This window comes from Marinovum sp. 2_MG-2023, from assembly GCF_030548265.1.
Lineage (GTDB): Bacteria > Pseudomonadota > Alphaproteobacteria > Rhodobacterales > Rhodobacteraceae > Marinovum.
Window position 1 is genome coordinate 170,369 of sequence record NZ_JAUOSD010000006.1, and the last position, 55,770, is coordinate 226,138.

Here is a 55,770-nt window from a genome sequence, read left to right on the forward strand (position 1 = left end):
AGCGCCGCATCGCTGGCGTTGCCGACACGCAGCCCCGCGATATCGGTGATGAGGTTTCGGGGGCCGGGGGTCATCTGCATCGCTGGTTCCTGTGGCGGGGGGAGGATTGCGTATTTGAAAAGAGAAGAAGCCTAGATATGTGGTTTCGGCGCGGCGGTGGCGGGATCGCCGGTGTTCGGCTCGCCCTTGGGTTCGATCAACAGAACCTTGCATTCCTGTGCGGCGCGGGGCCGATGGGTGACGCCGCGTGGCACGATGAACAATTCGCCGGCCTTGACCGGATGGGATGTCCGATCAAGATCCATCACCATTTCCCCTTCGAGGACCAGAAAGAAATCATCGGTATCTTCATGCAGGTGAAAGGGAAATTCGCCCTGAAATTTCACCACCATCACATCGTTGCCGTTGTAGTATCCGACAACATGCGGGGCCCAGTGGCGGTCGAACATTGCCAGCTTTTCGGCCAGATTGATGGTCTTCATATGCATCGGCCCCCGTCCACTTCCATACAGACCCCGGTGACCAGACTGGCCTCGTCCGAGCAGAGGTAGCAGGCGGCATTTGCGATGTCTTCGGGCATGGAAAACCGCCCCAGGGGAATGGTCGACAAAAAGGCGTCGCGCCGTTCCGGGGTGTCTTCCCCCAGAAATGACGCCAGCAGCGGCGTGTCGCCCGCGACCGGGTTCACCGCATTGACGCGAATGCCATGCGGGGCCAGTTCGATGGCCATCGCTTTGGTCGCGGTGTTCATCCAGCCCTTTGAAGAATTGTACCAATTCAGATTAGGACGGGGAGAGACGCCTGCGGTTGAGGCGATGTTGAGGATTGCACCGGTGCCGCGCGCCTTCATCAGGGGCAGGACCGATTTGGCGGTGTAATAGACAGATTTGCAATTCACGGCGAAGACCCGGTCGAAATCGTCTTCGCTGACGTCTTCCATCGGGGCGGGCAAATGGGTGACGCCGGCATTGTTGACCAGAATGTCGATGTCGCCCATCAGTTCGGTGGCCTTGTCGATCATGTGCTGGACGCTGGCGCCGTCGGCCACATCAACACGTTGCCCCACGCCGCCGTATTCTTCGGCGACGTTGCGCGCCGCTTCATAGTTGATGTCGGCCAGCATGACCTGCGCGCCCTCGATCAGGAATTTATGTGCGATTCCGGCGCCAAATCCCGATCCTGCGCCGGTGACGATGGCGGTTTTGCCCTGCAATCTCATGGTTTGCCTCCCCTCAGAGTGTTGGTGGTCCTAGCCGTGATAGGCCGCAACGGTTTTCAAAGACGAAAACCCGTAAAGTGCTTCAAAGCCTTTTTCCCGGCCGTGGCCGGATTTTCCGATGCCGCCAAAAGGCAGTTCGACCCCGCCGCCGGCACCGTAGTTGTTGATATAGACCTGCCCAGAGTGCAAAGCGCGTGCCATGCGCATCTGGCGTGCGCCATCGCGGGTCCAGACCCCGGCCACCAATCCGTAATCGGTGCCATTGGCGATGCGGAGTGCCTCTTCTTCGCTGTCAAACGGGATGATCGCCTGAACCGGGCCAAAGATTTCCTGCTGCGCCAACGGGTGGTCGGGCGGCACATTGTCCAGAAGCGTTGGCGGGGCGTAATGCCCGGGGCCATCTGGGATCCTGGCCTGTGCCGCGATGGTCAGGTCGCCGGCCTGGGCCAGAAATCCGCTGACAATCCCCTGTTGCCGGGCGGAAATCATCGGCCCGACGTCAAGATCCGCCATTGCCGGACCGACCTGAAGGGCGGCGTAACGCTCTGCCATTCGGTCGCGCAATGTTTCGTGCAGGTCACGGTGCACCAACACGCGAGACGAGGCCGAACAGGTTTGACCGGCGTTCTGGATGCCGGCATTGACCAGGAATGGCAAAGCGGCGTCGAGGTCGGCATCGTCAAACACCACTTGCGGGGATTTTCCGCCCAGCTCCAACGTCACGGGCACCACATTGCGCGCGGCAAGGGTCTGAACCGTGCTGCCGGTGGCAACAGAGCCGGTGAAGCTGACGTGCTGGATGCCGGGATGTCCGGCCAATGCGGCACCGGCCTCGGCCCCCAGGCCGGGCACGACATTCAGCGCGCCGGGCGGCAAGCCGGCCTGTTCTGCCAGCCAGGCAAAGGCGAGCGCGGTCATGCAGGCCTCCTCGGCGGGTTTCAGCACACAGGCATTGCCCATCGCCAAGGCCGCGCCGACTGAGCGGCCAATGATCTGCATGGGATAGTTCCATGGGATGATATGGCCGGTCACCCCATGCGGTTGCCGCAGGGTATAGACGGTATAGCCGTCAAGATAAGGAATGGTCTGGCCATGTACCTTGTCGGCCGCGCCGCCATAAAATTCACAGTACCGCGCCAGGGCCACGGCATCGTTGCGCGCCTGGGTCAGCGGTTTGCCGACATCCAGTGCCTCCAGCTCGGCAAGCCAATCCAGTCGTGCGCGCACCAAATCGCCCAGCCGGGTCAGGATTCGACCACGTTCGACCGGTGCCATCCGCCCCCAATCGCCATCCAATGCGCCCCGTGCCGCCGCGACACCGGCATCAATATCCGCCGCACTGCCGCGCGCAATCTGTGCCAAAGTGGTGGTGTCGGAAGGGTTTAACAGTGCCAGAGTCGCGCGGTTTTCCGCCGGGCGCCATTGGCCATTTATCAGGATCAGCGACGGATCAAACGGCAATTCAGGCAACATCATGGGGCACCTCCGGTTTTGGTATACCATCGAACAGGCGCATTCTGATCGCAAGCGGGGAATTATCATTGCGCCAGTGGGCCTGAGGGGGATGTGATCTTGCGTGGCAAAATGCCAAGACATCTGGATTCCCCAGAGTTGCGCTGCTACATCGGGTCAGAATGAAGCAACCGGAGGCCCGCAAATGAGCGCGACCGCCCGCAAAACTGCCCCGATGCCGGATGATATCCGCGCACGCAAAGGGGGTACACCGATTGTGTCCCTCACCGCCTATACCACGCCAATGGCCGAAATGATGGATGCGCATTGCGACTTTGTCCTGGTTGGCGACAGCCTGGCGATGGTGTTGCATGGTCTGTCCTCCACTGTGCATGCCACTTTGGACATGATGATTCTGCATGGCAAGGCCGTGGCGCGTGGGTTGAAACAGGCGATGATGGTCGTCGACCTGCCTTTTGGGAGCTACGAAGAAAGCCCACAGCAGGCGTTTCGCAATGCCGCCCGCGTGATGGCGGAAACCGGCGCGGGCGCGGTCAAGCTTGAGGGCGGTGTCGAGATGGCGGAAACGATCGCCTTTCTGACCAAACGCGGTATTCCGGTGATGGCGCATATCGGCCTGACACCACAGGCCATCAACACGCTTGGCGGCTACAAGGTGCAGGGCCGGGGCGATGGTGCCAAGCAATTGACCGATGATGCAATTGCGGTTGCGGATGCGGGGGCTTTTGCTGTTGTGCTGGAAAAAGTGCCGGACACCCTGGCCAAGGCCCTGACGCTCAAGATCGAGATTCCGACAATTGGCATCGGCGCTTCGGCGGGATGTGATGGCCAGATTCTGGTGGTGGATGACATGTTGGGGATGTTCACGGCGTTCAAGCCGAAATTCGTCAAACGCTATGCCAATCTGAGGGAACAGGGCGAAGCCGCGATTGCGACCTTTGCCGCAGAGGTGCGCGCCCGCGAATTTCCCGGCCCGGAACATGTGTTTGCCGATGAAGCCCCACAGCCCAAGACCACGGAGACAAAAGCGTGAGCGTTCCGATCCTTCGCGATCTTGATGCCCTGCGGGCCCTGACCCGTTCATGGCACATGGCGGGAGAGGTGATTGGCGTGGTGCCAACGATGGGGGCATTGCACGATGGTCATCTCAGCCTGGTTGCCGCCGCCAAAGAGCGCGCCGATCGGGTGATCGTGACGATCTTTGTCAACCCGAAGCAATTCAACAACGCCGATGATCTAAAGAATTACCCCCGCACCGAACAGGATGACGCCCGCAAACTGGAACGGTTTGCAGTGGATGCCATCTGGGCACCAGAGGGGGATACGATGTATCCATCAGGGTTCGCCACCGGGGTCTCTGTGGCCGGGTTGACCGATGTCTTGTGTGGCGCATATCGCCCCGGCCATTTCGATGGCGTGACCACGGTGGTGACCAAATTGTTCACCCAAACCGCCGCCGATCTGGCGTTTTTCGGTGAAAAGGATTTCCAGCAGCTTCAGGTCGTGCGCCGCCTGTCCCGTGATCTGAACCTCGGGACAGAGATTGTCGGCTGTCCGACCATTCGGGAAATGGATGGTCTGGCAATGTCTTCGCGCAATCTGCTTTTGTCTGATCGTGCGCGGGTCAAGGCCCCCCAATTGTATCGGGTGATGAAGGATATCGCGGCGGGCTTGGCGGCGGGGCAATCGATGTCGGATCTGGTGCCGCCTGCGCTGGCGACCTTGGAAAAGGCGGATTTCCTGTCGGTCGACTATCTGGAACTGCGCGATTGTGACACGCTTTCGCTTCTGGACCGGCCAAGCGAACCCGCGCGTTTGCTGGCGGCTGCGCATCTGGCCGGGGTGCGGTTGATTGACAACATCGACGTGCCGCAGATCAGCTGACAACGGGATTTGCGTATTTAAGAAAGAGAAGAAGCCGAAAATTTAAATTAAATTGCGCTTCTTCTCTTTAAAAATACGCATTACCGGGGTTTCGGCAAACACAGGTCTGCCAAGGACAGGGCCATGACCTGCGCACTGTCGACCATGTCCTCGATGCCAACCCATTCGTCTGGCTTATGCGCCAGTTCCAGAACCCCCGGCCCATAGGCAATACAGTTTTTCAACCGCCCGATCCGGTCGATATGTTTTTGATCGTAGGTTCCGGGCGATGCCACGTAATCCGGGGCGCGGCCCATCACCGTCTCGATTGCCCCGGCCACTGTTGTGACGATTGGTGCGGCTTGGTCTGTCATCGACGGGGCCACATGGTTGATTTCTTCCAGCCTGTAGTCGAATTTTGGCCGCGTTGCTTTCAGCTCTTCCAGCAGCGCGCGCACCTCGCCTGATACGCTAGCATGGCTTTCTTCTGCCAGATAGCGGCGGTCGATCACCATGCGACAGGAATCCGGTACGCAATAGGCCGGCAGGCCGGTGTAATCCGCCGCTTGCTCGTTTTCGCCGCCGTGGATGGAGTTGATGTTCATGGTAGATGCTTTGGCGCCATCGGGCACCACCGGCATGTCGGTATGTCGTGCAGCCATGGCCGGGAAAAGATCGGTTTCGAAACGGTCGATCACCGCGCTCATGTGGCGCACCGCGCAATCCCCCAAAAACGGCATCGCCCCATGGGCAATCTCCCCCAGGGTTTCGATTTCCGCCCACCACGCGCCCCGGTGGCCAAGGCAGATCCGATCCTTGTTGAGCGGTTCCGGAATGATCACATGCTGCACGCGGGAGGGCGCGAAAAATCCCTGTTCCGCGAGATAGGCAACTCCGCCATACCCGCCTGATTCCTCGTCTGCCGTGGCGCTGATTTCCACCGCGCCGGCAAAATCCGGGCAGAGATCCACAAACACTTCGGCCGCGATAATCGACGCGGCCAACCCGCCCTTCATGTCACAGGCCCCCCGGCCATAGACCCGCCCATTGCGCACCTCGCCGCCAAATGGATCGACGGTCCAGCCTTTGCCGACCTCGACCACATCGGTGTGGCTGTTGAAATGCACACATTCACCCGCACGTGTCCCGTCGCGTCGTGCAACCATGTTCCAGCGCGGATAGCGGTCGCTGTCGCCGGGGGCGCCAATGGCGCGGATCATCTGAATTTCGAAGTTGCGCGCCTGCAATCGCGCCGCCAGAAAATCACAGATTTCGCGGTAGTTGTCGCCCGGCGGGTTCAACGTCGGGATGCGGATCAAATCCTGGGTCAGCGCCACAAGGTCGTCGCGCCGGGCGGTAATTTCGCTTCGCAATTGGGTCTGAATATCGGGCATGCGCCTAGTTTTGCGCCTGCGGACCCGTTGTGCAAGCGGCGATGCCGCCTGCACCTCAGATCGCGTTCATTTGTGCCGATTACCGTCGCTTGCGGCTGACTTTTGCGGCTTTTTTCTTGGATTTGACAAGTTTGCGTTTCGACGGCCCACTGCGCCCCCTTGGCCCGCCGCGACCGCGCGGGCCGCCGCCATTCCTGTGGCCCTGAGGGGGTTTCTCGCCGTTGATTTCCAGCAATTCCAGCGCGATGCCACCCGTGACCGGCGCGGCTTCGGTCAGTCGCACGGTGACGCGCATGCCGATGGTGATGGTCAGCCCGGTGTCGGACCCCATCAGCGTGGCGGTATTGGCATCAAAGTGGAAATATTCGCGGCCCAGATTGCGCATCGGGATCAGCCCATCCGCCCCGGTTTCATCCAGTTTCACAAAGGCACCAAAGCGGGCAATACCGGAAATCCGGCCAGAGAATTCCTCGCCCACGCGTTCGGACAAAAAGGCCGCCAGATAACGATCCGTGGTGTCGCGTTCGGCAATCATCGACCGGCGTTCGGTGTCAGAGATATGGGTGGCCGTCGGCTCCAACTTGTCGATATCGACATGTGACAGCCCGTCGTCCCCCCAGCCATGCGCCGAGATCAACCCGCGATGCACGATCAGGTCGGAATACCGCCGGATGGGCGACGTGAAATGCGCGTAATTTTGCAGCGCCAGGCCGAAATGGCCGAAATTCTTCGGGCTGTAATAGGCCTGGGTCATGGACCGCAGGGTGGCGATATTGATCAGCTCGCTTTCCTCGGTGCCGGCTGCGGCATGCAGCAAACCGTTCAGATGCGCGGTCTTCAAAACCTGCCCCTTGGCCAGTGTCAGCCCGGCGCTTTCAGCGGTTTCACGCAAGGAGTCGAGCTTTTCGGGTGGCGGTTCTTCGTGCACACGGAACAGAAGCGGGGTCTTCTTGGCGATCAGGGTTTCGGCGGCGGCCACATTGGCAAGGATCATAAATTCCTCGATCAGTTTATGCGCGTCCAGCCGATCCTTGAAGTTGATCGAGGTGACTTTGCCCTCTTCCGACAGCTCAACGCGCCGCTCTGGCAGGTCAAGATCAAGCGGCTGGCGGTTGGCCCGGGCCTTTGTAAGCGCAGCATATGCGGCATAAAGTGGCCGGATCACCGGGTCCATCAGTTCGGCCACATTATCGTTCGGGCGGCCATCCATGCCGTCCTGCACTTCCTGATAATGCAGCGAGGCAGGCGAGCGCATCAAACCCCGGACAAACCGGTGCGAGAGTTTCTCGCCACGCGCCGAAATCTGCATCCGCACCGCGATACAGGCGCGCGGCACACCCTCGTGCAACGAGCAGAGATCGCCGGACAAGCGGTCGGGCAGCATTGGCACCACCCGATCGGGAAAATAGCTGGAATTGCCGCGCCTGCGGGCCTCGTGGTCCAGCGCAGAGCCGGGGCGCACATAACAGGCCACATCGGCAATCGCGACCCAGACGATGTGACCGCCCGGGTTCTTGGGATCGTCGTCGGCATGGGCGTAACAGGCATCATCGTGATCGCGGGCATCCGCCGGATCAATGGTGATAAGGGGCATATCGCGCAGGTCTTCGCGCCCGGACAGGCCGGCAGGCTTCATCGCGTCGGCCTCGGCAATCACCTCGTCCGGGAAATCGTCGGGAATGCCGTGCTGGTGGATCGCAATCAACGATACCGCGCGCGGCGCGGTCGGATCGCCCAGCCGTTCAACAATACGGGCGCGGGGCAGGCCCATGCGGCCCTTGGGGCCGGCCAATTCAGCCTCGACCAATTCGCCGTCTTTCGCCCCATGCACATCGCCGGCCGCGACCTGCCATTCCTTGTCCGCGCCTTTGTCGACCGGTTTGATCCGCCCACCTTCGGTGCGTTTGGCAAAGACGCCCAGAATGCGGCGCGGGTTGGTGCCGATCCGACGGATCAGGCGGGCCTCGTAATTGTGATCCTCTTCCTGCACCACTTGCAGGCGGGCCAGAATGCGGTCGCCTTCGCCCAGTGCCGGATCGCTCGCGCGCGGCACCACCAGCACAATCGGCTCCACCCCTTCGCCGTGCCATTCCAGCGGCTTGGCAAAAAGATCGCCATCGGCATTCGGCGCTTTGACCTGCAAGACCGACACCGGCGGAAGCCGGTCTGGATCGCGATAGGTCTTCTTGCGTTTTTCCAGATGGCCCTCGGCCTCCAACTCCTTCAACAGGCGTTTGAGGTCGATGCGGGCTGCGCCTTTGATGCCAAAGGCCTTGGCGATATCGCGTTTGGCTGTCAGCGTCGGATTGGCGGCGATCCAGTCAAGGATCTGGGATTTTGTGGGCAATTGGCTCATGTGCAAAGCCGTAGCATGTGCGCGGGGGATCGTCACCGCGAAAGTCCCGGGCTTCTTCTGTTCAAAAATATCCCGGGGGAGGCCAAAGGCCGGGGGCAGAGCCCCCTTGTGCCCCTCACTGCCTTAAGGAACGGACTGGACCGTCTGACCAAGTCCTTGCAAATCGTCCACGGTGTCGACATCCGCCAGCGTGTCAATTTGCGCAATGCGTGCTCCGGGCAATGTGGCGCGGCTGTCGGCCAATGCATTGGGGCCGGACCAGCGCACATCTTTCAGAAAACCGGCGGGCGCACGGCCTGGGTGGCGCAGCCCGACCAGCCAATACCCGCCATCCGGCGCAGGACCGAAAACCGCATCGTTGCGGCCAAGGCTGGCAAAGGCACGTGCCACATGTGGCGGCGTGATACCGGGAATATCGCCGCCAATGATACAGGCCGGACCGGGGGGCATAGCGCGCATCAGCCGGGCCATGCGATCGCCCAGGGAGCCGCGGCCTTGTGCCACGCGGGGCAAATGTGCGGGCCAGATCCGGCTGGCGATCCCGTCACGGTCCGGCGATACCGCCAAAACCAACTGCCACCGCGGATCGTCGAGCCGTCGGATCAAGCGCGCGGTTTGATGGCGAAACCACCACGCTGCGGTGGTCATGCCAATGTCGCGGCCCAGCCGGGTTTTTACCCGACCGGGGCGGGGTTCCTTCAACATCAAGATCAGATGTCGGGTCAAAGCGGCTTTTCCATCATCCGGTGGGGAATGCCTGCGTCGTCGAAGTCATCGCCATAGGCGGTAAAGCCCAGTTTTTCATAGAACGGGATCGCATGCAGCTGCGAACCAAGTGCGGCGCGGGTAAATCCGCCTTCTAGGCGCATTTCGTCCAGTGCCGCCGCAATCAATGCCGCGCCCAATCCGGTGCCACGGGCCTGTTTCACCACACAGACCCGGCCTATCTTGCCGGTGGTGCCATGGCGCAGAATGCGGGCGGTGCCCAGCGGCGTGCCATCCTGCACCGCCAGAAGATGCAGGGCGGTGGCGTCATATGCGTCGCGTTCGATGTCTGCGGGCACGCCCTGTTCGTCGACAAACACCGCAAATCGCAGTTTCAGACAGGTTTCCAGATCGTCGGTGCGGGTGATGGTGGCATTCATTTTGCAAAATAATCCTTCAGGACACGCGCATAAATCGCCTTCAACTGATGGATCTGATCCACGGCCACATGTTCATCAACCTGATGCATGCTGCGGCCGACAAGGCCGAATTCCACCACCGGGCAGTGATCCTTGACGAACCGCGCATCAGACGTGCCGCCGGTGGTGCTGAGTTCCGGTTCAACACCGGTTTCGGCCTTGACCGCACCGGCCACCAGATCGGACAGGGGCCCCGGCGGGGTCACGAAACTCTCTCCTGATATCTTGACGCGCAGGTCGATTTTCACCCCAAACTCGGCCGCGACGGCGTCTGCCCTGGACTGAAGCCAGTTTTGCAGCGCCTTGCCTGTATGGGCATCGTTGAAGCGGATGTTGACGGTCGCGGTGCAGCTGCCGGGGATGACATTGGTGGCCGGGTTGCCGGTGTCGATGGTGACAACCGCCAAAGTGGAGGCATCAAAATGCGCGGTGCCCCGGTCCAATTCATGAGATGACAGCTGATCCATCAGACGCGCCAAGGCGGGAAGCGGATTTTTGGCGCGATGGGGATAGGCGGCATGCCCCTGCACACCGGTCACGGTGAACCATGCATTCAACGAACCACGCCGCCCGATCTTCATCATCTGGCCCATGTGGTCGGGGCAGGTCGGCTCTCCCACTAGACACACGGACATCTGTTCGCCGTTTTGGTCCATATGCTGCAAGAGTTCGATGGTGCCGTGGTCGGCGTCGCCCTCTTCATCGCCGGTGATCGCCAGGATCAAGGCGCCCTCGGGGGGGGCGTCGCGTACCAGATCAATCGCGGCGGCAACAAAGGCTGCGACGCCGGACTTCATATCGGTGCTGCCACGCCCGTAAAGCACACCATCGACGATCTCGGCACCAAAGGGATCATGGGTCCAGTCATCGGGATTGCCGATCGGCACCACGTCGGTATGGCCATTGAAGCCAAACGTCTTTTCATGACCCTTGGCGCCCCAGCGGGCAAACAGATTGCGGATCCCGCCCTGATCCACCCTTGTGCATTCGAACCCGGCGGACGACAGCATGTCCTGCAACAAGACCAATGCGCCCCCTTCATCAGGGGTGACAGAGCGGCAGCGAACCAGCGCGGCCGTCAGATCTGCCGGATCAACAGCGGATGTGAGGGGGGGATTTTCAGCGGGCATGGCTGGCTCCGATGGTATGGGATTGTGACCTGATAGCAGCGGCTTGGCGCTGCGGACCTGTATCGCTTAGCAGAATGGGCCGGACGGGGCTAGGCCGCCCGCCGGGAATGGTAACGGCCATAGGGTGGGGTGGTCTGTGCCAAATTCCGAGAAGGGATTTGCGAACCGCCGCCGCCCGGTGTGTGTTTGGGGGGGATGGTTCAGTGGGCGTCCTGATCCGTCAACGGTTCGTAAAACGGAGTGATCTGCGCCACGATCACCGAATTCTCATCCAGAGCGCGTTGCATCAGATCGGCTTCGGTCTTGTCGATCTCTTCACCGGTTTGCCGACGTTCGTCCAGCGTGCCATGGCCGGTCACGTCCAGCGGCGCGAGGTCAGCTTGTTTCAGGATGGCGACGGTTTCGCGGACGGCTTCGGCTTCATCCACGCCAGAGGCATAGCAGATCAGCCCCGCACCGGTGGCGCCCTCGGGCAGGCCATCGCCGGATTTGCGGCCGACCTGAACAACAAGGGTGTAGACGTGATGCGGTTTTTTCGGCGGTTTGGTCATAGTGAACCTTTGGCGCTTTTGGCAGCGGGAGGGAGCCTCCGGCGGGGATATTTTTGGCCAGATGAAATGCGGAGCCGCGTCGCGAGTGGCGCGGCCCCGACGCGGTCTCAGTCGCGCAAAAGTTCGTTGATCCCGGTTTTGGAGCGGGTGCGCTCGTCAACGCGTTTGACGATCACCGCGCAATAGAGGTTGACGTTGTTCTTGGACGGCATCGAGCCTGCCACAACGACCGAATAGGGCGGCACTTCGCCGTACATCACTTCGCCGGTTTCGCGGTCGACGATCTTGGTCGACTGGCCGATGAAGACCCCCATGCCAAGGACCGAACCTTCGCGCACGATGCAGCCTTCGACCACTTCGGAACGCGCGCCGATGAAGCAATTGTCCTCGATGATGGTCGGGCCGGCCTGCATGGGTTCCAGCACGCCGCCGATCCCGACGCCGCCCGAAAGGTGGACGTTCTTGCCGATCTGGGCACAGGAGCCGACCGTGGCCCATGTATCAACCATGGTGCCTTCGTCGACATAGGCGCCAAGGTTCACGAACGACGGCATCAGCACCACGCCGGGCGCGATATAGGCGGATTTGCGGACAACACAGTTTGGCACGGCCCGGAACCCGGCCGCGCGCCATTGGTTGTCGCCCCAGCCTTTGAACTTGCTGTCGACCTTGTCCCACCAGCCAGAGCCTTGCGGGCCGTTGTCCTGCAGTTCCATGTCCTTGATGCGGAAGCCCAGCAGAACGGCTTTCTTGGCCCATTGATTGACATGCCAGTCGCCGTTGTCCTGGCGCTCTGCCACGCGCAGTTTACCGGAATCCAGCGCGTTCAGCGTGTCTTCGATGGCTTCGCGGGTTTCACCGCCGGTGGTGGGGGTGATTGTGTCGCGGGCGTCCCATGCCGCCTCGATGGCGGTTTCAAGTTGGGCGTTGGACATGGGGAATCTCCATCAGTTGGGCTGTGATCAATGCTGCGCCGCTTTAGATAGGAAAATCGGATGCGGGGCAACCACGGCACAGGCGGCCTAGTCGAACCTGTCGTCACTATTTACCCTTGCGCCGGCAAAAATGTTGGCAAAGCGCGCGCTGATCCAACCGGTCCGCCCAGCGTGATCGAGTTTTAGCCATACCGCTTGATTGTCCGTTGTCACCTGACAGCCGCGGACCCGGAACCTTGTGCCTTCGGGGATTTCGCCAAGTCGCGCTGCCTTGAGCGACGGGGTGGCGCGCATATTGACCGATGTCATGATCGCGGCCTGCCCAAACCTTTGGCGCCACGGCGCATCGTTTGACAGGACATTTGATGCCGGATCGATCATGGGGTGCAGCTGGCCCATGTGGCAGGCGCTAATGTCGGCCAGCAAGGCGTTGGTGGCGAGGCGTTGGACCCTGGTGTCAATGGCACACCATGCGTCATATCCGTTTTCGCTATCAATGCATTCGGGGGGATCGCGCGTGACATCAAGAAAGAGATTGCCCTCGCTGGTGCGCGCCATCAGACAATGTTCGCCCGACCGGAAACTGCCGCGAAACGCGGTGCCGCGATGCGATTTGAAGAAATCGGAAACGGTGCCATTGGGAATTGGGAACAGATCACCAACCATTTCAGTGGCGGTGGTCAATGGGATCTGCGAAATATCGCGCAGTTTGGTGCAGAGTTGATAGACCTGCGCCATGCTGAGCGCGGCGGAGTGCAGCGGCTCTGACAGCGGATCGGTGGACACGGGTATAAAACCCAGATCATAGGCGCGGTCACTGGCCCCGACGTAAAAGAAGCTGTCGGCGGATCGGTGTTTCAGCGCCTCGGCAATCAGCTCTGGTTTGTTCAGCTCGCCGGTCACGATCGTCATATAGGCGGCCATGATGTCATAGGTCAGATCCATCACGGCCTTGACCTGGGCCTGTTGAAACGCCTGGCCATCGGGCAATGCGCCCATGTGAAAGCCGATGCGCCCGCCAACCTCGATAAAGCGGTAGCTGTCAAAATCGTCCAATGTGCGCCGCTCGGACGCCAGCGAAAACGCCAAGGCACAGGCAGACAGGCATTCGGTATCGGCAAGGACATAAACGCCAACGAAATCCGGATCCTGCGAGCCAAGCCGCGCCCCCAGGCTTCTGCCCAATGCGATCCCTTCAAGGAAATTGCCGCCCGGGCTTTCCAGCACCAATTTCCAACCCCAGCCCTTTTTTTGGTCATGCATCCGTTCGACCAGCGCCCAAAGCTTGTCTGTGTCGCCTTTTTCAATCACGCCTGACATTTTGATCACCCAAGGCGCGTCGGACCGTACGGGCCGCGTCGGGCGGCGCAGGTCTGCACGGTTCGCCGGCAGGTCGACATATGCAGAATAAAGTGGGGTCAGTTGCGAGAGGCGCGGCGCAAGATCATCGCGGACCTCAAATGTGGCGGCGAGGGCCGAAAATGGCCAAGCCAGACAGAAAATCAAAGCGGACAACGTAAGTTTCAAACGGTTCATGATTTCTCCCAAGCTTATTTTGCCGAAGCAGCATTGCATCCCGATGGTTGGCACCATTTAATCGCCTTAGGCAATAACAGGTGTTTTTTGAACATCTTACAACGGCGATTGCAACGCATCGCTACAGGAGACGCACATGACCGAACAGCGCCACAGCCCGTTTCGCGACGCCCATGAAGACCGGGAAACGGCGGGGGATATTCCGGATACGCCCCAGACACGTGCGCCGGCCTATCGGTTGGCCTTTGCGGATGATGATTTCCTGTGCCGCGATGAATTGCGCCCGGTCCGGTTGCAGCTGGAGCTGCTGAAACCGGAACTGATGATGACCGAGGCCGGTGTTGAAAGCACCATCGTCCTGTTTGGCGGTGCGCGCATTCCCGAACCCGCGAAAAAGCAGAATGCCCGCACCAAGACGCTGGCGGATCTGTCGCGGTTTTATGAAGAAGCACGGGACTTCGCGCGGATCATGACCGAGATTTCGGCGCAATCAGGCGGGCGTGAAAACGTCGTTGTCACCGGCGGCGGGCCGGGTGTGATGGAGGCGGGAAATCGCGGCGCGATGGAGGCCGGGGGCCAATCCATCGGCTTGAATATCGTTTTGCCGCATGAGCAGGCGCCAAACGAATATGTAACGCCGGGGCTGTGTTTCAATTTCCACTATTTCGCCATTCGCAAGATGCATTTCCTGATGCGGGCCAAGGCGATCTGTGTGTTCCCGGGTGGGTTCGGCACGATGGATGAAATGTTCGAGGCGCTGACGCTGATTCAGACCGGGCGCATGGAGCGCGTGCCGTTTCTGTTGTTCGGGCGCGAATTCTGGGAAAAGATCATCAATTGGGACGCATTGGCCGATGCCGGCACCATTGCTGCCGAAGATCTTGAGCTTTTCCGGTTTGTTGAAACGGCGCAGGAGGCGGCGGATCTGATCGGGAATTGGAAAGCCGCTGGCCTGCGTGACGGGCTGCCGGGGCGTTAAACACCCCGCTCAATCTGGTTGCGAAGTCTGGGTCAGGCCGCCGATTGCGCGGGCAAAGCACAGATTTCGCGCCCATGGGGCAGGGCGGTGACCATATCGCCATGGTCGGTGCGCTTGATGGCATAGCCATAGCCGGCCAGACGATGTTCCCATTCCCGTGCGCTGAGCGCCTTGATGCGTTCCTGTTCCAGAAGTGCCAGAAGCGTGTCGATCTCGGTGGTCTGCATTGTTCCTCTCCCATGTTGGTTCAATGTGTGTACAGTCGGATTGCGGCCTGCATCGCGCGCAATTGCGGCGAATTTGCGCGGGTGTTTTCCTGTTGCCAACCGGCGGTCTGCTTTGGAAATTCGCCCCCCGGCCCGCTGGACAGTCGCGCGGAAACCCCTAGTGTCGGGACAAACATCGACGGAGCGGGAAATGGATAAGTTCGGCAAGAGCCAACCAGTCAAACGGGTTGAGGATGCGCGGTTTCTGACAGGGCAGGGTCGATATGTTGATGATATCGCCCCCGAGAATGCGCTGCATGGGTTTGTATTTCGCTCGCCGGTGGCACATGGCGCGATCACGACGCTGAATGTGGACGACGCGCGCGAGGCCGACGGGGTGCATCTGGTGGTGACACTGGATGATCTGGAGGCGGCCGGCGTGCATGTGGGCATGGCGGGGGCCACTGTGCCCAACCGCGACGGGACGCGCGGCGCCAGCCCGGAACGTCCGGTGCTGGCACGGGGGCGGCTGCGGTTTGTCGGCGAAGCGATTGCAATGATCTTTGCCGAGACCTTGCAACAGGCCAAAGATGCCGCCGAGCTGATCGAGCTGGATTATGATGATCTTCCGGTGTCGCTGGCACTGGACACAGGCGCGCATGACATTCATCCCGAAGCCCCGGGCAATCTGGCCTATGATTATGGCCTCGGGGATGAAGCGGCGACCAATGCGGCCTTTGATGCGGCGGCAAAAGTGGTCTCGCTACAGATCGACGACAACCGCATTATCGTCAATTCGCTTGAGCCACGCGGATGTTACGCCGAGGTCGAGGGCGAGCGGCTGCATGTGGCGATCAATGGACAAGGGGTCTGGGGCGCCAAGGCCTCGATCGCCAAGGCCATGGCGATGGCGCCGGAGCAGGTGCGGATCACCAACCCGGATGTCGGCGGCGGATTTGGCATGAAGGGCATGGATTACCCCGAACATGTGGTCTGTGCCTTTGCCGCACGTGCCCTGGGCCGGCCGGTGCGCTGGATGTCAGAGCGGACCGAAGCGATGTTGAGCGACAATGGCGGACGGGATCTGACCACTCTGGCCGAGATGGCCTTTGACGACGACCACCGGATTTTGGCCTATCGCATCCACACCCGGAACAACCTCGGGGCGTATAATTCCGGCTATGGCCAGCCAATCCAGTCCGAGCTTTTCGCCAAGGTCATGATGGGGGTCTATGATGTGCAGACCGCCTTCATGGGGGTGCGCGGCTATTACACCAACACCACCCAGGTCGATGCCTATCGTGGCGCGGGCCGGCCAGAGGCGATCTACGTGCTGGAACGGTTGATGGACCGGGCGGCGCGGGAACTGAATGTGGACGGCTGGGAGCTGCGCCGCAAGAATTTCATTGCGCCCGAGAAGTTCCCCTATCAGTCGGTGACCGGTGAATTATACGACGTCGGTGATTTCAATCGCGTGCTGTCGCGGGTGGAAACCACCGCGGACCGGGCAGGCTTCCTTGCGCGGCGTGCGCAATCCGAAGCCGCAGGCAAACTGCGGGGTATGGGGCTTTGTTACTATATCGAAAGCATTCTGGGCGATCCTTCGGAAGACGTGAAAGTCGCGTTCGAAGAGGATGGCAGCGTTTCGATGTATGTCGGCACACAATCCAACGGCCAGGGACATGAAACGGTTTACGCCAAATTCCTGTCCGATCAGACCGGCATTCCCGCCGACCGCATTCGTGTGATTCAGGGCGACAGCGATCTGATTGCGCGGGGCGGCGGCACCGGCGGGTCACGTTCGGTGACGACGCAGGCCAATGTCACGCTGACCGCCGTCAGCAATATCGTGGCCGCATTCACGCCGTTTTTGGCGGATACCATGGGCGTCGAGGAGAGCAAAGTGACCTTCGATGACGAAACCTTTCGGGCTGAGGGGTCGAATATGACACCCACCCTGCTGGAGGCCGCCGCATTGGCGCGGGAGGCCGGGCGCGAGGATCTTTTGACCCATGCGGCGCGTTCGAAACTGCCGGGGCGGTCCTATCCCAATGGCGCCCATGTGGCCGAGGTCGAGGTCGATCCCGAAACCGGTGCGATTTCGGTCGACAGATATACGGTGGTCGATGATTTCGGCAATCTGATCAACCCGATGCTGGCAGAGGGCCAAGTGCATGGCGGTGTGGCCCAGGGCATCGGTCAGGCGATCACCGAACGGGTGGTTTTCGATGAAGAGGGCCAGTTGCTCACGGCAACGTTCATGGATTACGGCATGCCGCGTGCGGATAATCTTCCCATGATTGGGTTTGATACGGAACCGGTGCCCTCGACCGCCAATCCCATGGGGATGAAGGGCTGTGGCGAAGCCGGAACAGTGGGCGCGATGGCCGCGATGGGCAATGCGGTGCAGGATGCGCTTTGGGACCGTGGTGTGCGACAGGCAGACATGCCGTTCACGCCGATGCGTGTGTGGAGTATGCTAAAGGATGCGTCTGAGACGGCTGCATAAACAGGTCGCTGGCTGGCTGGCGCGCAAGCTTCGGTTCAAGCAGACCCGGACCGGACCGCGCCGTGGCCAGCGGACCCATGTGATCCTGCTGGATGGCACGATGTCGTCGCTGCGTGACGGGCAGGAAACCAATATCGGCCTGATTTACAAGCTGCTCTGTGATGCGCCGGGTGATCTGTCGCTGTATTATGAACCCGGCGTGCAATTCCCCGACTGGCGCGCGGCCTATGCCGTGATGACCGGCAAGGGGATCAACCGCCAGATCCGGCGGGCCTATGGCTATCTTGCGTCGCGCTATCGCCCCGGCGACCGGATCTTTTTGATCGGGTATTCGCGGGGGGCCTATGCGGTGCGGTCGCTGGCCGGGCTGATTGACCGGGTCGGGCTGGTCACCGCGCGTCATGCGTTGGAACGCAATGTATCCCAGGCCTGGCGCCACTATGAAACCGCCCCTGAAAGCGACACCGCCCGGGCATTTCGCGCCGCCTATTGTCACGACACCGCGCCGATCGAAATGGTTGGGGTCTTTGACACGGTCAAGGCGCTGGGCCTGCGCTTTCCGGTGTTCTGGCGGATGTCGGGGGATCGCCACGCGTTCCACAACCATCATCTTGGCGCGACGGTGCGGCATGGCTTTCATGCGCTGGCGTATGATGAGCGTCGTGCGGCCTATGCGCCGGTGTTGTGGACCGTGCCAGAAGGCTGGACCGGTGGGGTTGAACAGATCTGGTTTCGCGGCAGTCACGGCGACATCGGCGGCCAGCTTGGCGGGTTCGAAGCCGCCCGGCCTCTGTCCAATATCCCGCTGGTCTGGATGCTGGGCAAGGCCGAGGGCTGCGGCCTGATGCTGCCTGATGGCTGGCGCGCCCGGTTCCCGACCGATCCCAATGCGCCCTCGGCCGGGGGGTGGCGGGGCTGGAGCAAGCTGTTTGTGTTTCGCACCGGGCGACGGCGGATGACCGACCCGTCGGAACGGCTGCACCCGACGTTGCAGGATCATCTTGACCGCGCCGAAGGCAATTTCGCCCGTCTGATGGCGGCGTCGCGCGAAATGACCTCTGCCGTGATGCGCCGTAACCTCTGATCGCGGGAAACTCACAAGTCGGTGAGCTTTTCTTTTCTTTTTTCAACTGTGTCTTACGTGTTCATCATGAGACGCAAGGCCGGAACCCTTGCGAGACCTCACTGTCCCTCGTTCCGCACTTGCGCCCAGTTATTTAGCTGGGCGCTTTTTTCTGTGCCCCGGTCGATATAGAAGTATGCCCATGACCTATGCTGACGACGATCTGAAACACATATTGGAACGCACCCGCGTGATTGCCGTGGTGGGGGTGTCGCTCAACCCGGAGCGGCCCAGCCATTATGTGGCGCGCTATCTGGCGCTCAAGGGGTATCGGGTGATCCCGGTCAATCCCGGACATGCCGGTCGGGAATTGTTTGGCGAAGAGATCCGCAGCGATCTGTCTCAGGTGCCAAAAGAGGTCGATATGGTCGACGTCTTTCGCCGGTCTGATGCCGTGCCAGCGATTGCCGATGCGGCTTTGGCGCATCTGCCGAACCTGAAAACCTTCTGGATGCAGATCGGGGTAGAGCATGCTGCCGCCGCTGCAACGCTGCAAAGCCGCGGGGTGGACGTGATCATGAACCGATGCCCGAAAATCGAATATCCGCGGTTGATTGGTGACTAGGGCCCTGACCCTGGCGTGTGCCTGCGGTTTCCACCGGGATCATCCCGTCACAATCATGGCTGTTCCGGTTTTGATGTGAGGTCGGCGTTATTGGCCTAGGCTAATTCTGCCCGCACCGCCGCATGCAACGTGGGGTTGGCGGTCAGCACGCCGGGGCTTTGCGGGGTGTCGGTGTTGAACACCAATTCACTGCCATCGGCGGCGGTGGCCTTGGCCCCGGCTTCTTCGGCAATCAATGTGCCCGCCGCGATATCCCAATGCCAGGTTGCGCGCAGGGTCAGCATGGCGTCAAACCGCCCCTGAGCAATCAGCGCCATGCGATAGGCCAGCGACGGACGAAAGGCGCGGCGCACCTCTGGCGGGGCGACCTTCCAGTGACGGGGTTCAAAATTGGGTTTGGGCGCCATCATATGGGCGCCGGTCAATGCGCTGCGTTGGCCGGTGTGGATCGGGCTGCCGTTCAGGGTTGCCCCGCCACCTTGCTCGGCGGCAAAGATCCGGTCGCGCGCGGGCAGATGGATCACTGCGGCGGTCACCTTTCCGTGGTGGGCAATCGCAATGGAATGCGCCCAGGTGCCAGAGCCTTCGATAAAGCTGCGGGTGCCGTCGATCGGATCAATGATGAACACATCGTCACAATTCAGCCGGGATTTGTCGTCCGGGGTTTCCTCGCTCAGCCAGCCATAACCGGGCCGCGCGCTGCGCAGGATATCATGCAACACATCGTTGACCGCAAAATCGGCTTCGGTGACGGGACCAAGGCCGGGCTTGTCCCAGACCCGCGCCTCGGGACCGGTGAAGGTCAGCGCAACCTCGCCTGCGGCGCGGGCGGCGCGCAACAGAAGGGCGAGGTCGGTTTCCTGACGTTCAGGCCCCGGCAAGTGTCATGCCTTCGATCAAAAGGGACGGCACCACCCGCGACAGATGCGGGCGAGCATCATTGGCGGGGATCAGGCGGGCGAACATGTCGCGCAGATTGCTGGCAATCGTCACCTCGTTCACCGCATGGGTGATCTGGCCGTTTTCGACCCAGACACCAGAGGCGCCACGGGAATAATCGCCGGTGTTGGGGTTGATGGTCGACCCGATCAGTGAGGTGACAATCAACCCGGTGCCCATATCGGCAATCAGATCGGCGCGGCTTTGCGTGCCTTGGGTCAGTGCCAGGTTCCAGTTTGTCGGATGCGGCGGACCAGAGGTGCCGCGCGCTGCATTGGCGGTGCTTTGCATCCCCAGCTTGCGGGCATTGCCAAGATCCAGCGTCCAGCCGGTCAACACGCCTTTGTCGATGATTGCGCGGCGCTGGGTGGCCAGACCTTCGGCATCAAACGGGCGTGATGCGGTGGCGCGGGGGCGGTGCGGGTCTTCGATCAGGCTCAGCGTGTCGGGCAGCACCTGTGTGCCCAACGCGTCGCGCAGGAAGGATGCGCCACGTGCAACCGCACTGCCGGACACCGCAGACATCAAATGGCCGATGATCGAGGCCGAAATGCGTTCGTCAAACAGCACCGGATAGTTGCCGGTGGGTGGTTTGCGCGGGGCCATCCGTTCAACCGCGCGCTGTCCGGCGTTGCGGCCAATATCCTCTGCGGCGCGCAGGTCGGCGGCAAAGGTCCGGCTGTCGCCGTCGTAATCACGCTCCATCGTGAGGCCTTCGCCCGCGATGGCAACACAAGACAGGGAGGATCCGTTGCGGCGATACCCGGCGGAAAATCCGTTGCTGGCGGCCAGATGCACCGCAGTGGCGGAATAGGCGGCAGAGGCGGATTGCACCTGTGTCACGCCGGCAACCGCCATGGCCGCCGCTTCGGCTTCTTCGGCACGCGCTTGCAGCATCGCCGGATCGGGTTCTGCTGCAGGGTCATGTAATTCCAGCGCCCCGGCATCGGTGGAGTGTGCCAATTGGGCGGGATCGGCCAGCCCGATATAGGGGTCTTCCGGCGCTTCACGCGCCATGGCGACCGCCCGTTCCGCCATCGCGGCCAGGGTTTCCGGCCGGGTGTCCGAGGACGAGACATTGGCCTGTCGCTGCCCCAGCAGAACCCGCAGGCCGATATCGGTGCCTTCGGCCCGTTCGGCCTGTTCCAATGCGCCGCTGCGCACGTCGACATTCAGCGAGGTGCCGGTCATGGCGATGGCATCAGCGGTGTCGGCGCCGGCGGCGCGTGCGGCGGCAAGCAGCGCCTCGGTCAGGTCTTGCAACGATTGCGGCATGTCAGTCTCCTTGGACGGCAGAGGTAAAGTGCCGCGACCGCCTGTGCAAGGCCATGCCAGAGGCCGGCCTGCAACTGATTTCACGTCCCGGGGTCAGACTTCGATGAATTGCGGGGCGTAATCGACCGGGAAATTCACCGAACGGGCAATGAAACAGACCTTGTGGATCTCATGATGGATCGCCTCGGCCCGGGCCAGATCTGTGCCGATCGGTACCTCGATCCGGGGGTGCAGGGTGGCCCGAACAAAACGACCGGCGCCGTCGGGCGTGCTTTCCCCCTGTCCGATTGGCGTGTCGGTATAGGCCTGAACCGCGATCCCGGCCTCGGATGCCAGGTGCAGATACCACAGCATGTGACAGGCCGAGAGCGCGGACAGCATCAAATCTTCCGGGTTCATCAGGGTCGGATCGCCGCCCAGCATCGGGTCGTTGGAACAATGCACCACCGGTTTGCCCGGCGCGGCGATGTCCCAGGTGCGGTCATAGGCGCGGTAAGCGCTGGTGCCGCTGCCGCGGTTGCCGGTCCAGGAAATGGCGGTGGTGAAATCATGGTGTTTGGCCATTGGGCGCCCCCCTTGGATTATGTCGTGACCACAATGGCGCAGCGCGCCGCAGTGGCAAGGGCCGAGATTGACCGGGGCGGGGGGTGTGGGGGTCAACAGCGTATTGCACAGCGCCGGGTCGGCCGTTAGGATTCCATGGATGCAAGATCCACAACTGGACCCCCGCAAGACCCCGCGCCAGGCCCGCAGCCGCAAGACCTGTGATGCGATATTGCGCGCCGCCGCAGAGATTCTGGCCAAATCCGGCCAGCGCGGATTGAACACCAATCACGTGGCGCAAAAGGCCGGGGTGTCGATAGGCTCGCTTTATCAATACTTTCCCAACAAGCAGTCCATCGTTGTCGCCTTGATCGGCGACCGGCGGCAGGCGGTGTTTGATGATATGGACAGGGTCGCGCAAGCGCAGGAGGGCGCGGGGCTGGCCGAGATCATTCGCGCCATGACGGCAGTGCGCCTGCGGCATGGGTTTGATCGCCCGGCTCTGGCTGCGGCGCTGGAGCGGGCCGAAGCGGAATTGCCGCCCGATCCGGCGTTGCGGCAACAAAAAACCCGGGAACAGGCGCTGATCGTGGCGGTTTTGGCGGAACATTACGTCGACGACCCCGAAACCGTGGCGCGGGATGTGCTGGCGATTGGGGATGGCATGAGCAGCGCGGCGATTGCCGCAGGCGAGGCCGACGCCGATGCGCTGATGGCGCGGGTCGATCGTTCGGTCACCGGATATCTGAGCGGCGTGCCGGTCGGGACCTAAGCGCGCGTTTCAAAACTTGGCGGACCCCGAAAAAAGGGCGCACCTTGCGGCGCGCCCTGAATGTTGGTGTCGAAAATGGGGCGCGCTTATTGAATGCGCTGACCATTGGCCAGGACATGGCCCTGTTCGTTCACTTCGATTTTGGACTTCAACACGTCATCCCCGGCAGTCACCGCAAACATGCCCATCATCATCCGTGCGCCCATGGCCTGCTCCTCAGGAACGATGCCCATGGCGACCAGCTTGTCGATCAACGCATTTGCGCCGGTCAGCTCTGCATTCACCTCGCCCAGCGGGCGCGGCATGCCACCAAAGGTTTGCAGATCGGAATTATCAAAGGTGAAGGCCCCCGATCCGGTCAGAACCGCGCCAACCGCGTCAATCACCAAGGAATTCAGCGTCAGCTCGTGCAATTCGGCCGGCATGTCCGACATGGCCATTTCTTCGGCTTGTTCAGGGTCAAACAGGTCAAACAACATCCGCGCCTTGCCGGTCAGGTCGATCTTGATGGTGGCGGGATCACGCGGCAATTGTGCGCCGGAATCAAAGATGTTCCAGATCAGATCATTCATCACAAAGTTGCCGAGGGTGATGCCTGCGGCCACATCTGCGGGTTCGTCGCTTTTGGAAACGGGCAGGGCAATGTTGCCGCCCAGTTCGTCAGCCTTCAACGCGATGGGGAAGGGGATGTCGCCGCCCTGCATCTGCACGTCATAATCATCGACCAGGAAGTCATAGGACCAAGCCTGTGGCGTCATTGCCATGTTGAACACGCCGCCCGCCGAAGATGAGGCAAAGTTGACCGCGTCGCCGTGTTCGACAAAGTTGAACTGCGTATTGCCGCTGTCGTAAGAAAATTCACCGTCGATATCCATGACCTGCAACAGCGCTGTGGGATCTTCGGGATCAATTTCCAGCGGCAATTTGCCTGTGCTGCCATAGCTCAGGCCTTCCAGCCCGCCCTTGAACAGCATTGTGTTTTCGGCATTGTCGGGGTCGCGTCCGGCAAAATCATAGCTCACGCTATCAATAGACATGGTTTGGGCGATGTCGCGCATCTCGTCGGTTTTGATCGCCGATTGCCCGCTCAGCCCGGTCAGGACCAGCGCGCCGCGGAACACCTCGGCCGGGACATTGTCACCATCGGCAATCAATTCGGCCAAAGACACCTTGGTCGAGGTCGCGGAATAGACCCAGGTCGTGTCATTGGGGGCACCGGACACTTTCATGTCCAGACCGTCGGTTTCATAGCGGATTGTGGCGGTCACCGGGTCGGCGTAATTGTCGACATCCAGCACCACATTCATATCCGCAGGCCAGGCCACATCGACCGCGCCGCCATCCTGGGTCAGGGTGATTTCCGGCATCTTGACAGTGGCGGATGTGTTCGCCTCTGGAATGGGGATCGACATCACGATTTCTGACAGGGTCAGCGTGTCGCCCGACGTGTTTTCGGTGGCGGTCACGGTATAACCGTAGCCTTCCATATAGCCTTTGAGATCGGCCCAAACCTGATCAGGGGTCACATCTGCGGCGGCGGACTGCACCAGGGCCAAAGTGGCCAGTGCCGTTGTTCCGGTTAGTTTTTTCCAAGATGACATAATCAATGGACCTTTCATGTGAATGACTGCCGCAACTTCACTTGCGTGGATTTATTGGTCAAGGGGGGCATTCCTTACCTTTGTTGGGGTGTCGGCGTTTTCCCGCGCGGCCGGACGTTGCTGGACCTGTTCCACCCTTGGGGCTAGGTAAGTGTCAAACGAGATTTGGCAAGAGGTTCGATATGACGCAAGTGATGAGTGGGAAATGCGTGATGATCACCGGAGCAAGCCGGGGCATCGGTGCCGCCGCCGCACGCGAATTTGCGGGTGCCGGGGCAAAGGTAGTTCTGGTCGCGCGGAGCGAGGAAAGCGTTGCTGATCTGGCGGGGGAAATTGGCCCCGATGCCCTGGCCGTGCCCTGTGATGTCAGCCGCTACTGGGAGGTCGAGGCCGCAGTGCGTGCGGCGGTGGAAACCTTTGGCCGGTTGGATGTGCTGATCGGCAACGCCGGGGTGATCGAACCGATTTCGCTGCTGGCCGAGTCCGATCCAGAGGGCTGGAGCCACGCGATCGACATCAACCTGAAGGGGGTCTACCACGGTATGCGCGCGGCGATGCCGGTGATGGTCGCGGCGGGCGGCGGTACGATCCTGACGGTGTCGTCCGGTGCGGCGCATGCCCCGATGGAGGGGTGGAGCCACTATTGCGCGTCCAAGGCCGGGGCGGCGATGTTGACCCGCAGCGCCGATATGGAAGGCCGCGATCACGGCATTCGCGCCATGGGGCTGTCCCCGGGTACGGTGGCGACGCAGATGCAGCGCGACATCAAGACAAGCGGGATCAATGCGGTCAGCGAATTGGACTGGTCCGATCATATCCCGCCGGAATGGGTGGCCAAGGCTTTGCTTTGGATGTGCCTTCCCGAAGCGGATGCGCATCTTGGGGATGAGTTGAAGCTGCGGGACGAAGCTTGGCGGCGTCAGTTGGGGCTGATTGCGTGATCGAGGTCACGCGCGACGGTGGTTTCTGGCTGGTGACGATCAACCGGCCCGACAAGGCCAATTCACTGACACCCGAGATGTTGGAGGATCTGGTCAAAATCGCCGAAAGCGCGGCTGAGGCGAAGGTGTTTGTCCTGACGGGCGCGGGCAAGGTGTTTTCCGCCGGGGCGGACCTTGACGCGGCCAAGGCCGGGCTGGCGGTGTCCGATGTCTGGGAACGTCTGTCCGGCGCGGTTGCGGCATTGCCGGGGCTGACGATTGCGGCGTTGAACGGCACCCTGGCGGGGGGCAGTTTTGGCATGGCGCTGGCCTGTGATCTGCGGATTGCCGTGCCCGGCGCGCGGTTCTTTTACCCGGTGATGAAACTGGGCTATCTGCCGCAACCGTCGGATCCGGGCCGTTTGGCGGCATTGGTCGGGCCGTCGCGGGCCAAGCTGATCCTGATGGGCGGGGCCAGGGTTTCGTCTGATGAGGCGCTGGCCATCGGGCTGGTGGATCGCATCGTCGCGCCCGAGAGTTTGATGGATGAGGTGCGGAGCCTGGCCGCCGACACCCTGGCCGCCAAACCCGAAATTGCCACAGGCATAAAGCGGATCTGTGCCGGGGTGTAACTGGTTGCGGCCCACGCCATGATCCCGGGGGCGGGATCGTCCCCCAAGCCCAAGCAGCCGGGTAAATTGGGGGCCAGCCCCCAAACGGCAGGGTTAGTTGGGGGCCAGCCCCCAAACCCCCGGGATATTTACCCCAAGAAGAAAGCCGGATCGGGACCTGATCGGGTGCGGTTTGCCGTTACCGCCGCGCTGCGCGCATTTGCAGGGCTGGATCACTTGCTTCCGTGAACGGGGCGGGGCATCACAGAGCAATATCTGTGGCTGGGGCCTAGGGACGTGGAGTTGGTGAATGGAATTTGATCTCGCAAATCAGCCGGAGATAGTGCAGCAGGCTGCGGGCTATGCGCTTCAGGGGTGGGATCTGGCGATGTCCTGGCTGTTGAGCCCAGAGGCCTGGTCGCAATTTGCCTTGCTTTTGGTGGCCTGGTTTGCGGCCCGCTATGCCAACAAGAAGTTGCAGCCGCTGTTGCAGCGCTGGTTGACTCCACCCGAAGGCCATTTGGGCTTTTTGACCAAGGCGCGGCTTTTTGTTCTGCAATTCCTGCCGCTTTTGCTGCCGCTTCTGGCCTATGGGTTCACCGGGATTGGCGAAAGCGTGGTGCGGTCGATCTTTGACAGCGGTGCGGTCATCGCCTTTGGCAAGCGTCTGTTCCTGTTCCTGGCGGTGCGCACTCTGGTGCGTGACATCATTGCGGATCCGCTGTTCAAGATGCTGGGCAAATATGTATTGGTGCCGGTTGCCGGGCTTTATGTGCTGGGTTTGCTGGATCTGGTGCAGGCCAAGCTGGCGGATACCGTCGTGCCCCTGGGCAATCTGTCGTTTTCGGTGTTGTCGCTGGTGCAATTTGTCATCGTGGGCGGCATCATTTTCTGGTTCGGCCGCTGGTCCAAAGATCAATCGGCGGCTCTGATCCACAAACAAGAGGACATGCGCCCCGCCACCCGGCAGTTGGCTGAAAAGGCCGCGGAAATCGCAATTTTCGGCGTCGCGTTCCTTGTCTTCATGAATATCATGGGCATTCCGCTGACCTCGCTTGCGGTACTGACGGGGGCGCTGGGCGTCGGGATCGGGTTCGGTCTGCAAAAGATTGCGTCGAATTTCATATCTGGCGTGATCCTTCTGCTCGAAGGGCAGGCGACCGTGGGCGATTACGTCGAACTGGACGGTGGTGAGGCTGGCACCATCATCAAGATGACCGCCCGCGCCGCCATTCTGGAAAGCTTTGATGGCCGCTGGATTGTTGTTCCAAACGAGGATTTCATTGTCACCCGCGTGGTGAATTATTCCGATCAGGGCAGCGCAAACCGCTATGAGGCGCCGTTTTCCGTCAGCTATGATACCGATATCAATCTGGTGCCTGATATTATTGAAAAGGCCGTATCGACCCACCCCCGCGTGTTGGATGAGCCCTATCCGGCGGATTGCGAATTGCGTGGGTTTGGCGATAGTGGCATTGATTTTGCAGTGGAATTCTGGGTCAACGGGCTGGACGACGGGCCGAACAAATTCACCAGCGATGTGCTGTTCCTGATTTGGAACGCGTTGAAGGACAACGGAATTGAAATTCCCTATCCGCATCGTGTGATCGAGGTGAAGGGGGATTTGGGCGCCTTGGCGCCAGCCGCCAAACCCGAACGCGCCAGGCCCAAGAAGCCCAAGGCCGTGACCCGAAAGGTATGAGAGTTCCGGCGCTGGTGATTGGCGGCGGCCCCGCCGGATTGATGGCAGCAGAGATGCTGGCCGAGGCGGGGATTGGCGTTCTATTGGCAGAGGCCAAACCGTCACTGGGGCGCAAATTCCTGATGGCGGGCAAGTCCGGGTTGAATTTGACCCGTGATCAGCCGTTTGCGGCGTTTCTTGCAGCCTATGGCACAGGGGCCGCGGCGCTGCGCCCGATGCTGGATGAATTTGGCCCGTCTGATGTGATGGCTTGGGCCAAAGGACTGGAGCAGACGCTGTTCACCGGGCCAACCGGTCGGGTGTTTCCGCAGGTCATGAAAGCCTCGCCTTTGCTGCGCAGCTGGTTGGCGCGCCTCCAGGACATGGGGGTAGACCGCCGCACGCGTTGGCATTGGCTGGGCTGGGACGGCGCGGTGGCGCTGTTCGAAACACCCGAAGGACGGGTCGAGGTTACGGCCGATGTCACCGTCCTTGCGCTGGGCGGGGCGAGTTGGGCGCGGCTGGGATCGGATGGTTCCTGGGCCGGGATGCTACAGGCCGAGGGGGTGAGCGTCGCGCCGTTCAAACCTGCCAACATGGGGTTGAGCGTGGATTGGTCGCCGCATATGGCCACCCGGTTCGGCATGCCGGTCAAGGGCGTGGCCTGGCATGCCGGTGCGTGTGTCAGCCGGGGCGAAGCGGTGATTTCCCAACGCGGGTTGGAGGGCGGCGGGATTTATACCGTCGCCGCCGCAGTGCGCGATGGCGCGCGCCTGACGGTCGATCTGGCGCCGGATGTGGCGCAGGATGTGCTGGCCGATCGGTTGGCCAGACCGCGCGGCAAGATGTCAGCCGCCAATTTCCGCCGCAAGGCCGCGCGCCTCGATGGTGTTCAACAGGCGCTGCTGATGGAATTTGCCCGCCCCTTGCCCGCTGATCCAGCGGCTTTGGCCAGGCTTCTCAAATCCTTGCCGGTCACCCACGCCGGGCCGCGCCCGATGGACGAGGCGATCTCGACCGGCGGCGGCGTGACCTTTGACGCTTTGTCACCGGCGTTGGAATTGCGCGCAAGGCCGGGGGTGTTTGTGGCCGGCGAAATGCTGGACTGGGAGGCACCGACAGGCGGCTATCTCTTGACCGCCTGTTTGGCGAGTGGCCGCTGGGCCGGACAGGCCGCAGCACGGCACGCGGCGGCTTGCCACGGGTCCAACACCATGTAATGCATCACCGGAATTGGGGGATGTGTCATGAATACCGGTTTGATCCTGTTGACGCTGAGTTATGTCTTCAGCCAGTTTTTTCGGTCGTTTCTGGCGGTGATGGCCGATGTGCTGGAACGCGACATCGGGGCGCGGCCGGATGATCTCGCGACGGCGTCGGGCATCTGGTTTTTGGTCTTCGCGGCGATGCAGATCCCGGTTGGGGCCGCTCTGGACCGGTTCGGTCCCCGGCGGACATCGGCGGTCTTGTTTCTGATCGGCGGGGCTGGTGGCGCGGCGGCCTTTGCGCTGGCCCAAACGCCGCTGCATGTGATGTTGTCCATGGGATTGATCGGCATGGGGTGCTCCCCGGTGTTGATGGCGTCTTACTACATCTTTGCGCGCAATTACCGGCCAGAGATCTTTGCGTCGCTTGCGGCCCTGGTCTTGGGGGTGGGCACCCTGGGCAATCTGGCGGGCACCGTGCCGCTGACGCTGCTGGTCGAAGCCATCGGTTGGCGGGAAACCCTCTGGGCGCTTGCGGCCCTGGCGGGGGCCATTGCGGTGGGATTGCATTTCACTGTCCAGGACCCACCCCGGGTGGAAACCACCAAAAAAGGGTCGGTGCTGGATCTGCTGCGCATCCCGGCCCTTTGGCTGATCTTTCCGATGATGTTCGTCAATTATGCCGCCGCCGGGGGGCTGCGCGCCCTGTGGATTGGTCCGTATTTGCGGGATGTTCATGGCTTGACGGCGGGGGCGATTGGCTTTGCCACGCTGATCATGGGGGTTGCGATGATTGCCGGCACTTTTGCCTATGGTCCGTTGGACCGCTGGCTGGGCAGCCGGAAATGGGTGGTGCTCGCGGGCAGCGCCCTCGGGCTGTGCGGGACCGTGACGCTTTGGCTTTGGCCACAGCCGACGATGGTACTGTCGGTGGCCCTGTTCTGTGTTGTTGGCTTTTTCGGCATGGCCTTTCCGATAATCCTCGCCCATGGGCGCAGTTACGTGCCGCCGCATCTGGCCGGGCGGGGGGTGAGCTTGCTGAACCTGTTTGGCATTGCCGGGGTGGGCCTGTCTCAGGTGGTGACGGGCCGGGTGCAGGAGATCGCAACTCAAACCGGCACAATCGCCGAAAGCTATGCCCCGGTCTTTGCGGTCTTTGCTGCGCTGACGCTGGCTGGCATGCTGCCCTATCTCTTCAGCCGTGATCGTCTGGATTGATCCCGTCCAATCCTTCTTCTGTTCAAAAATATCCCGGGGGAGGCCAAAGGCCGGGGGCAGAGCCCCCATTTGCCACCCCGCGCCCCAATCTTCGGGCTTTGATCAGGCTGCCCTGCCGGGTTAGGGTTCCCCCATCTCGGCGGATTGAAAAACGGGGCGCGGCATGCGGTTTTGGATATTTGTGTTCGGATTTTTGGCATTTGCAATGCCGGTACAGGCGGCAAAGTTGGCCTTTGTTCTGGGCAACGAAAATTATGGCCAGCTCAGCGATCTGCGCAATGCGCATGAAGATGCCCGCGCCTATAGCGAGGCTTTTGGCGATCTGGGCTATGCCGTTTCCTATCACCAGGATCTTGACCTTGGCGATACGATTGATGCGCTCGACAGCTTTCTCAACCGGATCTCCTTCGGGGATGAGGTTGTCATCGTCTATTCCGGCCATGGCTGGAGCGACGGGGCCACCAATTACCTGATCCCGACAGACGCACCGCGCCAGGGCAGTGACCGGGTGTTGGAACGTCGGTCCATCGCATTGAAAAATGGCTTGAACGGCATTCTGGACGAGGTCGAGGCCGCCGGCGCTTCGCTGACGGTGGCGATTATTGACGCCTGTCGCAACAATCCGTTTGAACCGCCCGCCGGGCGCAAGAGTATCGGCATGACCCGTGGTCTGGCCCCGGTCAAGGCAGCCACCGGCACCTTTGTGATCTTTTCCGCCGGGGAAGGGCAAGAGGCGCTGGACCGTTTGCCCAGCGATCCGCCGGGCGCGCAGATGTCGGTGTTCACCCGCACGTTCCTGCCGCAATTGAAGCGCGGTATCTTCCTTGAAGATGCCATTGCCAAGGCCCAGGTGGAAACCGCCCGGCTGGCGCTGGATTTCGATGGCCACCTGCAACATCCCGCTTATTACGACCAGACTTTGGGATATACCTGCCTGACCGAGGATTGCGGCACAGCCACTGCGGCGGTGGTACAACCAGAGCCCGACTCACTTTGTGATTTGCTCTACGCCGAGGCCAAAGGCGCCCCAAGTTGTTTTGCCTTTGACGGTTATTTGCAAAGCTGCGGCACGCATCCCTTTCGCGGCAATGCCGAGGCTTATCTGAAACGCAATTGCCAGGTTCAGGTTGCCGCCGTCGCCCCGCCCAATGTGCAACCAGAGCCGCAGCCAAAGGCCGTGGTCACACCACCCACGTCCGACATCACGATGTCGAAATCGCTGAACCTGGTCAGCTGGGGGGGCGCCTATCAGGGGTCTCAGCAAAGAGCATATACCACCCCTTATGCTGATAAAAATGCCGGTCTTTCGATCACTTGGCACGAAAATTCGTTTGAGGCCGTGTCACTGTTGTCAAAGGCCAGGGCCGCAGGAAATGACCTTGGGTGGGATCTGGTGGATGTGGTGGCCACCGATGCCATTCGGCTGTGCGACAAGGGATTGGTGATGGAAATCAACCCGGATGCATTCCTCGCGCCCGCCCCGGATGGCAATTCTGCCTCCAGCGATTTTGGTCCCTTTCTGGTTTCGGACTGTGTGATTCCACAGATCGTCTATTCCTCTGTTGTGGCCTATCGCACCGATCTGGTGGGCAACCGGCCCCCGCGTGATATCTGTGCGTTGTTTGATCTGGACGGCTATCCCGGCAAACGCGCGCTGGAAAAGCGTCCGAACAACAATCTGGAATGGGCGCTGCTGTGTGATGGCGTGCCACATAGCGACATTTATGATGTGCTGGCCACCAATGCCGGACAGCGGCGGGCGCTGGCGAAACTCGACACGATCAAGGATCATGTGATCTGGTGGCAGGCCGGGGCCGAGACGCCGCAGCTTTTGGCCGATGGCGAGGTGGTCATGGGGTCCAGCTGGAATGGGCGGTTCTTTTCGCTGATCGAAGAGCAACAGCAACCGGTTGCCATGTTGTGGGATGCCCAGGTGTTGGATTTGGATGTCTGGGTCATTCCAACCGGTTTGTCCGCGGAACGTCTGGCGCGGGTGCGCGATTTCCTGTGGTTTGCCACGGATACCCAACGTTTGGCGGATCAGGCAAAATACATTCCCTATGGCCCCGCGCGTGCGTCATCGGCTGAATTCGTGGGCTTTCATGCCGATCTGGGGGTCGACATGGCCGCCCATATCCCCACCGCCCCGGCGAATATGCGCAATGCCTTTGTCTACAATTACGAATTCTGGGCGCGGCATACTCTGGATCTGAATGATCGGTTTGCGGCCTGGCTGGCCGAATGACAGGCCCGCACAACCAAAGGAACTGACCAATGCCCAAAGGCTATATCATTGCACATATCACGGTGCATGACCCCGAAACCTACAAGGAGTATATCCGCCGGGACACCCCCATATTGGCGGCCTCTGGCGGGCGTTTCATCGTGCGCGGCGGTCAATCCAGGGTGGTCGAGGGCGACAGCCAGGAACGCCATGTGGTGTTGGAATTCCCAAGCTATGCCGCCGCGCTGGCGGCCTGGGATGACCCGGAATATCAGGCGGTCGCAGAGATCCGCCGTGCCTCTGCCGAGGGGAGTTTCGTGATTGTCGAAGGGGCGGAATAACAGGGGTCTGCAAACAGGCTGACCAAAGGAAACCGCCGGTTTCGGGTCCGTTTTGCGGCCAATGGCTTGTATCCTGATGGGGCCGGGGGCATTGTCGCGCCCGATCCATTCCCCAGCCGGAGCCGCTGCGCATGTCTTTTTCCCTTGCCACCTGGAACATCAATTCCGTGCGACTGCGCGCCCCGCTTGTGGCGCGTTTGCTGGGCGAAGAAGCGCCGGATGTGCTGTGCTTGCAGGAATGCAAAAGCCCGGTCGACAAGATCCCGGTCGATGTCTTTCAGGAACTGGGTTACGCCCATATGGTTGCGCGCGGCCAGAAGGGCTATAACGGTGTGGCGATCCTGTCGAAACTGCCGATCACCGATGTCGGCGGCCGGGATTTTGCGGCACTGGGCCATGCCCGCCATGTGGCAGGGCAGTTGGAAAACGGTGTGACCATTCACAATTTCTATGTGCCCGCGGGTGGTGACAAACCTGACCGCGCGGTGAACGAGAAATTCGGTCAGAAACTGGATTACCTGACAGAGATGCGCGATTGGTTTCATGCCGAGACACCCGAAAAGGCGATCCTTGTCGGGGACCTGAACATTGCGCCGCGCGAAGATGACGTTTGGGACCACAAGAAATTGCTGAAAGTGGTGTCGCACACCCCGATCGAGGTCGAGCATCTTGCCCAGACCCAGGAGGCTGGCGGTTGGGTGGACATCACCCGCAAGGATATTCCGACCGGCAATCTCTATAGCTGGTGGTCCTATCGCTCGCCCGATTGGGACAATGCGGACAAGGGCCGGCGGCTCGATCATGTTTGGGCAACGCCGGATATCGCCAATGCGGGTCATGACAGCCGGGTGCTGCGCGCGGTGCGTGGCTGGGAAAAGCCCAGCGATCACGCCCCGGTTTTTGCCAGTTTTGACCTCTGACCCTCAGGTCAGATCAGCAATCACCTTGGCCAATGCGTTCCCAAGCAACTGATGGGCATCGGCTTCGAAATGCACGCCGTCGACATCGCTGGTTTCGATCACTGATCCGGCGTCGAAAAACCCCACGCCACGCGCCTTGGCCAATTCGGCCAGCGCCGGGGCGAGGGTCGGGCCATGCGCTGCGGCGCCGATGAATTCCCCCCGGAGCGGGCCAACCTCCTTGACCGCGGGCGGGCAGATCAACAGGATTTTCATGTTGGGGTGATGGGGGCTCACGTCGCGGTGCAGCGCATGATCCAGCAGCCCGGCAATACCGGCCACAATGCGCGGGGCGCTGGGAAAAAACCGGGTTTTCAGATCGTTGGTGCCCAACATGATGGTCAACACATCCACAGGCTTGTGTGACGCCAGCGCGATTTTCAACCCCAGAGCGCCGTTCATATGCGGGCCCATGATCGGATCTGAAATCGCTGTCGTCCGCCCCGGCAGGCCTTCTTCGATCAGCGCCCATCGTGGGCCCAATGCCGATGCCATCACCCGGGGCCAGCGGATGGTCGGCTTGAACCGACGGGATTCGCCGGTCGTGACAATCGGTTTGGTTCCATGGGTGTTGGAATCGCCGTAGGTCATCACGGTGCGCGTCATCTCTTGCCCTTTCAATATCCTCGCCGCCAATGCTAGATAGCCGCCAACCACAGGTAAACCGCCGTTTTGCGTTGTATGCGCCGCGGCAACGCCCATATCAGGCGAAACCCATTTGAAGGAGCGGATCATGCTGGAATTCGGCCAAGCCCAGAACAATGCCCCCGCGGGCGGTGCGTTGATCAAAGACGTCACAGAAGCGGACTTCATGGCCGAGGTTGTCGAAGCCTCGATGAAAGTGCCGGTGATCGTCGATTTCTGGGCGCCATGGTGCGGCCCGTGCAAGACGCTTGGCCCGATGCTGGAGGCTGCGGTGACCAAAGCCAAAGGCGCGGTGCAGATGGCCAAGGTCAATGTGGACGAGGCGCAATCCATCGCCGGCCAGTTGCGGGTGCAATCCATCCCGACGGTCTATGCGTTTTGGCAGGGCCAGCCGATTGACGGTTTCCAGGGCGCGGTGCCTGAATCCGAAATTCAGGCTTTTGTGGAACGAGTGGTCGCGGCCGGTGGTGGCGATGCCAGCGGCGGATTGGATGAGGCGCTGGAGGCGGCCGAGGAAATGCTGGAACAGGGCGCGGCGGTTGATGCGGCCCAGACGTTTTCCGCAATCCTTGGCGAAGAGCCGACCAATGCCAAAGCCTATAGCGGTTTGGTGCGTTCGCATATCGCGCTGGACGATCTGGAGCAGGCCGAGGCGATCCTGAACGGTGCCCCGGCCGAGATTTCCAAAGCGCCTGAGCTGGAGGCGGCCTTTGCCCAGCTGGAGCTGGCGAAACAGGCGGCAGGTGCCGGCCCGCTGGACGATCTGCGCGCGGCCGTGGCGGCCAGTCCCGATGACATGCAGGCGCGGCTTGATCTGGCCCAGGCGATCTATGCCGCGGGCGACGCCGAAGGCGCGGTTGCCGAATTGCTGGAAATGTTCCGCCGTGATCGTGAATGGAACGACGGCGCCGCCAAGACGCAGATGTTCACGATTTTCGACGCATTGAAGCCAAATGATCCGGTTGTTTTGAACGGTCGCCGCAAATTGAGCTCGATGATATTTGCCTGATCGTTTTTGGGGGCTAGGTTAGGGGTATGATCAAAGCTGCCGACCTCCCCGATACTCTCCCGGTGTTTCCATTGCCCGGGGCGCTTTTGCTGCCCCGGTCGCGATTGCCGCTGCATATTTTTGAACCGCGATACCTTGCCATGATCGAGGATTGCATGAAAACGCCGCAGCGGCTGATTGCGATGGTGCAGCCGAACCCCGGCCCGGAAAGCAAGGACGGCCGCCTGCATTCCATTGGCTGTGCCGGGCGATTGACCCAGTTTTCCGAAACCGAGGACGGGCGATATATGATCACCCTGACCGGGATCTCGCGGTTTCGGATCAAGCGCGAGGTCGACGGGTTTTCGGCCTATCGGCGCTGTGATGTGGATTGGAGCGGCTTTGACCGCGATCTGGGCCATGCAGAACATGATGCCGGTCTGGATCGGGCGCAGTTCATGACGCTGCTGAACCGGTTTTTCGAGGCCCGTTCGCTTGAGGCGGATTGGGAAACCATGCGTGATGCGGACGAAGAGCTGTTGATCAACTCGCTCTCCATGCTGCTTGACCTGTCGCCAGAGGACAAACAGGCGCTGCTGGAGGCGCCTTCGCTTGCGACCCGTCGGGAAACGCTTGTCACGCTGATTGAATTTGCCCTGCGGGGCGGCGCATCCGAGGATTTGATGCAATGAATGACACGCCTGCCAAGACCGATACCTTTGACCGCCGGATGCTGGAGGCGCTGGTGTGCCCGCGCACCCAGGAACCGTTGAGTTTTGATGCAGAGCGTCAGGAATTGGTCTCGAAGAAGGCGGGGCTGGCCTTTCCGATCCGCAACGGCATTCCGGTGATGCTGGTGGATGAAGCGCGGGTGATCGAATAGCCGATCCTGACGAAAAATGGGGCCCCGAAGGGCCCCAGTGACTGCTGCTCGTGGTTCTTGGCCTGTTTCTTGTTGGTCGTGTGAACAGGTCTGAACGTTATCTGAGTATTCGGTCGTCCGGGTGCACGTCCGGGGTCGAACACGCGGCGATACCCCCATTGGGGTACAGCTGCACATTGCCCGGCCGCGCAGAATATGCGCCCCTTGCGGATGCCCCGCCAGATTTGGAGATTTAGCGGAGATATTGTCGCAGTATCGAAAGCTTGCGCCATATATAGCAAAAAGACGCCGAATCAGTCAACGATTACCTGATTCGTTTTTGCGATTCGCTGATGATTGCCGGGGGCTGATGCGCTCTGATCCGGCAAATCCTGATGGGCCAAGGGCTTAGCCGTTTTCGCGCAAGACCGAACCCGCAAGATAAAGCGACCCACAGATCAAGATACGCGGGCCTACACCGTCAGCGGGGCTGTTTCGGGACAACATGCGCAGGGCGCCGGCCACCGAGCCCGCCGTGTTTGCGGTCAATCCGACGGATGTCGCGGCGGCGGCGGTGGTTTCTGCGGGCAATGTGTTGGCCTCGCCGGGGATGGACACAGCGGTCAGGCTGTCGGCAACCGCGGCGAGCGGGCGCAGGTAGTTGGCGATGTCCTTGGTGTTCAACATGCCGCAAATCAGATGGGTTGGCCGTTTCGGCAGCCGTGTCAGATGCGCCGCCAGCGCCTGGCCGGCGGCGGCATTGTGCCCCCCGTCGAGCCACAGTTGCGCATCGGGCACCAGATCGACCAGTGGCCCAGCGGTCAGATGTTGCATGCGCGCAGGCCAGACCGCGTTCGTGACCGCCGCCTCGCAGGCGGGTTCGGCAAAGCCAAGATGGCGCAAGGCCGCCAGCGCCGCGCCGCCATTGTCGATCTGATGCGCGCCGGGCAGATTGGGCAAAGGCAGGTCCAGCAGGCCGCTTTCATCCTGATACACCATGCGCCCGCGTTCTTCGAAGGCATGCCAATGCTGGCCATGGGCGATCAGGGGCGCGCCAAGTTTGGCGGCGGTGGCCTCGATCACCTCCATCGCCTCGTCCGGTTGCGGGCCAACGACACAGGGGACACCGCGTTTCAGGATGCCAGCCTTTTCGGCGGCGATCTTGGCCAGTGTATTGCCAAGGAATTGTTCGTGGTCGATCGAGACCGGGGTGATCACGGTCAATGCCGGCCGGTCAATCACATTGGTGGCGTCCAGCCGCCCGCCAAGCCCGACTTCCAGCAGGGTAAAATCCGCCGGGGTGCGCGCCATGGCCAAAAGCGCAGCACAGGTGGTGATTTCGAAATAGGTGATCGTGTCGCCCGCGTTGGCGACGTAACATTCATCCAGATGGGCGGTGAGTGCATCTTCGGTGATCAGCGTGCCCGCCAGGCGAATGCGTTCGTGAAACCGCGCCAGATGCGGCGACGTATAGGCGTGCACATGTTTGCCCGCAGCCTCGAGCCCGGCGCGGATCATCGCCTGGGTCGAGCCTTTGCCGTTGGTGCCGGCGATATGGATCACCGGTGGCAGATCGCGCTCTGGATGGCCCAAGGCCGCCAAAAGCCGCCACATCCGGTCCAGCGTCAGGTCAATCACCTTGGGGTGCAGCGCCATCATCCGGTCGAGGATGGCGTCGGATTTGGCCGCGCTCATTCCGGGGTGGCAGGCTTTTCCGCCGTGTCCGGCGTCAGCGCCCCGGTGTCGTCCCCTTCGGCGGGCGCGGGCAGGTCGCCTTTGATCTCTGGCGGCAATTGCATCAGCATGCGGGTGATGGTGATCAGCTCGTCGCGCATGTCCTTGCGTCGCGTCACCCGGTCCAACATGCCGTGTTCCAGCAGATATTCAGCGCGCTGAAACCCTTCGGGCAGCTTTTCGCGGATGGTTTGCTCAATCACCCGCTGTCCGGCAAAGCCGATCAGCGCATTAGGTTCGGCAATCTGGACATCGCCCAACATCGCATAAGACGCGGTTACGCCGCCGGTGGTCGGATGGGTCAGCACCACGATATAGGGCAGACCGGCCTCTTTCAGCATCTGCACCGCCACGGTGGTGCGCGGCATTTGCATCAGGCTGAGAATGCCCTCTTGCATCCGCGCGCCGCCCGCTGCGGAAAACAGGATCAGCGGGCATTTCTGGGCCACCGCCCGTTGGGCCGCCGCAATGATCGCATTGCCGACATACATGCCCATCGACCCGCCCATGAACGAAAAATCCTGACCCGCAGCCACGATTGGCGTGCGACCGATTTCGCCCTGGGCGACCAGCATCGCGTCTTTTTCACCGGTTTTCTTCTGCGCCGCCTTCATCCGGTCCGGATAGCGTTTCTGGTCGCGGAACTGCAGCGGATCGGCCAGCACCTCTGGCACGTCAACCTCGTGAAACACGCCGCCATCGAACAGCGCGGCAAAGCGGTCACGTGGCGTGATCGCCATGTGATGGCCACAGGAGGTGCAGACATTCAGATTATCGGCAAGCTCGCGGTGGAACAGCATGGTTCCGCATTCGCTACATTTGGTCCAGAGATTTTCCGGCACCTCGCGGCGCGAGAAGATCGAGTTGATGTGCGGGCGCACATAGTTGGTGATCCAGTTCATGTCCGACCTGTGTTTTGGCCTGATGCAGGCGGTTTCAGCCTGAAATAAGACCCGTGGCCGGGAAATGCAATCAAACCCTTTGCAGGGATGAGCGATAGATCCGCGATGGATGACTGGCGCGGCCGGATTTTGCGGATCCGGCGGGCCAGAGGGATGGCCGGAGGGATGGGGTGGCCGATAGGGTGGGGCGATGGGCCGGGATGTGTTGTGAATGAAACCCTTGGGGTGAAAACAAAAAACGTATGGTTAACGGGACTTGCGGACCCCGGTCTGTCCGGTCAAAATCGCGCGAATGCGTCGGCCTGGCCCTTGGAGAAGGTGTTTTGGCCGACACCACCAAGGGAGGGGCGCTGGCCATTGTGCGGGCCAGCCGGTTTTGCGACGGATGCGGCATAACTCAGAATTTTGGTCCGGGACGCGATTTCGCCAGGGAATTCGGTCAGGGCGTCCCGGTTGGGGGAAATACGCGCTGGTCAGCCTGATCGCGGGCGTCACCCTGGCGGGGTGTGGTTTGGACATCCCAGAGGATGCGCCGCAGCCGGGGTCTGCGTCAGCCGCGAGGCCGCAGTCCAATGCTGGCGGCGGGCTCGGGTTCTTGGCGGCGCTGAATGCGCCCAAATCCGGGACAAAGACCATTGCGCTGCAAACCAAGGTCGCGCTGGCAAATGGCGACGTTATCGTCGATGCACCCGCCGGATGGTGCATCGAGCCAAAGTCGCTGAAGGCGCGCGGGCGCGGCGGCTTTGCGCTTTTGGCGGGCTGTCGGGCGCTGACCGAAGGCAAATCCGGGCCCTTCGTGCCGCCGGGCGCGTTGAGCGTCACGGTCTGGCCCCGCCGCCCGGCGGGCGAGGTGATTGCCACCGACGCCCTGCGTGCCATAATCCCGGATGCGGTGATCCTGGAGCAACAAATGCACAACGGTGTTGTGTTGATGCGCATGCAATCGGGGCAGGCCGCAACCGAGACGGACCTGGGCGAGCCGCATTGGCGGGCGGTGTTTGTACATGGCGGTCACATGGTGTCGCTGGCGGCCTTTGGTCCCAAAAATGGCGAGATCGCCGGCCGGGGCGGCAGCATGTTGCTGGCGGATGTGGCCGCGGGCATTCGCACGGCGCAAAGTGGCGCGGGGGGCAATTCCGGTGACCTCTGACGCAACAGCGCTTGACCCGGCGGGGGCATTCAGGCGTTTGTAGACATTCGGGTGTTTGTAGAATTGTAAGGAATTTCAGCAAGACTGCGTCATCTCAGCGTGGAATTGCATAGCGGGTGGACAGGCAGGGGTCATGGCACGGCGGTCAGGCAGTATCTTGGAACGGATCGGGCATCGCTCGACATTGAAACGCTGGCGTGCGGCGGTCCTGGGCGCGGCCGAAGCCGATTTGCCACGCCTTCGAAAACAACGCAAACAGGCCCGGCGCTTGCGCCATCACCTGAATGAATTGTTGTATATCGCGGAAAATCGTCTGGCCCTGCCCGCCATCGACAGCAATGCGATTTCCGCCCCCCATGACAGCGATTGGATCTGGCGTCCGGAATTGTGGCGTGGGCCCTTGCCGATACCGGGGCTGGTTTCGGTGGAGACCGGCGCGCAAATGGGCGCGGAATTGACCGTGTTCCACGATTGCGCCGAATCCGAACTGACACTGCGGCAGCTACGCAATACGCGTAAATCTGATCTCGCACCGTTTGGCGTGCGTATGGATGTGTTCCGGTTTGACGGCTCTTACCTGTCGGTGGCGCTGGATCTTCCGGAACCGGCGGTTGACGGGCTGACGCGGGCCCATGTGATCCGCATGGAGTTCTTGATTGAAATGGAACGCCCGTTGGAAATTTTTGCCCGGTTGAACATCAAAAGCGGGCCAAATACGGAAAAGATCGTGCGGGAATTGCCGCTGACATCCGGTGATCGGCATGTGGAATTTGATCTGGCCTATTCCAAGATGAACGAAAAACGTATCGACAATGCCTGGATCGACCTGATTTTCGAAGGGCCGCAGATGAACCAGGTGGTGATGCGCGATCTGACGTTCAGTCGCCGGCTGCGAGCCCAGATATAAGGAATGTGCCATGTCTGAACTGACGCTGACCAAGACCCGGTTTTTCGAAGGTGTTTGGGAAGGGGTGCTGCGTGACCGCGCGCCCGGCGCGGGCGACCCGTCGATCAAGGTAATGTACGGGGACCGCGCGCTGGATGGCATCAAGCTCAGCAAAGAGGGCGAAACCGGCACGTGGCAGGTGCGGTTTCGGATACCCCCGGCACTTCTGAGCGAGGGCAGCCATACCATCGTTTTTACCGATGCCGGGAACGGTGATGTGCTGGAAAGTTTCTCGCTTATGGCGGGAGAGGCGCTGGGCGATGACATCCGCACTGAGGTTGATCTCTTGCGGGCGGAGCTGGATTTGCTGAAACGGGCGTTTCGCAGTCATTGCCGCGAGGCGGGGTAAGCCCCCCACCACAAAAGTCCACAGGTTTGATTTCATGCTGCGTTTCCATCCCGGGATCGGCATCTGGGCCGCCCGGGACCGGATCTTCGGACACCTGTCTATGTTTGGGTTACGGGGCGGGGGCAGTTGCCCAAAGGCGATGCAATTGATGGCAAAATCGGACCTGGCTAGCAAAGCCGCAGTGTCATCGGTGCTGACGCCGCCGATTGAGGGTGCTGTGGCGTCATGGGCCAGAGACGCCACTGGCAATTCTATCGGCGCGCTGTGACCCAACGTTCCGCGTGACAATTCCACGGCCATCGGGTGACCTCGCACCAGCAAGAGGAGGCCGCCAGATATGACCAGCTACCCCAATATGTTCCGCCCGCTCGACCTTGGGCATACGGTGTTGAAAAACCGCGTGCTGATGGGGTCGATGCACACCGGGTTGGAAGAAACCAAGGACTGGAACCGGGTGGCCGAGTTTTATGCGGCGCGGGCGCGTGGCGGGGTTGGGTTGATGGTCACTGGCGGCATGGCCCCGAACCGCGAAGGTGGGGTTTTCCCCGGCGCGGCGGGGCTGTTCACGCCGGACGATATTGCCAATCACCGCAGTGTCACCGACCGGGTGCATGACGCGGGGGGCAAGATTGCGATGCAGATCCTGCACGCGGGACGTTATGCCTATGGTCCCGAATGTGTCGCGCCCAGTGCGATCAAATCGCCGATCTCGCCCTTCCCCCCCAAGGAGTTGGACGAAGACGGCATCGAAAAACAGATCGCCGACATTGCCACCGCCGCCGCCCGCGCCCGCGAGGCCGGCTATGACGGAGTCGAGGTGATGGGCAGCGAAGGCTATTTCATCAACCAGTTTCTGGTCGCCCATACCAACAAACGGACGGACCGTTGGGGCGGCAGCTATGAAAACCGGATGCGGTTGCCGATCGAGGTGGTGAAACGCGTGCGCGCCGCCGTGGGCGCGGATTTCATCGTGATCTACCGGCTGTCGATGATCGACCTGGTGCCCAATGGGTCGACCCATGACGAGGTTGTGCAACTCGCCCAAGAGATCGAGGCCGCTGGTGCCGACATCCTTAACACCGGTATCGGCTGGCATGAGGCGCGGATCCCGACCATCGCCACCTCAGTTCCGCGTGCGGCCTTTGCCTGGGTCACCAAGAAACTGATGGGCAAGGTTGGAATTCCGATCATCACCTCGAACCGGATCAACACGCCTGCGGTGGCGGAAGAGGTACTTGAATCCGGATGTGCGGATATGGTGTCGATGGCACGACCATTCCTGGCGGATGCGGATTTTGTCGCCAAGGCGGCGGCGGGGCAGGGGGATCGCATTGCGCCTTGCATTGCCTGCAATCAGGCCTGTTTGGACCATACATTCAGCGGCAAGATTTCGAGCTGTCTGGTCAACCCGCGCGCCTGCCATGAAACTGAATTGGTGATCGCGCCTGCGGAAACGGTAAAATCGCTGGCGGTTGTGGGTGCGGGTCCGGCTGGGCTGTCGGCGGCGCTGACGGCGGCGGATCGCGGACATGCGGTGACATTGTTCGATCAAGCGGATGAGGTCGGCGGCCAGCTCAACATGGCGAAACGTATCCCCGGCAAAGAGGAGTTTGTCGGGCTGGTCGAATGGTACAAGACCATGCTGGCGCAATCCTCGGTGACCCTGCGGTTGGGTGCGCGGGTGACTGGCGACGATCTGGCGGGATTTGACGAGGTCATTCTGGCCACCGGCGTCGCGCCCCGTGATCCGGGCATCGCAGGGCAGGATGGGCCCAATGTCCTCAGCTATATTGATGTGCTGCGCGGTGGGACTGTGGTTGGCCAGCGGGTGGCGATCATTGGGGCCGGTGGCATTGGCTTTGATGTCGCGGAATATCTGGTCGAGGCGCTGCCATCGCCAACCGAAGATACAGAGGAATGGAAACGGCAGTGGGGTGTTGGTGACCCGGCGTTGACACCGGGCGGGCTGGCGGCCGCAGGACCACAGCCCGAGGCACCGCAACGGCAGGTGACATTGTTGCAGCGCAAGGCGGAACGCCCGGGCAAGCGGTTGGGCAAGACCACCGGCTGGATTCACCGCGCGACGTTAAAGATGAAACAGGTCGAGATGCGGGCCGGGGTGAACTATGAGCGGATCACCGATGCTGGCCTTTGGGTGTCGCGCGGCGAAGCACGCGAAAACCCGGAGCTTCTGGAAGTGGACACCATCGTGATGTGCGCCGGTCAGGTGCCGGAACGAACGCTTGTCGATGATCTGGCGGCACGCGGGATCACCGCACATGTTATTGGCGGCGCGGATGTCGCGGCGGAACTGGATGCAAAACGCGCGATAAACCAAGGCACGCGGCTGGCGGCGGACCTATAAGGCAGGCATCTCCGGTGCCGCGCGCGTACCTTGGGCGCGCGCACCAAATTCCCCGCCTTCATGACCCTAGGCCGGTTCCCACAATTCGATGGCATTCCCGTCCGGGTCGTGAATGCGGGCAAACCGACCGATTTCCGGCTCATCCCATTCGGCGCGGGTTTCCACCGCGATGCCCGCCGCCCTCAGTTGGGCGGTCATCGCATCCATATCTGCAACGCGCAGGTTCAACATGACCTGTTGCGACGTCGGAAAGTAGTCGCTTTCCTTGCGAAAGGGGGCAAACACCGTTGGTCCGGCGGGTTGCGCCCAAACCGACATGCCGGTGTCGATGCCAAGATGTGTCGTGTACCAGGCCGCCAATGCATCCGGGTCTGAAGACCGAATAAAGACGCCGCCAATTCCAGTTACTTTTTCCATCCAACTTACCTCAGATTATAGAATAATTAATAAAGCTTACCGCTTTACCCAGGGTCATTCAGGGATTATTTCCGTTGGAAAACCGGGGTTTTCCTTATGAAAACAAGGGGCTTGGGTATGACGACGGCCCATCCGGGCAAGGCCGGTTTCTGTGCGGCGGCTTGTTTCTTGTTTTCGCACAGTTAACCAAATACCGCCTTATTGTCAGTCCTCGGCCCAGATGCTGCCCGAATTCAAATCCATAAACGATCTGTGGAGTAACTTTTATATCGAGGAATATTTTATGGACCGTCTGACAGAAATGGAAGCGTTTGCCACAGTGGTCGATCAAGGCGGGTTCACCGATGCGGCGCGAAAGATGGGGATTTCGAAATCCGCCGTGTCCAAACATGTATCCTCGCTCGAAGCGCGTTTGGGTGCGCGGCTGTTGAATCGCACCACCCGCCGCGTCAGCCCCACCGAAATTGGCCTGGCCTACTATGACCGGGCACGGCGTGTGCTGAACGACGCGGGCGAGGCAGATGCGCTTGTCACGTCGATGCAATCGGCGCCTTCGGGATTGCTGCGTATTTCTGTCGCGACCGACTTCGGCGTCAATCACATGTCACCGATTTTGGGCGACTTCCTGTCTGAATTCCCCGATATCACCGTCAACATGGTGCTGAACAATCGTTATGTCGAACTGATTTCCGAAGGTTTCGACATGGCCGTGCGTATCGGAGAGCTGGAAGACAGCACGCTCCGCGCCCGCAAGCTGACCGAGACCACCAAACGCATGATCGCCAGCCCGGCCTATTTCGAAAAATATGGCCGCCCGCAACGGATTGACGATCTGAACGAACACAAGCTGCTGCATTATTCCAACCAATCCAGCGGCAATGTCTGGAAGGTCACGGCCCCCTCTGGCGAAAAACGTCAGGTGCGTACCGCCGGTTGGCTGAGCGTCAATGACGGGCAATCGCTTCTGAACGCCGCTGTTGCCGGGCTGGGCATCGCGTATCTTCCGTCCTACCTGTATGCGGATGCAATGGCGCAGGGTCTGGTCATGGATGCAATTCCCGACCTGCCAAACGAGACCCAAGGCATCTACGCGGTCTACCCGCCGGGCCGGTTCACCCAGCCCAAGGTGCGTGCCTTTATTGACTTTCTGGTGCATTCCTTTGCCGACAAAGGCCCGACGGAATGGTAAGTCAAATCAAGTAAGGTATTGGAAAGGCGGGAGTGTTCCCGCCTTTTGCCGTTATGCCGGGTTCAGCATCCGGCCCAGCGACCGCCCGCCCAGAATGTGGACATGAAGATGTGGCACCTCTTGGACGCCGTCACGACCGGCATTGGCGATCATGCGAAATCCGCCGCCCTGATCCAGCGAAACACCACAGATCTTGGCGACCGCCCCAATGCTGCGGACGTAATCGGTGATTTCGGCTTCACTGGCCTCCGTCGCAAAGTGGTCAAAGCTGACATAGGCGCCTTTCGGGATCACCAGAACATGTGTCGGCGCCTGGGGGGTGATATCCTTGAACGCGAGTGAATGTTCGGATTCAAATACCGGTTCACTGGGAATTTCGCCCCGCAGGATACGGGCAAAAATGTTCTGGTCGTCATAGGCATATGCCATGGCAGTCCTCAATCAGCAAAAAGTTTGTCGGTTAGGGCGATTTCCAGTGACGTTTCTGGCGTCGCCTGAAGAAATTCTGCAAGCGCCAGGGCCTTGACCTCTGGCGGGTCGCTTTCGCGCATCATGCTGTGATTTACAAATCCGGCATCGCGGATCTGGTTGCTTTCAAACGCCAGATCGTTGCGAATTGTCGGCAACAGCCGTTTCAAGGCATCGGGTTTTGTGCGCTCTCCGGCCAGACCCACACGTTGGGCATGGCCGACAAGGTAGCTGTCGGAAAAGTCGCATTCGACCTCCAGCATACGGGTCACAGACCGGTCCCCGTAAAAATCCTGCAACAAATCGACATTTGCGGGGTCGAGGCAGATGACCAAACGGTTGGTATCGAAATTGTCGAACAACATGCGCAGCAAGGCCCGTCGATGGCGGTGGCGCTTGTCCATTGTGGTCTGAATACCGCCCAGATCCGGCAGCGGGCAGCTGTTTTCGTTGAACAAATATTCGACCGCGGGAATATTCGTCAGCTGCTGAATGCGGGACACCAGACGTTTGGCCACATGCCATTTCTTGCACACCACAATCAGCATTTCGCGGTTTCGCCCAAGCGAGCCTTCATTTTCCCAGAAGCGTGGTGCGAAACGGCGGCCATCGCGGCCCCGTCCCGCCAGAAAATGATAGAGCCCGCGCCCCTCGTTCGAGATCTGAAATTCTGCCCCATCCGAAGAGTAAAGCACCCCAAGCCGCCGCTTCAATTCATGCGCATCGGCGCTGATCTTGCGGGTGAACAGAAAATCCTGGCTGAGCAACAGGTCATAATGGTCATTGTGAAAATTGACCGGCATGCCGTAGTCGGAGAATATCAGAAACGTTAGCGTGCGGCTGCGAATTTCTTCTTCCGGCACCAGATGCCGCACCAGGGTTTGGAAAAATGTCTCGTCCGGAATCCAGGTGGTGGCGAAAAATCGCATCACATCCCGGCGTTTCCGGGTGAAATCTAAAATCCATTCGATTGTGCGACGGCGCAGGCACCACCATTGGCTGCCGATCATGATCTGCAGATCCGCCGGAATCTCACGCTCCAGCCTCAGCTTCTTTTGCAGGTTCATTGCCGCGTAAAACAGCGTTTTGTTTTGCCGTTCGTTGAAGTAATGGCGGTAGATCAGCCGCTCTGCCTGAATTCCGGTCTTGATCCAGTCGCTTTCGAAAAAATCAAAACTTTCGATAAAGTCGGCGTCGTTTTCATCAAGAAATTCATGCACATACTCGGCCGATTTGATCGGCATGCAATCGCCGGACAGCATGTAGAAATGCGTCGCTTCCGGAAACGCTTCGACCGCCGCTTCGATGGCGTAAAGGGTGGCCTGCACCAGGCTCCATTCCCCCCAACCGCATTTGAGCCGCCGCTTCGCAAAGGTGACATGTTCATTTCCATCCAAAGCGGCACGGATCTGGTCATAATATGCTTTTGGGGCGCGGGCATCAAAATGCACCGACAGATAATCGCCGCGTGCGGTCAGCCGCTGGGCCTGTTTGATTATGGCCTCCGGATCCTTGTGACACAGCAATATGAAGGCGATTTTGGCCATTACTTTGTGTGATTTCCCCCACGATTATGCCGCAGTATCAGGTTAAGGCTGAATTTCCATTGAATAAACAGGCTTTATTACGAAATTCAATCCAGCGTATAGTCGCTGAAAAGCAAAAACCGGCAGGAGGCAGAACACAGTGGGCTTTCCAGGCACTTGGATGACAGAAAGTGAGAGCGTGGTGTACCGCGTGGTGCCGAAATGTGCCTGCTCGACCATCGGTCAGATCCTGTATTATTCCGACCATGGCGCGTTTTATGATGGCGACATCCATGATGCGACGCAGGGGCTGCACAAATGGGCGCGCGAAGAAAGCCAGCAGGTGATCAACGCCAACGTCAAGATGCATCAGGCCTATGCCTTTACCTGTGTGCGCAACCCCTATACCCGCATCCTGTCGTCGTTCTTTGACAAGATCTGTGGCATCCAACGCAACGGCAACCGGTATCGCGGCAATTTGGTGCCGATGCTGATCCAGAAATACGGGATCGAGGTTGGCGGTGACGATGGCAAAGGCGAATTCGACCAGATCGCCAGCTTCCGCCGCTTCCTGTTGTTTGCCCGGGATACGATTCGCTGGCGCCAACCGATGGACCCCGACATCCATTGGTCCGCCACCTCGGGCCATGTGTCGACCTTTATCGCCAACGGTGGCCGGTATGATCGGATCATCTGGACCGAAAAGTTCAACGAGGGCATGAGCCAGGTGCTGGATGCGATCGAAACGCCGCATGCGATAAATCTGGATGACATTCCACGTTTCAACGAATCCGAAGGTCACGGACCAAAGCGGCTGCATCCGGTCGAGGATTATTTCGACGATCTGTCGATGCATCTGGTCTATGAAATGTACAAACGGGACTTCGATCTCTTTAAATATGATGTCGCCAACCCGGCGAACAAACAGCCGGTGGATGAGATCGACCTTGACGAGGTGCATGCGAAGCTGGGGGAATAGCGCCTGATCCCACAGCCTGCCGATGCATATCCGTCGCAGTCCCGGACCTGATCCGGGACCTCATATCAATTTTGTCGACCAGGAGGCCCCGGATCATGTCCGGGGCTTGCTGTTCGCAGCTGGCGATATCAGCCTGCTTCGCTGAGGCCGGCCGCTTCGAACACCTGCTTCAATTCGGTCTCCGCGCGTGGCCCGATGTGGCGGATCACTTCGCCTGCGACGGTACAGCCCATGCGCCCGGCCGTTTCCATATCCTGCCCGGTCACCAGACCATAGAGAAAGCCGGCCGCAAACCCGTCACCCGCGCCCGTGGCATCGACCGGCGTGATCTTTTGCACGCCAACATCCGTGCGCACGCCATCGGCAATGATCGTGACCCCGTCACCTGACCGGGTACAGGCCACCAAGGGACAGATGGCCGCCACCTTCTCCAGCGCGGCATCCAGATCGTCAGTCTCATATAGGGATTTGATTTCAGCGGCGTTGCCGATCACGTAATCCAGTTCGTGTTCGATCAGGTTCAGGAAATCGGCGCGATGGCGATCCACACAGAACGGATCGGAAATCGCAATGCCAGATTTGCCACCCGCGGCACTACAGGCGCGCGCCATGCGGATGAACGCCTGTTTGCTTTTGTCCTTGTCGAACAGATAACCTTCGAGAAACACCACCTCGGCATTGCGCGCGACGTTTTCGTCGACGTCATCCGGGCCCAGATCGGCAGAGATCCCCAGATAGGTGTTCATCGACCGCTCGCCATCCGGCGAGACAAAGATCATGCTGCGCGAGGTCGGCAGATCGCCGCCCGGCACCGGCGCGTTGACATAGGCCGTGCCGGCCTTTTCCATCGCATCGGCATAAAACCGCCCCAGCGCATCGTCATGCACCCGGCCGACAAATGCCGTGCGCAGCCCCAGATTGCCGATGCCCGCCAGCGTATTGGCGACCGATCCGCCCGCCGCCTGTTTGCGTTCACCCATCGCACCATAAAGCATTTCCGCGCGATCCTTTTCGATCAGCTGCATGATGCCCTTCTGGATGCCCATATGATCGAGAAAGCTGTCGTCGGCCTGGGTGATCACATCGACCACGGCGTTGCCGATACCGACAACCTGATAGGTTTTCATAGGTTCTTGTCCTCAAATTCACAGAGATCGCGGATCAGGCAGGTGCCACATTGTGGCTTGCGCGCCTTGCAATGATACCGCCCATGCAAAATCAGCCAGTGATGCGCATGTTGTTGGAAATCCACCGGGATATTATCCTCGATGGCGCGTTCGACGGCGTCGACATCCTTGCCCGGGCAAATGCCCGACCGGTTGCCAACGCGAAAGATATGGGTATCGACGGCCTGTGCCGGATACTGCCACCACATGTTCAGCACCACATTCGCCGTCTTGCGCCCGACGCCGGGGAGCGAGATCAGCGCCGCGCGGCTGTTGGGCACCTCGCCGTCGTAGTCTTCGACCAGAATGCGCGACAGTTTGATGACGTTCTTGGCCTTGTTGCGGTACAGCCCGATGGTCTTGATATGCTCGATCAACGCCTCTTCGCCGAGATCCAGCATCTTCTGCGGCGTGTCGGCGATTTTGAAAAGCTCTTTGGTGGCCCTGTTGACCCCCACATCGGTGGCCTGCGCCGAAAGCGCCACGGCCACCACCAGCGTATAGGCGTTGACGTGGTCCAATTCGCCCTTTGGCACGGCCTCGGCGGTTTGGAACCGTTCAAAGATCGCGCGGATCGTATGATAATCAAGCTGTTTTGCCATATGCGCTCTATGGCCCAGGTGGACGCTATGCGCAACATTCGGGTCGCGGTCGCGGGGCCAGATGTCTAGATTACGGGCAAAGGAGATCAGCCCCATGACGGACCAGCAAGACGGATACCACTATCACATCATGCGCCGTGCGATTGATCTGATCGACGCCAGCGACACGCCCCTGACGCTGGATGCTTTGGCGGGCGAAATGAATATGAGCCCGGCCCATTTTCAGCGGCTGTTTTCCAAATGGGTGGGGGTGTCCCCCAAACGGTATCAGCAATATCTGGCGCTGGGCCATGCCAAGTCCTTGTTGCGCGAGCGGTTTACCACGTTGGAGGCCGCGAATGGTGCGGGCCTGTCCGGCGGTGGGCGATTGCACGACCTGTTCCTGCGGTGGGAGGCGATGAGCCCCGGCGAATACGCCAATGGTGGCGCGGGGCTGACGCTTTATTGGGGGTGGTTTGACAGCCCCTTTGGCCGTGCCCTGGTGATGGGCAGCGACAAGGGGATCTGCGGATTGGGGTTCGCGGCGGAAACCGGCGACGGCGAATGCATGCGCGATCTCTGTGGCCGCTGGCCGACGGCGGAATTCGTCGAATCGCCGGAACGGTTGGCCCCTTGGGTGCGCGCCGCATTTGGCGAGGTGGCAGGCGCAGAAACGCCGCTCTATCTGATTGGTGCCCCGTTTCAGATCAAGGTATGGGAGGCGCTGTTGGCCATCCCGTCGGGCCATGTCACCACTTATTCCGAAATTGCCCAGTCCATCGGCAATCCGCGTGCTGTGCGCGCGGTCGGCACGGCGGTCGGGCGCAATCCGATTTCCTGGCTGATCCCCTGTCACCGGGCCTTGCGCAAATCCGGCGGCTTGGGCGGCTACCACTGGGGCTTGCCGGTCAAACGCGCGCTGCTGGCCTATGAATCCGCGCGGGCAGAGGCGTAATTCCGCCCTGCAGCGACCTTCCGCCGATTCCCCCTTGCACGAAGGTTTGAACATGCGCAGAGTCCCGCCTGATATATAGAACAACGCGACGCAAAGACCGTGTATCTTATGAGGCAAAACATGATTCTTCGACTGAACAAATCCCTTCTTTTGGTGTCCGCGGCAACCGTCGCATTGGCAGCTTGCACAACCGACGGTCCGAACCAGAACCAGAAAGCCCGCCAAGGCGCGGTTATTGGTGGTCTGGCCGGTGCGGCAGCGGGCCTGATTGCCGGCGGCAATGAGGTGGAAAAACGCAACCGGATCATCGGCGGTGCGGTTCTGGGCGCCGGCGCTGGCGCGGTGATCGGCAACAAGCTGGACCAACAGGAAGAAGACCTGCGTGCCAGCCTGCAAAATGGCAATGTCACCATCAACAACACCGGCGACCGTCTGATCGTCACACTGCCGAACGACATTTTGTTCGCTGTGGATGACGCGACTGTGCGTCCTGACCTGCAACGCGATCTGCGCGCCATGGCGGGCAACCTTCAGGCCTATCCGAATTCCACGGTGCAAATCGTCGGCCACACCGACAGCGATGGTGATGCCGGCTACAACCTGGCGCTGTCGCAGCGTCGCGCACAATCGGTGGCCAATGTGCTGACCGCTTCTGGCGTGTCGTCGGGCCGGATTCAAACCATTGGTCGCGGCGAAGATCAGCCGATTTCCGATAACCTGACGCCAGAGGGCAAGGCCCGCAACCGTCGGGTAGAGATTGTGATCCTGCCCAACGCGTAAATCAGCAGCCCTTTGAATAGCAAAAGCCCCGGCGCGGTCATCGCGAACCGGGGCTTTTCATTTTTGGCGATGCTTGATGGCGCACAGTGGATATGTGCCCATGCCCCTTGCCATGTGGTGCAATCACATCCAACTTTGCACTGTCAGAGAAAGGGGCGATATGCCGATGAAGCTATTGGGAATATCCGGGGCGTTGCGGGCAGAATCCTCCAACCGGAAATTGATGTTAGAAGCGGCGCGCCTGTTTGGTGACTGCGACTTCATCGAAGCGGACCTGCATCTGCCGCTGTATGATGGCGATGTGGAAGACCGGGGTATTCCAGCCGAAGTGCAGCGCCTGGCCACCCAAATCGCCGCGGCGGATGCGGTGGTGATTTCCGGGCCAGAATATAACAAAGGCATTTCCGGCGTGTTGAAAAACGCCCTGGATTGGGTCAGCCGAACCGAGGGCGCGCCCTGGGCCGACAAGCCTGTGGCCATCATGTCGTCAGCCAGCGGTCGATCTGGCGGCGAACGCACGCAGACCATGCTGCGGTCTTGTATGGTGGCGTTTCGGCCAAGGATCTTGCAGGGACCAGAGGTACTGTTGGCGCAGGGCCGTCAGCAATTCGACGGGGCCGGCCGTTTGATCAACGAACGGACAGAAAAGTCTTTGGGTGATTTGATGGCAGCATTGCGAAACGCCGCTCAATCCAAAGCGGCCTAGCTGCCGCAATCCCCGGAAACGCAGCGCCCCGAAACGCAACAGCATGCTGCTGAAAGGTTATCCCTTCAGCCGTGCAATCAATTGGAACCGGGTGGCACCGCGGAGGGCGTGCGCGCACCGGCGCGGCGATAGGCACGTAGCACCAGATAGGGATCAATCGCCTGACGGCGGTAAGCGTCGTAATATTGATCTTCACGCATGATCTGCCAGGTGAAAAGCGACGCCCGTTTGCGGAATTCCAGATCCTCGGCGGCCAGTTGAGCCCGAATGCCGGTGTTCACACCCTGACGCGAGGCATAGGTCACCAATGCGCCGTCCCCTGCACCAACCCCAGCACCGCGCGGGGTGGCGCGATTGCCGTCTCCGCCCAAGGCGGCGACCGCATCTGCTTCGGGTGTCAGGTCCGTGCGGTTGTTGCCGCCCGGTGTCGGGGTCGGCAGCGCGGCAAAGCTCTCGGGTGTTTCCAGCGGCTTGGCGGGCACAATGGCGAATTCTTCCGGGCCATCGCCACGCACACGCAATTCGTGCAGACCAATATCGCGATTTCCACAGGCGGCAAGACCGACCATCAGGGCCAGCAACACACTCAGCTTTGCAATCGGATTTGCAATGCGCGGCATCGTCATACGTATCTTCTCCACCTGCTCTCTGGCCAAGACTTAACGGAATCCTTGGCCAAGGTCACGTGCCCTTTTTGCGCGGGCGTTTGTCGTTGCCGGAACCATGTCCCGCATCATTCCCAGAAAACAGCACCAGCCCAAATGCCCCGGCAAAGACCGCAATATCCGCCAGATTGAAGGCATAAGGGTTTTCCAGACCGCAACAGGACATGTTGAGGAAATCCGCCACCGCGCCATAGATCGCCCGATCCACGACATTGCCCAGCGCGCCACCAATCAGCAAACCGGCAGAAATTCGCCCGATCCGCCCCGGCGGGTCACGCCAGACCCAGACAATCACCACCCCGACAATGCCCAGTGCAATTGAAATCAACACCAGCCGGGCCAGGTCTGTATGGCCGGAAAACAGGCCAAAGTTGATGCCTGAATTCCACGCCATACGCAGGTTGATGAAGGGCGGCCAAACGTCGATTTCACCCAAGGTGCGCAGGTCCAGCAGATGCACCACAACATATTTGCTGATCTGATCCAGCAAAAAGACCCAGATTGCTGCCCAAAAAATTGTGCGCATCTGTGTGCTGCGTTGTGTGCCTGCCATACCTGCTCTGCCTTCTGCCGCTATCCCGGGCTTAGTGCCGGAAATGGCGCATTCCTGTAAAGACCATGGCCAATCCGGCCTCATCCGCCGCCGCAATCACATCTGCGTCGCGCATTGATCCGCCCGGTTGAATGACTGCGGTTGCCCCGGCCGCTGCGGCCTCCAGCAACCCGTCAGGGAAGGGGAAGAACGCATCCGACGCCACGGCCGAGCCTTGGGTCAACGGTGTCTCCAATCCCATGGCCTCGGCCATACGCTCGGCTTTTTTCGCGGCGATCAATGCGCTGTCCAGACGGCTCATCTGGCCGGCGCCCACACCCACGGTCGCGCCATCGCGGACATAGACAATGGCGTTGGACTTCACGTGTTTTGCCACTTTCCAGGCAAACAAAAGATCAGCCATCTGCGCATCGGTCGGCGCCAGTTTGGTCACCACCTTCAGATCGTCCAACCCGACATAGCCGACATCCTTGTCCTGCATCAGGAAGCCGCCGGCCACCTGGCGCATCACCTGACCGCCCACTTTGACATCAGGCAAGCCTTCGGTGGTCAACAGACGCAGGTTCTTCTTCTCTTTGAAAATACGCATTGCGCCGTCGCTGGCACCGGGCGCGATCACCACCTCGGTGAAAATACCGGTGATTTCCTGCGCGGTTTCTTCGTCCAGCGGTTGGTTGAACGCGACAATCCCGCCAAAGGCCGAGGTCCGGTCACAATCAAATGCCGACTTATAGGCGTCAAGCAGGGTTGTGCCACGGGCCACGCCACAGGGGTTGGCATGTTTGATGATCGCACAGGCCGGACCTGCCTCTGGGGCAAATTCCGCCACCAGCTCGAACGCGGCGTCGGTGTCATTGATGTTGTTATAGGACAATTCCTTGCCCTGATGCTGCACGGCTGTCGCGACGCCGGGGCGCTCTGTGCCATCGCTGTAGAACGCCGCTTTCTGATGGGGGTTCTCACCATAGCGCAGGGTTTGTTTGACCTGACCGGCCACTGCACGGCGGCGCGGGGCGACCTCGCCCAGGGCATCCGCCATCCAGGACGACACCGCCGCATCATAGGCCCCGGTGCGGGCATAGGCGGTCTGCGCCAGACGCTGACGGAAGGCATAGGATGTGGCACCGGAATTGGCATTCAGCTCCAGCAGCAGCGCTTCGTAATCCTCGACATCCACCACCGTGGTGACAAAACCGTGGTTCTTGGCCGCCGCGCGGATCATCGCCGGGCCGCCAATGTCGATATTTTCGATACAGGTGTCGTAATCCGCGCCCTTGGCGACGGTTTCCTCAAACGGATAGAGGTTCACCACCAACAGGTCGATTGCGCCGATCCCGTGTTCCTCCATGGCCGCCACATGGTCGGCATTGTCGCGCAGCGCCAGCAACCCGCCATGCACGCCGGGATGCAAGGTCTTGACCCGGCCATCCATCATTTCGGGAAAGCCGGTCACATCCGCCACATCACGCACCGTCAGCCCGGCATCGCGCAGGGCCTTGGCCGATCCGCCGGTCGACAGCAATTCAACCCCGCGCTCATCCAGCGCACGGCCAAGGTCGATCAACCCGGTCTTGTCGGATACGGAAAGGAGGGCGCGCCGGATCGGCACGAGAGGGTTTGCATCGGTCATGGTTTCGGGGTCCTGCGGTCAGCTGTCAAAATCGAATTCGTCGTCCCGGGTCAGGTCTCTGGTTGCCACGGCTGTGTCATGCGCCTTGGCCAAAGACCACCGGATGCGGGTCGCATAGCCCATTGCCCGGTGAGATAAAACGATCTGTTTCGTCGCGCGGGGCCGCAATCGCCCGGATTCCAGATAAACCGAGGGTTCCAGCGACATTTCGACCGTGCCTTCGTGGCGAAAAACCCATATTTCCCCGGATCGCAGCGCCAATGACACCGCCATGCCGCCCATGTCGACCTCGGCGTCGACATCGGGATGCAAATGAAACCTTGCGTGATAGGGCACGCCGGATGTCCCGGCGGCGGCCAGAACCCGGTCGAATCGCTTCTTGTCCGGCGCTTTCAACGCCAGCAACATGTCTTCGCCCACCAGACCACGGCCATCAAAGGTCATTTCCAGGATGCGCGCATGGGTCAACCCATGGGTCGAAACATACCCATCATGCCCGGCCTCAAGCTTTAGCCCATCCGGCATCTGGCCGATTTCCACCGGCACCTCCCGCGGGGCATCTTCCAGCATTTCGCGCCGTGCGCCGCCAACCCGGCCTTCGCGACCCAATCGGGCGCTGGAGTAGCCTTCCAACGCCAAGGTGGAATGTGACGGCGTGGCCCGACCGGCCCGCCGCCAATCTTCGCCAAAGAACGCCCCGGACCCACAGCTGACAATCAGCGGTCTGCGCCCGGAGGTCACCTCGAACGCCAGGGTCGAGGCATGGGCGTTGAACGATGCTGCGCCTTCGGGCGGTGGGCTGGCGTCCACAATTACCGAGGTACGCCCCGCCGACAGCCGGGCAAATCCCATGGCCAGCCCCTCGGCCCCACGGCGCACGCCGGACGCCGACAGCGCCTGAT

The 55,770-nt window shown here is 60.7% G+C and carries 56 protein-coding genes and 1 pseudogene (2 of these 57 only partly in view); 28 read left to right on the top strand and 29 right to left on the bottom strand.

Features of this window, described 5'->3' with window-relative positions; genetic code table 11:
- The 4 genes in view from Q4577_RS09515 to Q4577_RS09530 are tightly spaced (at most 57 nt apart) and all read right to left on the bottom strand, a layout consistent with a single transcriptional unit that may run on beyond the window.
- Window positions 1-74: the 5' portion of a P1 family peptidase gene (locus tag Q4577_RS09515; protein WP_303468427.1), read on the bottom strand. It extends 934 nt beyond the left edge of the window; 74 of the gene's 1,008 nt are visible here — the first part of the coding sequence; the start codon lies at window positions 72-74; its stop codon lies off the left edge, out of view.
- A 57-nt stretch (window positions 75-131) separates the two neighbouring features.
- Complete coding sequence (locus Q4577_RS09520) at window positions 132-482, bottom strand: cupin domain-containing protein (RefSeq protein WP_303468428.1); 351 nt, start codon at window positions 480-482, stop codon at window positions 132-134.
- Window positions 479-1,219: an SDR family oxidoreductase gene (locus tag Q4577_RS09525; RefSeq protein ID WP_244687799.1), complete on the bottom strand. Its 741-nt coding sequence runs from the start codon at window positions 1,217-1,219 to the stop codon at window positions 479-481. Before Q4577_RS09525 ends, Q4577_RS09520 begins: the two co-directional genes overlap by 4 nt.
- A 30-nt stretch (window positions 1,220-1,249) precedes the next feature.
- Complete coding sequence (locus Q4577_RS09530) at window positions 1,250-2,692, bottom strand: aldehyde dehydrogenase family protein (RefSeq protein WP_303468429.1); 1,443 nt, start codon at window positions 2,690-2,692, stop codon at window positions 1,250-1,252.
- A gap of 184 nt (window positions 2,693-2,876) precedes the next feature.
- Here Q4577_RS09530 and panB point away from each other — a divergent pair, with 184 nt between their 5' ends.
- Complete coding sequence (panB, locus tag Q4577_RS09535) at window positions 2,877-3,725, top strand: 3-methyl-2-oxobutanoate hydroxymethyltransferase (RefSeq protein WP_303468336.1); 849 nt, start codon at window positions 2,877-2,879, stop codon at window positions 3,723-3,725.
- Window positions 3,722-4,576, top strand: coding sequence for a pantoate--beta-alanine ligase (gene panC, locus Q4577_RS09540; protein ID WP_303468338.1), 855 nt, complete (start codon window positions 3,722-3,724; stop codon window positions 4,574-4,576). Before panB ends, panC begins: the two co-directional genes overlap by 4 nt.
- Before the next feature lie 80 nt (window positions 4,577-4,656).
- Here panC and Q4577_RS09545 read toward each other — a convergent pair whose 3' ends face one another.
- From Q4577_RS09545 to Q4577_RS09580, 8 genes are all read right to left on the bottom strand, one after another.
- Window positions 4,657-5,949 (bottom strand): acetylornithine deacetylase/succinyl-diaminopimelate desuccinylase family protein, encoded by a 1,293-nt coding sequence (locus Q4577_RS09545; RefSeq protein WP_303468340.1) that lies wholly within the window; start codon window positions 5,947-5,949, stop codon window positions 4,657-4,659.
- A gap of 79 nt (window positions 5,950-6,028) precedes the next feature.
- Window positions 6,029-8,305: a ribonuclease R gene (gene rnr / locus Q4577_RS09550; RefSeq protein WP_303468342.1), complete on the bottom strand. Its 2,277-nt coding sequence runs from the start codon at window positions 8,303-8,305 to the stop codon at window positions 6,029-6,031.
- Between the two features lie 123 nt (window positions 8,306-8,428).
- The gene (locus Q4577_RS09555) at window positions 8,429-9,031 is read right to left on the bottom strand and encodes a DUF2064 domain-containing protein (protein WP_303468343.1); all 603 of its coding nucleotides are present in this window, start codon (window positions 9,029-9,031) and stop codon (window positions 8,429-8,431) included.
- Window positions 9,028-9,450 carry a GNAT family N-acetyltransferase gene (locus Q4577_RS09560; RefSeq protein WP_303468344.1) on the bottom strand — a complete coding sequence of 141 codons (423 nt, stop codon included), beginning with the start codon at window positions 9,448-9,450 and terminating at the stop codon, window positions 9,028-9,030. Before Q4577_RS09560 ends, Q4577_RS09555 begins: the two co-directional genes overlap by 4 nt.
- Window positions 9,447-10,619, bottom strand: coding sequence for a succinyl-diaminopimelate desuccinylase (dapE, locus tag Q4577_RS09565; RefSeq protein ID WP_303468345.1), 1,173 nt, complete (start codon window positions 10,617-10,619; stop codon window positions 9,447-9,449). The genes Q4577_RS09560 and dapE overlap by 4 nt, the downstream gene beginning before the upstream one ends.
- Window positions 10,620-10,819: 200 nt before the next feature.
- The gene (locus Q4577_RS09570; protein WP_303468346.1) at window positions 10,820-11,170 is read right to left on the bottom strand and encodes a hypothetical protein; all 351 of its coding nucleotides are present in this window, start codon (window positions 11,168-11,170) and stop codon (window positions 10,820-10,822) included.
- A 107-nt stretch (window positions 11,171-11,277) separates the two neighbouring features.
- Window positions 11,278-12,105: a 2,3,4,5-tetrahydropyridine-2,6-dicarboxylate N-succinyltransferase gene (gene dapD, locus Q4577_RS09575; protein WP_303468347.1), complete on the bottom strand. Its 828-nt coding sequence runs from the start codon at window positions 12,103-12,105 to the stop codon at window positions 11,278-11,280.
- A gap of 87 nt (window positions 12,106-12,192) precedes the next feature.
- Window positions 12,193-13,641, bottom strand: a complete 1,449-nt coding sequence (locus tag Q4577_RS09580; RefSeq protein WP_303468348.1) for an SH3 domain-containing protein — start codon at window positions 13,639-13,641, stop codon at window positions 12,193-12,195.
- A 136-nt stretch (window positions 13,642-13,777) separates the two neighbouring features.
- On the opposite strand from Q4577_RS09580, the gene Q4577_RS09585 reads away from it, so the two are divergent.
- The gene (locus Q4577_RS09585) at window positions 13,778-14,620 is read left to right on the top strand and encodes a TIGR00730 family Rossman fold protein (protein WP_303468349.1); all 843 of its coding nucleotides are present in this window, start codon (window positions 13,778-13,780) and stop codon (window positions 14,618-14,620) included.
- A gap of 32 nt (window positions 14,621-14,652) precedes the next feature.
- Here Q4577_RS09585 and Q4577_RS09590 read toward each other — a convergent pair whose 3' ends face one another.
- Complete coding sequence (locus tag Q4577_RS09590; protein ID WP_244687825.1) at window positions 14,653-14,847, bottom strand: hypothetical protein; 195 nt, start codon at window positions 14,845-14,847, stop codon at window positions 14,653-14,655.
- A gap of 190 nt (window positions 14,848-15,037) precedes the next feature.
- Between Q4577_RS09590 and Q4577_RS09595 the strand changes: the two genes are divergently transcribed.
- The 3 genes from Q4577_RS09595 to Q4577_RS09605 all read left to right on the top strand — a co-directional run bounded on the left by Q4577_RS09595 (window position 15,038) and on the right by Q4577_RS09605 (window position 19,023).
- Window positions 15,038-17,335: a xanthine dehydrogenase family protein molybdopterin-binding subunit gene (locus Q4577_RS09595; RefSeq protein WP_303468352.1), complete on the top strand. Its 2,298-nt coding sequence runs from the start codon at window positions 15,038-15,040 to the stop codon at window positions 17,333-17,335.
- Entirely contained in the window at window positions 17,313-18,419 is a 1,107-nt protein-coding gene (locus Q4577_RS09600; protein WP_303468353.1) for a DUF2235 domain-containing protein, read from the top strand. The genes Q4577_RS09595 and Q4577_RS09600 overlap by 23 nt, the downstream gene beginning before the upstream one ends.
- 181 nt (window positions 18,420-18,600) lie before the next feature.
- Window positions 18,601-19,023, top strand: a complete 423-nt coding sequence (locus Q4577_RS09605) for a CoA-binding protein (protein WP_244687832.1) — start codon at window positions 18,601-18,603, stop codon at window positions 19,021-19,023.
- A 95-nt stretch (window positions 19,024-19,118) separates the two neighbouring features.
- On the opposite strand, the gene Q4577_RS09610 is transcribed toward Q4577_RS09605, so the two are convergent.
- The 3 genes from Q4577_RS09610 to Q4577_RS09620 form a co-directional block, all read right to left on the bottom strand.
- On the bottom strand, window positions 19,119-19,904 hold the full coding sequence (locus Q4577_RS09610; protein ID WP_244687834.1) for a 3'(2'),5'-bisphosphate nucleotidase CysQ: 786 nt from the start codon (window positions 19,902-19,904) through the stop codon (window positions 19,119-19,121).
- Window positions 19,891-21,237 carry a TldD/PmbA family protein gene (locus Q4577_RS09615; RefSeq protein WP_303468355.1) on the bottom strand — a complete coding sequence of 449 codons (1,347 nt, stop codon included), beginning with the start codon at window positions 21,235-21,237 and terminating at the stop codon, window positions 19,891-19,893. Before Q4577_RS09615 ends, Q4577_RS09610 begins: the two co-directional genes overlap by 14 nt.
- Window positions 21,238-21,330: 93 nt before the next feature.
- The gene (locus tag Q4577_RS09620; protein WP_303468357.1) at window positions 21,331-21,801 is read right to left on the bottom strand and encodes an OsmC family protein; all 471 of its coding nucleotides are present in this window, start codon (window positions 21,799-21,801) and stop codon (window positions 21,331-21,333) included.
- Window positions 21,802-21,940: 139 nt separating this feature from the next.
- On the opposite strand from Q4577_RS09620, the gene Q4577_RS09625 reads away from it, so the two are divergent.
- Window positions 21,941-22,552 (top strand): TetR/AcrR family transcriptional regulator, encoded by a 612-nt coding sequence (locus Q4577_RS09625; RefSeq protein ID WP_244687841.1) that lies wholly within the window; start codon window positions 21,941-21,943, stop codon window positions 22,550-22,552.
- Between the two features lie 86 nt (window positions 22,553-22,638).
- On the opposite strand, the gene Q4577_RS09630 is transcribed toward Q4577_RS09625, so the two are convergent.
- Window positions 22,639-24,153, bottom strand: coding sequence for a DUF2125 domain-containing protein (locus Q4577_RS09630; protein ID WP_303468362.1), 1,515 nt, complete (start codon window positions 24,151-24,153; stop codon window positions 22,639-22,641).
- A gap of 212 nt (window positions 24,154-24,365) precedes the next feature.
- Here Q4577_RS09630 and Q4577_RS09635 point away from each other — a divergent pair, with 212 nt between their 5' ends.
- The 9 genes and pseudogenes from Q4577_RS09635 (at window position 24,366) to Q4577_RS09675 (ending at window position 33,273) form a co-directional block, all read left to right on the top strand.
- Window positions 24,366-25,094 carry an SDR family oxidoreductase gene (locus Q4577_RS09635; protein ID WP_303468364.1) on the top strand — a complete coding sequence of 243 codons (729 nt, stop codon included), beginning with the start codon at window positions 24,366-24,368 and terminating at the stop codon, window positions 25,092-25,094.
- A complete protein-coding gene (locus Q4577_RS09640; RefSeq protein WP_303468366.1) occupies window positions 25,091-25,705 on the top strand; it encodes an enoyl-CoA hydratase/isomerase family protein in 615 nt (204 codons plus the stop codon). The genes Q4577_RS09635 and Q4577_RS09640 overlap by 4 nt, the downstream gene beginning before the upstream one ends.
- Before the next feature lie 289 nt (window positions 25,706-25,994).
- Window positions 25,995-27,386, top strand: coding sequence for a mechanosensitive ion channel family protein (locus Q4577_RS09645; protein WP_303468368.1), 1,392 nt, complete (start codon window positions 25,995-25,997; stop codon window positions 27,384-27,386).
- Window positions 27,383-28,585: a TIGR03862 family flavoprotein gene (locus Q4577_RS09650; RefSeq protein ID WP_303468370.1), complete on the top strand. Its 1,203-nt coding sequence runs from the start codon at window positions 27,383-27,385 to the stop codon at window positions 28,583-28,585. The genes Q4577_RS09645 and Q4577_RS09650 overlap by 4 nt, the downstream gene beginning before the upstream one ends.
- A gap of 27 nt (window positions 28,586-28,612) precedes the next feature.
- Complete coding sequence (locus Q4577_RS09655) at window positions 28,613-29,788, top strand: MFS transporter (protein WP_303468372.1); 1,176 nt, start codon at window positions 28,613-28,615, stop codon at window positions 29,786-29,788.
- 205 nt (window positions 29,789-29,993) lie between these two features.
- Window positions 29,994-30,590, top strand: a pseudogene (locus tag Q4577_RS09660) (caspase domain-containing protein); the annotation flags it as partial.
- A 405-nt stretch (window positions 30,591-30,995) separates the two neighbouring features.
- Window positions 30,996-32,033: an extracellular solute-binding protein gene (locus tag Q4577_RS09665; RefSeq protein ID WP_303468430.1), complete on the top strand. Its 1,038-nt coding sequence runs from the start codon at window positions 30,996-30,998 to the stop codon at window positions 32,031-32,033.
- A gap of 29 nt (window positions 32,034-32,062) precedes the next feature.
- Window positions 32,063-32,353, top strand: coding sequence for a DUF1330 domain-containing protein (locus Q4577_RS09670; RefSeq protein ID WP_303468373.1), 291 nt, complete (start codon window positions 32,063-32,065; stop codon window positions 32,351-32,353).
- Between the two features lie 131 nt (window positions 32,354-32,484).
- A complete protein-coding gene (locus Q4577_RS09675; protein ID WP_303468374.1) occupies window positions 32,485-33,273 on the top strand; it encodes an exodeoxyribonuclease III in 789 nt (262 codons plus the stop codon).
- Window positions 33,274-33,276: 3 nt separating this feature from the next.
- Here the strand turns inward: Q4577_RS09675 and Q4577_RS09680 are convergent, their stop codons facing one another.
- Complete coding sequence (locus Q4577_RS09680; RefSeq protein ID WP_303468376.1) at window positions 33,277-33,918, bottom strand: SGNH/GDSL hydrolase family protein; 642 nt, start codon at window positions 33,916-33,918, stop codon at window positions 33,277-33,279.
- 127 nt (window positions 33,919-34,045) lie between these two features.
- On the opposite strand from Q4577_RS09680, the gene trxA reads away from it, so the two are divergent.
- Genes trxA through Q4577_RS09695 form a run of 3 tightly spaced genes read left to right on the top strand, consistent with a single transcriptional unit; the run spans window position 34,046 to window position 35,828 of the window.
- Window positions 34,046-34,966, top strand: a complete 921-nt coding sequence (gene trxA / locus Q4577_RS09685; protein WP_303468378.1) for a thioredoxin — start codon at window positions 34,046-34,048, stop codon at window positions 34,964-34,966.
- 26 nt (window positions 34,967-34,992) lie between these two features.
- Complete coding sequence (locus Q4577_RS09690; protein WP_244687868.1) at window positions 34,993-35,637, top strand: LON peptidase substrate-binding domain-containing protein; 645 nt, start codon at window positions 34,993-34,995, stop codon at window positions 35,635-35,637.
- Complete coding sequence (locus Q4577_RS09695; RefSeq protein ID WP_244687871.1) at window positions 35,634-35,828, top strand: Trm112 family protein; 195 nt, start codon at window positions 35,634-35,636, stop codon at window positions 35,826-35,828. Before Q4577_RS09690 ends, Q4577_RS09695 begins: the two co-directional genes overlap by 4 nt.
- Before the next feature lie 387 nt (window positions 35,829-36,215).
- Here Q4577_RS09695 and Q4577_RS09700 read toward each other — a convergent pair whose 3' ends face one another.
- Window positions 36,216-37,502, bottom strand: coding sequence for a folylpolyglutamate synthase/dihydrofolate synthase family protein (locus Q4577_RS09700; RefSeq protein WP_303468380.1), 1,287 nt, complete (start codon window positions 37,500-37,502; stop codon window positions 36,216-36,218).
- On the bottom strand, window positions 37,499-38,443 hold the full coding sequence (gene accD / locus Q4577_RS09705) for an acetyl-CoA carboxylase, carboxyltransferase subunit beta (RefSeq protein WP_244687875.1): 945 nt from the start codon (window positions 38,441-38,443) through the stop codon (window positions 37,499-37,501). Before accD ends, Q4577_RS09700 begins: the two co-directional genes overlap by 4 nt.
- Window positions 38,444-39,038: 595 nt before the next feature.
- Between accD and Q4577_RS09710 the strand changes: the two genes are divergently transcribed.
- From Q4577_RS09710 to Q4577_RS09725, 4 genes are all read left to right on the top strand, one after another.
- Window positions 39,039-39,593, top strand: coding sequence for a hypothetical protein (locus Q4577_RS09710; protein WP_303567611.1), 555 nt, complete (start codon window positions 39,039-39,041; stop codon window positions 39,591-39,593).
- Between the two features lie 133 nt (window positions 39,594-39,726).
- Window positions 39,727-40,500, top strand: coding sequence for a DUF6478 family protein (locus Q4577_RS09715; protein WP_303468382.1), 774 nt, complete (start codon window positions 39,727-39,729; stop codon window positions 40,498-40,500).
- 10 nt (window positions 40,501-40,510) lie between these two features.
- Window positions 40,511-40,888 carry a hypothetical protein gene (locus tag Q4577_RS09720; RefSeq protein WP_244687883.1) on the top strand — a complete coding sequence of 126 codons (378 nt, stop codon included), beginning with the start codon at window positions 40,511-40,513 and terminating at the stop codon, window positions 40,886-40,888.
- A 337-nt stretch (window positions 40,889-41,225) separates the two neighbouring features.
- Window positions 41,226-43,253 carry an NADPH-dependent 2,4-dienoyl-CoA reductase gene (locus tag Q4577_RS09725; RefSeq protein WP_303468383.1) on the top strand — a complete coding sequence of 676 codons (2,028 nt, stop codon included), beginning with the start codon at window positions 41,226-41,228 and terminating at the stop codon, window positions 43,251-43,253.
- Between the two features lie 66 nt (window positions 43,254-43,319).
- Here the strand turns inward: Q4577_RS09725 and Q4577_RS09730 are convergent, their stop codons facing one another.
- Entirely contained in the window at window positions 43,320-43,670 is a 351-nt protein-coding gene (locus Q4577_RS09730; protein WP_303468385.1) for a VOC family protein, read from the bottom strand.
- Window positions 43,671-43,953: 283 nt separating this feature from the next.
- Between Q4577_RS09730 and Q4577_RS09735 the strand changes: the two genes are divergently transcribed.
- On the top strand, window positions 43,954-44,859 hold the full coding sequence (locus Q4577_RS09735; RefSeq protein ID WP_244687887.1) for a LysR family transcriptional regulator: 906 nt from the start codon (window positions 43,954-43,956) through the stop codon (window positions 44,857-44,859).
- Window positions 44,860-44,910: 51 nt separating this feature from the next.
- Here Q4577_RS09735 and Q4577_RS09740 read toward each other — a convergent pair whose 3' ends face one another.
- Window positions 44,911-45,288 (bottom strand): HIT domain-containing protein, encoded by a 378-nt coding sequence (locus Q4577_RS09740; RefSeq protein WP_244687889.1) that lies wholly within the window; start codon window positions 45,286-45,288, stop codon window positions 44,911-44,913.
- A gap of 8 nt (window positions 45,289-45,296) precedes the next feature.
- Window positions 45,297-46,874, bottom strand: a complete 1,578-nt coding sequence (locus Q4577_RS09745) for a DUF5928 domain-containing protein (RefSeq protein WP_303468386.1) — start codon at window positions 46,872-46,874, stop codon at window positions 45,297-45,299.
- Between the two features lie 139 nt (window positions 46,875-47,013).
- Here Q4577_RS09745 and Q4577_RS09750 point away from each other — a divergent pair, with 139 nt between their 5' ends.
- Window positions 47,014-47,832, top strand: a complete 819-nt coding sequence (locus Q4577_RS09750) for a sulfotransferase family protein (RefSeq protein WP_303468387.1) — start codon at window positions 47,014-47,016, stop codon at window positions 47,830-47,832.
- 128 nt (window positions 47,833-47,960) lie between these two features.
- On the opposite strand, the gene Q4577_RS09755 is transcribed toward Q4577_RS09750, so the two are convergent.
- Window positions 47,961-48,959 (bottom strand): adenosine kinase, encoded by a 999-nt coding sequence (locus tag Q4577_RS09755; RefSeq protein WP_303468389.1) that lies wholly within the window; start codon window positions 48,957-48,959, stop codon window positions 47,961-47,963.
- The gene (gene nth, locus Q4577_RS09760; protein WP_303468391.1) at window positions 48,956-49,600 is read right to left on the bottom strand and encodes an endonuclease III; all 645 of its coding nucleotides are present in this window, start codon (window positions 49,598-49,600) and stop codon (window positions 48,956-48,958) included. Before nth ends, Q4577_RS09755 begins: the two co-directional genes overlap by 4 nt.
- A gap of 94 nt (window positions 49,601-49,694) precedes the next feature.
- Here nth and Q4577_RS09765 point away from each other — a divergent pair, with 94 nt between their 5' ends.
- From Q4577_RS09765 to Q4577_RS09775, 3 genes are all read left to right on the top strand, one after another.
- The gene (locus Q4577_RS09765; protein WP_303468392.1) at window positions 49,695-50,534 is read left to right on the top strand and encodes a bifunctional helix-turn-helix domain-containing protein/methylated-DNA--[protein]-cysteine S-methyltransferase; all 840 of its coding nucleotides are present in this window, start codon (window positions 49,695-49,697) and stop codon (window positions 50,532-50,534) included.
- A 120-nt stretch (window positions 50,535-50,654) separates the two neighbouring features.
- A complete protein-coding gene (locus Q4577_RS09770; protein ID WP_244687903.1) occupies window positions 50,655-51,314 on the top strand; it encodes an OmpA family protein in 660 nt (219 codons plus the stop codon).
- Between the two features lie 160 nt (window positions 51,315-51,474).
- Window positions 51,475-52,020 carry an NADPH-dependent FMN reductase gene (locus tag Q4577_RS09775; protein ID WP_303468393.1) on the top strand — a complete coding sequence of 182 codons (546 nt, stop codon included), beginning with the start codon at window positions 51,475-51,477 and terminating at the stop codon, window positions 52,018-52,020.
- Window positions 52,021-52,097: 77 nt separating this feature from the next.
- On the opposite strand, the gene Q4577_RS09780 is transcribed toward Q4577_RS09775, so the two are convergent.
- The 4 genes in view from Q4577_RS09780 to Q4577_RS09795 are tightly spaced (at most 58 nt apart) and all read right to left on the bottom strand, a layout consistent with a single transcriptional unit that may run on beyond the window.
- Complete coding sequence (locus tag Q4577_RS09780) at window positions 52,098-52,646, bottom strand: DUF3035 domain-containing protein (RefSeq protein ID WP_336623641.1); 549 nt, start codon at window positions 52,644-52,646, stop codon at window positions 52,098-52,100.
- 55 nt (window positions 52,647-52,701) lie between these two features.
- Window positions 52,702-53,211, bottom strand: coding sequence for a signal peptidase II (lspA, locus tag Q4577_RS09785; protein ID WP_244687907.1), 510 nt, complete (start codon window positions 53,209-53,211; stop codon window positions 52,702-52,704).
- Between the two features lie 58 nt (window positions 53,212-53,269).
- Window positions 53,270-54,868: a bifunctional phosphoribosylaminoimidazolecarboxamide formyltransferase/IMP cyclohydrolase gene (gene purH, locus Q4577_RS09790; RefSeq protein ID WP_303468396.1), complete on the bottom strand. Its 1,599-nt coding sequence runs from the start codon at window positions 54,866-54,868 to the stop codon at window positions 53,270-53,272.
- An 18-nt stretch (window positions 54,869-54,886) separates the two neighbouring features.
- Window positions 54,887-55,770, bottom strand: partial view of a heparinase II/III family protein gene (locus tag Q4577_RS09795; RefSeq protein ID WP_303468398.1) — the 3' portion only. 865 nt of this gene lie beyond the right edge of the window; 884 of the gene's 1,749 nt are visible here — the last part of the coding sequence; the start codon falls outside the window, past its right edge — the gene reads right to left on this strand; its stop codon occupies window positions 54,887-54,889.

Excerpts from the sequence above, each read along its gene's own strand:
- Q4577_RS09520 (WP_303468428.1), bottom strand. The coding sequence starts at position 482 with ATGAAGACCATCAATCTGGCCGAAAAGCTGGCAATGTTCGACCGCCAC.
- Q4577_RS09525 (WP_244687799.1), bottom strand. The coding sequence starts at position 1,219 with ATGAGATTGCAGGGCAAAACCGCCATCGTCACCGGCGCAGGATCGGGA.
- Q4577_RS09530 (WP_303468429.1), bottom strand. The coding sequence starts at position 2,692 with ATGTTGCCTGAATTGCCGTTTGATCCGTCGCTGATCCTGATAAATGGC.
- panB (WP_303468336.1), top strand. The coding sequence starts at position 2,877 with ATGAGCGCGACCGCCCGCAAAACTGCCCCGATGCCGGATGATATCCGC.
- Q4577_RS09545 (WP_303468340.1), bottom strand. The coding sequence starts at position 5,949 with ATGCCCGATATTCAGACCCAATTGCGAAGCGAAATTACCGCCCGGCGC.
- rnr (WP_303468342.1), bottom strand. The coding sequence starts at position 8,305 with ATGAGCCAATTGCCCACAAAATCCCAGATCCTTGACTGGATCGCCGCC.
- Q4577_RS09560 (WP_303468344.1), bottom strand. The coding sequence starts at position 9,450 with ATGAATGCCACCATCACCCGCACCGACGATCTGGAAACCTGTCTGAAA.
- dapE (WP_303468345.1), bottom strand. The coding sequence starts at position 10,619 with ATGCCCGCTGAAAATCCCCCCCTCACATCCGCTGTTGATCCGGCAGAT.
- Q4577_RS09570 (WP_303468346.1), bottom strand. The coding sequence starts at position 11,170 with ATGACCAAACCGCCGAAAAAACCGCATCACGTCTACACCCTTGTTGTT.
- dapD (WP_303468347.1), bottom strand. The coding sequence starts at position 12,105 with ATGTCCAACGCCCAACTTGAAACCGCCATCGAGGCGGCATGGGACGCC.
- Q4577_RS09580 (WP_303468348.1), bottom strand. The coding sequence starts at position 13,641 with ATGAACCGTTTGAAACTTACGTTGTCCGCTTTGATTTTCTGTCTGGCT.
- Q4577_RS09585 (WP_303468349.1), top strand. The coding sequence starts at position 13,778 with ATGACCGAACAGCGCCACAGCCCGTTTCGCGACGCCCATGAAGACCGG.
- Q4577_RS09590 (WP_244687825.1), bottom strand. The coding sequence starts at position 14,847 with ATGCAGACCACCGAGATCGACACGCTTCTGGCACTTCTGGAACAGGAA.
- Q4577_RS09595 (WP_303468352.1), top strand. The coding sequence starts at position 15,038 with ATGGATAAGTTCGGCAAGAGCCAACCAGTCAAACGGGTTGAGGATGCG.
- Q4577_RS09600 (WP_303468353.1), top strand. The coding sequence starts at position 17,313 with ATGCGTCTGAGACGGCTGCATAAACAGGTCGCTGGCTGGCTGGCGCGC.
- Q4577_RS09605 (WP_244687832.1), top strand. The coding sequence starts at position 18,601 with ATGACCTATGCTGACGACGATCTGAAACACATATTGGAACGCACCCGC.
- Q4577_RS09615 (WP_303468355.1), bottom strand. The coding sequence starts at position 21,237 with ATGCCGCAATCGTTGCAAGACCTGACCGAGGCGCTGCTTGCCGCCGCA.
- Q4577_RS09620 (WP_303468357.1), bottom strand. The coding sequence starts at position 21,801 with ATGGCCAAACACCATGATTTCACCACCGCCATTTCCTGGACCGGCAAC.
- Q4577_RS09625 (WP_244687841.1), top strand. The coding sequence starts at position 21,941 with ATGCAAGATCCACAACTGGACCCCCGCAAGACCCCGCGCCAGGCCCGC.
- Q4577_RS09630 (WP_303468362.1), bottom strand. The coding sequence starts at position 24,153 with ATGTCATCTTGGAAAAAACTAACCGGAACAACGGCACTGGCCACTTTG.
- Q4577_RS09635 (WP_303468364.1), top strand. The coding sequence starts at position 24,366 with ATGATCACCGGAGCAAGCCGGGGCATCGGTGCCGCCGCCGCACGCGAA.
- Q4577_RS09645 (WP_303468368.1), top strand. The coding sequence starts at position 25,995 with ATGGAATTTGATCTCGCAAATCAGCCGGAGATAGTGCAGCAGGCTGCG.
- Q4577_RS09650 (WP_303468370.1), top strand. The coding sequence starts at position 27,383 with ATGAGAGTTCCGGCGCTGGTGATTGGCGGCGGCCCCGCCGGATTGATG.
- Q4577_RS09655 (WP_303468372.1), top strand. The coding sequence starts at position 28,613 with ATGAATACCGGTTTGATCCTGTTGACGCTGAGTTATGTCTTCAGCCAG.
- Q4577_RS09665 (WP_303468430.1), top strand. The coding sequence starts at position 30,996 with ATGTCGAAATCGCTGAACCTGGTCAGCTGGGGGGGCGCCTATCAGGGG.
- Q4577_RS09670 (WP_303468373.1), top strand. The coding sequence starts at position 32,063 with ATGCCCAAAGGCTATATCATTGCACATATCACGGTGCATGACCCCGAA.
- Q4577_RS09675 (WP_303468374.1), top strand. The coding sequence starts at position 32,485 with ATGTCTTTTTCCCTTGCCACCTGGAACATCAATTCCGTGCGACTGCGC.
- Q4577_RS09680 (WP_303468376.1), bottom strand. The coding sequence starts at position 33,918 with ATGACGCGCACCGTGATGACCTACGGCGATTCCAACACCCATGGAACC.
- trxA (WP_303468378.1), top strand. The coding sequence starts at position 34,046 with ATGCTGGAATTCGGCCAAGCCCAGAACAATGCCCCCGCGGGCGGTGCG.
- Q4577_RS09690 (WP_244687868.1), top strand. The coding sequence starts at position 34,993 with ATGATCAAAGCTGCCGACCTCCCCGATACTCTCCCGGTGTTTCCATTG.
- Q4577_RS09695 (WP_244687871.1), top strand. The coding sequence starts at position 35,634 with ATGAATGACACGCCTGCCAAGACCGATACCTTTGACCGCCGGATGCTG.
- Q4577_RS09700 (WP_303468380.1), bottom strand. The coding sequence starts at position 37,502 with ATGAGCGCGGCCAAATCCGACGCCATCCTCGACCGGATGATGGCGCTG.
- accD (WP_244687875.1), bottom strand. The coding sequence starts at position 38,443 with ATGAACTGGATCACCAACTATGTGCGCCCGCACATCAACTCGATCTTC.
- Q4577_RS09715 (WP_303468382.1), top strand. The coding sequence starts at position 39,727 with ATGGCACGGCGGTCAGGCAGTATCTTGGAACGGATCGGGCATCGCTCG.
- Q4577_RS09720 (WP_244687883.1), top strand. The coding sequence starts at position 40,511 with ATGTCTGAACTGACGCTGACCAAGACCCGGTTTTTCGAAGGTGTTTGG.
- Q4577_RS09725 (WP_303468383.1), top strand. The coding sequence starts at position 41,226 with ATGACCAGCTACCCCAATATGTTCCGCCCGCTCGACCTTGGGCATACG.
- Q4577_RS09730 (WP_303468385.1), bottom strand. The coding sequence starts at position 43,670 with ATGGAAAAAGTAACTGGAATTGGCGGCGTCTTTATTCGGTCTTCAGAC.
- Q4577_RS09735 (WP_244687887.1), top strand. The coding sequence starts at position 43,954 with ATGGACCGTCTGACAGAAATGGAAGCGTTTGCCACAGTGGTCGATCAA.
- Q4577_RS09740 (WP_244687889.1), bottom strand. The coding sequence starts at position 45,288 with ATGGCATATGCCTATGACGACCAGAACATTTTTGCCCGTATCCTGCGG.
- Q4577_RS09745 (WP_303468386.1), bottom strand. The coding sequence starts at position 46,874 with ATGGCCAAAATCGCCTTCATATTGCTGTGTCACAAGGATCCGGAGGCC.
- Q4577_RS09755 (WP_303468389.1), bottom strand. The coding sequence starts at position 48,959 with ATGAAAACCTATCAGGTTGTCGGTATCGGCAACGCCGTGGTCGATGTG.
- nth (WP_303468391.1), bottom strand. The coding sequence starts at position 49,600 with ATGGCAAAACAGCTTGATTATCATACGATCCGCGCGATCTTTGAACGG.
- Q4577_RS09765 (WP_303468392.1), top strand. The coding sequence starts at position 49,695 with ATGACGGACCAGCAAGACGGATACCACTATCACATCATGCGCCGTGCG.
- Q4577_RS09770 (WP_244687903.1), top strand. The coding sequence starts at position 50,655 with ATGATTCTTCGACTGAACAAATCCCTTCTTTTGGTGTCCGCGGCAACC.
- Q4577_RS09775 (WP_303468393.1), top strand. The coding sequence starts at position 51,475 with ATGCCGATGAAGCTATTGGGAATATCCGGGGCGTTGCGGGCAGAATCC.
- Q4577_RS09780 (WP_336623641.1), bottom strand. The coding sequence starts at position 52,646 with ATGACGATGCCGCGCATTGCAAATCCGATTGCAAAGCTGAGTGTGTTG.
- lspA (WP_244687907.1), bottom strand. The coding sequence starts at position 53,211 with ATGCGCACAATTTTTTGGGCAGCAATCTGGGTCTTTTTGCTGGATCAG.
- purH (WP_303468396.1), bottom strand. The coding sequence starts at position 54,868 with ATGACCGATGCAAACCCTCTCGTGCCGATCCGGCGCGCCCTCCTTTCC.